The sequence below is a fragment of the Streptomyces sp. NPDC059695 genome, from assembly GCF_042733785.1.
Classification (GTDB): Bacteria; Actinomycetota; Actinomycetes; order Streptomycetales; family Streptomycetaceae; genus Streptomyces.
The window spans coordinates 109591-165993 of sequence record NZ_JBHWFF010000007.1; the positions used below are offsets into that span (position 1 = coordinate 109591).

The window sequence follows — 56403 nt, forward strand, 5'->3', positions numbered from 1 at the left end:
CGCGCGGGGGCGGCGGGGGGGGGGGCGGGCGGCCGCCCCCCCCCGCCCCCCGCGCCCGCCCGCGGGCGGGGCCCCCCGCCCCCCCGCCCCCCCCCCCCCCCCGCACGGGCGTAGGCGAAGGAGAGGAGAGTGGCCTGGACGGGAGGGAGGGGGGCCGCCTCCCCTCCGTGCCGGGAGGACCCGCCTACCGCTGGAAGGGATCGGGGCGGCCGTCGCGGGTCTGTCGCCCGTACGGCCGCGGCAGCTGCTGCGGCTGCGGGGCGCCGGGCGCCCGGCCGGGACCGAAGCCCTGCCCGTACGCCGTGTTCTGCCCCTCACCCGGGCTCCGCCCGTACTCCGGGCTCTGCCCCTCGTCCTGCGCCTGCCCGTACTCCGGGCTCTGCCACTCGCCCGCGCCCCGCCCGTGCGCAGGGCTCTGCCCGTACCGCGTGCCCGCCGTCGGGACCGCCGGTGCCGGGTGCGGCCGGCGCGGCGCAGGGCTCTGCCCGTACCGCGTGCCCGCTGTCGGGACCGCCGGTGCCGGGTGCGGCCGGCGCGGCTGCCGCGTGTCGCCGGAGCCGGCGGCGTGCTGCCCCTGCCGGGCGGCGGCGATGCTGCCGGGCCACCAGTTCCACCGGCCGAGGGCCGTCATCAGGGCGGGCAGGACGAAGACGCGGATCACGACGGCGTCGAGCAGGATCGCCGCCGCCAGGCCGACACCGAGCTGCTTGAACTCCACCATGCTGAGGGTCCCGAAGACGGCGAACACGGCCACCATGACGATCGCCGCGCTGGTCACGACACCGGCGGAGCGGGTGATGCCGTCGCGGACGGCGTCGCGGACCTCGGCCCCGCCGAGGGCGGCCTCCCGGATCCGGCTCACGACGAACACGTGGTAGTCCATCGAGAGGCCGAACAGCACCACGAAGAGGAACAGCGGGAGCCAGGAGACGACCGCCCCGGAGCTGTGGAAGTCCAGCACCCCCTCCGCCCAGGTGTTCTGGAAGACCGCGACGAGGACGCCGAAGGAGGCCGCCGCCGACAGCAGGTTGAGGAGGATCGCGGAGAGGGCCACGGCCGGTGAGCGGAAGATGACGACCATGGTGGCGAAGGTCAGCAGCAGGACGAAGCCCACCACCCACGGCATCCGGTCCTTCAGGTGGGCGGTGAAGTCGGCTCCCCGGGCCACCTTGCCGCCGACCGCGCCCTCGGCGCCCTGAACAGGTGCGAGCGCCTGGGGCAGCCAGGCACGCAGCAGTTGGAGGGACTCGTGTGCCTCGGCGCTCTTCGGCGAGTGCGGTGTGCCGACGGCCACGGTGTGTACGCGCTCGTCGGCCGACGAGCGGATCAGGGGTGTCCGGTCGCGGGCGAACGGCTCCTCTCCCTCGGTGCGGCTCAGCAGGGTCCTGAGCGCGGCCTCGACCTCGTCGGCCCGGCCGGCGGGCGCCGTGACCGCCACCTGGTGCACCGTGCCCTTGCTGGGGAACGCCGAGGTCAGCCGGTCCATGGCCCGGACGACCGGGATGTCGCGGGACAGGTCGTCCGAGCCGGGCTGCTTCAGCTCCATGTCGAGCGCGAGCAGGGCGAGGGCGAGCAGGGCGCCACCGGAGACCGCGAGGGTGAGCAGGGGCCGTACGAGGGCGGGGCGCAGGAGCACGGGCCAGACGCGGGACGCGCCGGAGCGCATCGTGAGCCGCCACAGGAGCGGCACCCTGGGCCGGTCGACCCGGGGCCCGAGCTTGGCGAGGAGTGCGGGGAGGACCGTCAGCGAGGCCAGGACGGCGACCGCCACGACGAGGATCGAGCCGGTGGCCAGGGAGGCGAAGGTCGCCTCCTGGGCGAGGTAGAGGCCGGCCATCGACACGATGACGGTGGTGCCGGAGACGACGACGGTGTGCCCGGAGGTCTCGGCGGCGATCTCGATGGCGTCGAGGTGAGAGGCGCCCTTCCGGCGTTCCTCCCGCTCCCGCTTCAGGTAGAAGAGCGAGTAGTCGACGCCGACGGCCATGCCCATGAGCAGGATGACGTTGCTGACCGCGCTGGTCTCGGGAAGGACGTGCGAGGCGAGGGCCGAGAGGCCGATCGCGGCGCCGACGCAGGACAGGGCGAGCAGGACCGGAACGCCGGCGGCGACGACCGCGCCGAACACGACGAGCAGGATCAGCAGGGTCAGCGGGAGGCTGATCAGCTCGGCCCTCCGGAAGTCCTCGCCGAGGGTCTCGCCGAGCCCCTTCGCCGTGGATCCGGTGCCGATCTGCTCGATCCTGAGGCCCGCGTGGGCCTTCTCGGTCGTGGCGCTCGCGTCGAGCAGCGGCTGGACCCGGGCGTCGGCGTGCTCCGTGTCGCCCGACATGGTCACGGGGAGCAGCAGGGCTTTGCCGTCGGGGGACGGGAAGGCGGCGCCGACGCTCTCCACCTCGGGCAGCGCCTGCATCCTCGCGGTGAGTTCCCCGGCCGCCCGCCGTGCGGCGGCGGGGTCGAGCCTCCCGCCGTCCGAAGCGGTGATGAGGACGTTCTCCTCGGGTTTCTCGGTGAAGTGGCCCGAGGCGGTGATACGGCCGGCGCGGCCGGACTCTCCGACGCCCGATTCCTCGTCCCCGAGCTTGTTCGTGCCGGCGGCCCCGCCCAGGAAGAGGCACAGCGCGACGAACACCACCCAGAGACCGAGGGCGGACCACGGATGCGTGGCGCTCCATCGCGCGATCCGTACCGTTGCCGGTTTCTTGCGCACCTTCTGCTTCCCTTCCGTTGCTGCGTAGATCGCCGGGGGCGGCTGCCGCTCTGTGTCGAAAGGAACGCTAGGCATCGGGGAAGAGCGGTGGCACGGGGTAAACCACCCGGGCGGCACCCGGTTCCCGCAGGCCTCGCCCTGAGGTTTCACGCAGCAAGGACCTGCCGAAAGAGCGGACGGCTGTGTGCTGCTACGGTCGGGCGCCATGAGCTGGCTCCCCGATGACTTCGTCCATCCCGTCCTGGTACCGCTGCCGGGCGGTGGCCATCACCTGCGGCCGATCCGGGAGGCGGACACCCCGCTCGACTACCCGGCTGTGATGGGTTCGCGCGAGCGCCTGTGGACCATCTTCGGCCCGGCCTGGGGCTGGCCCGCGGCCACCATGACCTACGAGGGCGACCAGGCCGACCTGTTGCGGCACGAGAAGGAGATCGCCGCACATCAGTCCTTCAACTACGGGCTGTTCGACGCGGCGGAGACGGCTCTGCTCGGCTGTGTCTACATCGATCCGCCGGAGAGGGCCGGCGCGGACGGCGAGATCGCCTGGTGGGTGGTGGACGAGCTGGTGGACGGCAAGGTCGAGCAGGCCCTCGATCAGCTGGTGCCGCAGTGGATCGCCGCCGACTGGCCGTTCGAGCAGCCGCGCTTCCTCGGCCGCGAGATCTCCTGGTCGGACTGGCTCGCGCTTCCGGAACACCCCGACGCGTAAGGAGCTTCTGCCGTACCGAGAGGTTCGGTTGCGGGTCGAACGTGGGCCCTCGGTTGGCCGCTCGGTTCGTGGCCGGTGAAGGAGAGCAGGGCCTCCCGCACGCTTCAGGAACGGTGAGACCACCCGCCACGCAGGACCCGCCACGCCACGTCCGCGAGCACGGCGTCGGGTCGCGGCTCTCGGATCTCGCGCGGCCCGTGGCCTATCCGGCCCCGCCCCGGCTCGGGCACCATGAACCGGTCGAGGCCCCCGGGGGCGTACGAGCGGGCCGGGGGCCGGGGAACGCGAACCGGGGGAGTGGCCGTGGGCAGGTTCAGGCGGGGTGGTCCGGCGATCGAGGCGGACGTCCAACGGCGGGTGCGACGCAGCCCGTTGCTCTTCACGGCGCCGATCGTGCTGCTCGTCCTGCTGACGGCGGTGCTCGGCTGGGAGGTCGTCCGGGCGAACATGACGGCGGAGGCCCGCGCCGACTGGCCGTGGCGGCTGGAGCTGCTCGACATGGAGCCGCTCGGCAGCCTGCTCGCGGTCGCGGCCGGTGCGGTCCTCGCCAGGGCCCAGTACGCGCGCACCGTACGGCCGTTGCTCGGCTGGCGCGCCGACTGGACGACCGGGCACCTCGGGAGCGGCGTACCCGAGTGGCGGGTCGGACTGCTCAACGGAGGTTCGCACACTGTGGTGATCGAGGCCTACGCGTGCCGGGCCGTCCTGCGTGGCGGGGACCCGCTGCCCGCCGCCCCGTGGACCGACGTCCAGGGCGTGGCGGAGGTGCTGACCGGGGCCGGGCTCACCGTCGGTGAGGACTTCCAGCTGGTCACCATGGGGCACTTCCCCCTGGTGGGCACCGGATCCTACGAGACGACGATGCTCGGGGCCTTCTCGCGGCGCTTCGTCGACGAGGTCGAGGCGCTCCACATCAGGGTCCGGGTCGGCGATGTCGTCGGAGACAGTCACGAGCGGATCCTGGACGCCCTGAAGGGCGCCCGCTCGGCCTCGTATCAGCGACCCGCGCCCTGACCGTCCAGCCAGCGCAACACGTCGGGCAGCGCCAGCTGGGCGGCGAAGTGACCGGCGTCCGGTACGAGGAGGGGCTCGGCGCCGGGAATCCGGCCGGCGAGCCAACGGGTGTGCGCCACGGGCGAGAACGCGTCGTCGAGCCCGTGCCACAGCAGCACGGGCGCGGCCACGGAGGCGACGTCGAAGCCCCACGGGCCGGCGAGGGCCAGGCAGTCGTCGAGCCAGCCGTGGTGCGAGACCCGCAGGGCCTCCCGGTAGGTGCGGAGCAGCACCGTGCGGACCCGGGAGTCCTCGACGACCGGCAGGTCGTGGGGCGAGAGACCCGCACGCAGGTCGTCGAGGAGGCGCTCCGGGTTCCGCCGGAGGACGGCGGCCCGCGCGGCCAGGTCCCGTTCGAGGCCGCCGGGATCGCTCCCGTCCAGATGGGCCCGGGCCAGGCCGTACTCGCGGACGTTGAACGGGGTCATGCCCGCGTACCAGTCCAGCCCGGCAGCGTCCGGCGGGGCGAGTCCGACCAGTACGGCCGCCGCCCGCACCCGGTCCGGCAGCAGCGCCGCGCACGCGAGAGCGTGCGGCCCGCCGCCGGACCGGCCGACCACCGCGAACCGCTCGATCCCGAAGGCGTCGGCGACCGCCGCCGCGTCCCGGGCCGCGTCGGCGACCCTGCGGCCCGGGACGCGCCGGGACTCTCCGTAGCCGGGACGGTCGTAGGAGAGGAACCGGAAGCCGGGGTGCCGCGCGGCGAGCCCGGGCAGCAGGGTGCCCAGACGGGTACCGGGCGTCCCGTGGAGGAGTACGACCGGAGCTCCCGAAGGATCGCCCCATTCCTCGGCCACCAGGAGCCGGCCGTCCTCGGTGCGCACAGGGTCTCCCATGCGGGGGAGCCTAGGGCGCCGCGGGGTGCCGGGGGGAGAGGGCGTGGGCACCGCGGCACGTCGTGTGCTCGGTGGTGCCGGCGCGAGAGGGCGTGGGCACAACGTGTGATCGGCGGTGGCTGGGGGAGACGTCGTCGGCACAGTCGGACGTCGTGTGCCCGGTCCGGCCGCGCGGACAGGGCCTCCGCGCCGGGCGTGCCGTCGACGGCGACCGAGGCGATCGCGGTGAGTCCCCCTCCGCGCCCGGAAGCGGCCGTGGAGTGCGCGGCGCACTCCGGCATAGGAGCCTGGTGGTGTGGTGAAGGCAAGGAAGGCGGCGACCGACGCGTACCGGCGGAGCTGGCTGCGCGGGGCCCCGCCGCCCCGCTGGGTACGGGTCCTGCCCGTCCTGCTGCTCGTCGGGGTCGGAGTGGCCTCCCTCACCGACTCCGTCCCGGTGGACATCGGCTTCCTGCTCGGAGCGGTGCCCCCGCTGGCCGTCCTGGCCTACGGGCCGCTGGCCACGGCCCTGCTCGGCGCCGCGACGATCGGGCTGCTGACCATCCCCTTGTTCCATCTGGACCGGCCGGGCAACACCGACCTCTTCACCCTCGGCTTCGTCGCGACCCTGAGCGTCTTCGTCTCCTTCGTCCGCGGACGAAGGGACGCGCAGCTCGACCTGGAACGCACCGTCGCCGAGACGGCGCAGCGGGCCATCGTCCCGGACGTACGGCCGCGGGTCGGGCCCGTGCGCTGTGCGAGTCTCTACCATGCCGCCGAGCTCGGCACGCTGGTGGGAGGCGACTTCTTCGACGTCCGGGCCGGCCCCCACGGGGTGCGGGCGGTCCTCGGCGACGTGCAGGGGCACGGCCTGTCGGCCGTCGCGACGGTGGCCTCCGTCATGGGGGCGTTCCGGGAGGCGGTACTGGACGATGTGGACGCGGAGTCGATCGCGGCCCGGCTGGACCGCAGGCTCGTGGTCGACTCGGCGCGGACGGAGCACGCGGAACTCTTCGCCACGGCGGTCTTCCTGGACTTCGCTCCGCACGGGCCGGAGGTCCGTGTCCTGGCCTGCGGCCATCCGCCGCCGGTCCTGGTGCGCGGCGGAACCGTGAGCACCGTGGAGGTCGACCCCGGACCGCCCCTGGGACTGGGCCTCGCCGGTGTCATGCCCGGAACGGCCGCCACGGTGTCGCTGCTGCCCGGGGACCGGCTGCTCCTGGCGTCGGACGGTGTCCTGGAGACACGGGACGCCTCCGGTGCGTTCTACCCCTTCGTCGAGCGTCTGGCCCGCATGACCGGTGTCGGCCTGGACCAGCTGCCCGACGAGATCTGGGCCGACCTGAGCCGTTTCGCACCCAAGATCCAGGACGACGTCACCCTCCTGATCCTCACCCTGGACGGCTCCGGGCCGGACTGACCGGACCGCTGGTGGCGGGGGCGGACGGATGGTGCGGAACGGGCGTCGTCCCCTCGCCGGAAAGAGACAGGCTCACGCTTTCGTCAGAAGCTCCAACGTCCGTGTGGGGGTGTCGGCACTGCCCCACGTGAGGGCTCCGCCCCCTTCCCCGAGGCCGTCACCGCGCGGAACGCGAACGGCGGGCGGCGGCCCGTGGCCATGTCCGGACTCTGGGATAAGGTGCTGCACCCGGTCCTCCCGAGCCTCGCGGAGGACAGACACGGCGGCCGTCCGAAGGGGGACCTGGGTGCTGCAGGCGTTGGGACTCGGACGGGCGGAAGAGACCGTCTACACCGCTCTGCTGGGGCGTCCGACAGCCTCCACGTACGAGCTCGTCCGCCTGACCGGACTCGAGGAGCCCGAGGTCGCCGGCATCCTGCTCGACCTGTCGGCGCGCGGCCTGGTGGCGGTCGCCGCCGAGGCCGGGAGCGGGGCACCCGGCCCGTCCGTCCCCGGGGCGGGCACGCCGCCCGCCCGCTACCGGCTCACCCCGCCCTCCGTGGCCCTCGCCCCCCTGCTCGTCGAACAGCGCAACGCGCTGCACCGGGCCGAGACGGCCTTCTCGATGGTGACCGAGCAGTACCGCAGCACCGCCGCGCACCCCGCCGGCAGCGTCGTCGAAGTGGTCGTCGGCGTCGAGCAGGTGGCGCACCGGTTCCACCAACTGCAGCGCGGAGCCCAGCGCGAGTTGCTGGTGTTCCTCGTCGGGGAGCCCATCGCCGTGCCCCGCGAGGACGCCGACATGTCGGAGAGCTCCGCGCTGGACCGGGGGGTCGACTTCCGTGTCGTCGCGTCCAAGGACTACCTCGACGCCCCCGGCGTGGGGAACGACGTGCGGTCCGCCATGGCGGCGGGCCTGGAGATCCGGCTCGTCGAGTCGCTGCCGCTGAAGATGGTGGTGTCGGACCGGGAGCGCGCCATGGTCCCGCTGGACATGGCGGACTCCGGGGACGAGCCGAGCGCCATCGTGGTGCATCGCAGCGGACTGCTGACGGCCCTGGTCCACCTCTTCGAGCGGGAATGGGCCCTGGCCCGGCCGCTGTTCGCCACCGCCGCCGGCGTGTGCGCCCCGTCCCCGGCCGACGACCGGCCGACCGAGGGGGAGCTGGAGGTCCTCGCCCTGCTGCTGGCGGGGATCTCCGACCGGCGGGCGGCCTCGCAGCTCGGTCTGTCGATCCGCACCGTGGAGCGGCGGACACGCCGTCTGATGGACCTCGCCGGAGCGGACTCCCGCCTGCAACTCGGCTGGCACGCCGCCCGTGCCGGCTGGCTCTGACCTCGGCGACCGCCCTCCGCGCCCCGAGTCCGGGGCAGGGCGAAGCGCTGCCGGACGCGCTCTCGTGTCGGGTAACCGCCATGCGGGGAATCCGTCACTCCGGGCCCTCCTCGGTGATCCGTCGGTCTGCCAGGCTGCAGCTGCAGCCCCACATGTCCACGGTTTCCATGGGAGATTCATGCGCTTCATCACGCGTACAGCCCTGGGCGCGGCGACCGCCGCCGTCCTCACCGTCACCGCGGTCGCGCCCTCCGGGGCGGCGGACACACCACCGGACGGCACCTCGGGCAACAGGCCCCTCGTCGGCAGCCGGACCGCCCCGGCGGGCGGCGAGCAGGCGACGGTGACGCTCGTCACCGGTGACAAGGTCGTGGTGACGACCGACCCGGCGGGTCGCAGCTCCGCGGCCGTCCTGCCCCGCGAGGACGGCACGCAGCCGATCGTCCAGACGTACCAGACGGGCAAGGACCTCTTCGTCTACCCGGAGAACGCCACCCGGGCGATCGCCGAAGGCACCGTCGACGAACAGCTGTTCAACGTCACGGGGCTCATCCGCCAGGGATACGACGACGCGCACACCGACGCGCTGCCGCTCATCGCCACGTACCGGCCCGGGGTGAACGTCCTCGACGGCGCTCCGGCTCCGCGCGGATCCGAGCGGGGCCCGAGCCTCCCCGCCGTGGACGGCGTCGCGCTCAAGGCCGACAAGGACACCGCCGCCGCCTTCTGGCGGGACGTCACCGACCCCCGTTCGCGCTCCGCCTCCACGCTGAAGAAGCTGTGGCTGGACGGCAAGGTCGAGGCGACGCTCGACCGGTCCACCGCCCAGGTGCACGCCCCCGAGGCGTGGGCGGCCGGGTACGACGGCACGGGCACCCAGGTCGCCGTCCTCGACACGGGCGTGGACGCCGGACACCCGGACCTGGCGACCCGGGTCGCCGCGTCGAAGAACTTCACGGACTCCAAGAGCACCGACGACCACGTGGGCCACGGCACACACACCGCCTCCACGGTCGGCGGGTCGGGCGCGGCGAGCGACGGCCGCATGAAGGGCGTCGCTCCCGGTACCTCGCTGCTCATAGGCAAGGTCCTCGACGACGCGGGCTACGGCCAGGACTCCTGGGTCATCGCGGGCATGCAGTGGGCCGTCGACCAGCAGGCCGACGTCGTCTCCATGAGCCTGGGCAACGCCTCGGTCCGTGACTGCACGGACCCGGTGGCCGAGGCCGCGAAGGAGCTCTCGAAGAGCAGCCGCACCCTCTTCGTCGTCGCCGCCGGCAACGCCGGCTCGGGCACCGAGACCGTCTCCTCGCCCGGCTGCGTGCCCGGCGTGCTGACCGTCGGCGCCGTCGACCGCGACGACACGACGGCGTGGTTCTCCAGCCGCGGACCCGTGGCCGTCACCCGCACCCTCAAGCCCGAGATGGCCGCGCCCGGCGTCGACATCTCGGCGGCGAGCGCGGGCGGCCGGGGCGTCTACGCCTACCGGTCGATGTCCGGCACCTCGATGGCCGCCCCGCACGTCGCGGGCGCCGCGGCGATCCTGCGCCAGGCCCACCCGGACTGGACCGCGCAACAGCTCAAGGCCGCCCTGGTCGCCTCCGCCCGCACCGGCGGAAAGGTCGCCGGCGCCGACGAGACCGGCGCCGGAGTGCTCGACGTGTTCGGCGCGGTCAACCAGAAGGTGCTCTCCGCGCCCGCGGTCCAGGCCGGCAGCTACAACTGGCCGCAGGACGCCTCGGACCGCGCCACCGTGCAGGTGCCGTTCACCAACACGGGCGGCAGCGACCTCACCCTCAACCTGAGGGTGAGCGGAGTGCACGGCAACGACGGCAGCGAGATCCACACCGGCATCGCCGACCTGAAGGACACCAGGGTGAGGGTCCCCGCCGGGGCCACCGTGCAGGTGCCCCTGCGCATCGACCCCACCGCCCGGCTGAAGGCCTCCCAGTACGGTGCGGTCACCGGCCGGATCCTCGCCACCGGGGGCGGTGCGCACGTCTCCGTGCCCTTCACCCTCTACGTGCAGCCCGAGACGGTCACGCTCCGGATCAAGGTGGTCGACCGCAACGGGAAGCCCGCGAGCGGGGCTTCCTCCCTGGAGCTCGTCAGCCTCGACACCGACAAGGGCGAGCGGCGCTACAACTCGGGCGCGACCGAGCAGACGTTCAGCGTGCGCCCCGGCGACTACGCCCTGAGCAGCTTCGTCGCGTCGTACGACGCCGGCGACGCACCCGAGTCGATCGGCTACCTCGCCAAGCCCCAGCTCCGGATCACCGGCGACACCACCGTCGTCCTCGACGCCCGCGAAGCCCACCGGCTGAGCCTGCGGACCGACCGTCCCTCGACGGCGGACAGCACCACCCTCAGCTACGCCCGCACGTGGGACGACACCTGGCAGACCGGCGCGGCCCTCGTCGTCCCGAACACCATCCACCAGCTGTACGCGGACATCGACGGACGCGCCCTCGACGGCACCTTCGAGTTCCGCTCCACCTGGCGCGCGATCGGCTCCGAGGGCGGCTCCCCGTACGTCTACAACCTGTCGTACCCGACCCGGGGCCCGCTGCGCTCCGACCAGACCTACCGGCCCAAGGACGCCAGGCTGGCCCAGGTGACGGAGACGTGGAAGGCCCTCGGCAAGGAGGCCGACTACCTCGACGCGCTGCACGTCCGCCCCGCCGGCGGCGACAGCGGCTTCATCACCGTCGCCGCGTTCAGGAACGTCAAGGCCCCCGGCATCCGCACCGCCTACTACACGACCGGTGACGACTCCTGGTACCACGGTGCGATGACCAGCTTCCCGTTCGCCGCGTTCATGGGCGACCAGGAGCGCACCTACCGCGCCGGGCAGCGCGGCCGGGAGGAGTGGTACGGCGGACCCCTGCGCCCGGGTGCCGTGCGCGACGCGGACGGCGGGCTGATGCTGGCCGCCGAGCGGCAGGGCGACCTGATCGGCTTCCAGAACGCCCTCTGGGTCGACGGCTCCGGCGACCACTGGACGTACGGCGGATCGTTCGGTGACCTCGGCAACCTGGTACTGAAGCGCGACGGCGAGCAGATCGGCCGCACCGCCTACCCGTACGGCGTCTTCCAGGTGCCGGACGAGGACGCCGCGTACGAGCTCACCCAGAAGCTGGACAAGGTCCTCTCCGGCGACCGCAACTGGCTGCGCTCGACCTCGGCCACGACCACGTGGAGCTTCCGCTCCCACCGTGAGCCCGAGGTCTACTCGCGCGGTCTGCCCATCCTCTCCCCGGTGTACGACCTGCCGGTCGACGGCATGAACACCCTGCCGGCGCAGAGCGGCATCACGGTCGGCCTGTCGGTCGAGGGCCACGCCGGATACACGCCCGGCGCGGTCACCGCGGCCTCGCTGTCCTACTCGTACGACGGCGGCGCCACCTGGATCGAGGCGCCGACCCAGCGGCACGGCGACGCCTGGACGGCCGTCCTCGACCACACGGGCGCCACGGGCAGGCAGGTCATGACGAAGGCCTCCTTCACCGACGCCCACGGCAACGCGGTGACCCAGACCATCACCCGCGCCTACGACGTCCGGTAGCCACACCCCACCCGTACGGGGCGCCCGCCGACCACGGCGGGCGCCCCGTACGCGCACGGACCGTCCCGCCCGGTGCCTGGCGCGCATGCCCGCACGGCCACTGTGATCTGATGGAGCGGCACCTCACGACCCATCCACCGCGATGCGGCGCGGGTGCGGACGGGGGAGTTTTCGATGGTGAGAGACCGGCTGCGGGCACGGTTCCGGTACTGGTTCGACGGCACGATGGACCGGGGGACGCCGGCTCTGATCAGCTGGCTGGCACTGGCCTCGATGCTGCTCATCGTGGCGGCCTCGACCCTGGTCGTCGTGTTCACGGACACCGACGCCGAGGACAACGGCGGCTGGGCCGGCGTGGCCTGGATGAGCCTGCTCCGCACCCTCGACCCGGGCACCATGGGCGGGGACACCGGAAGCCCGGTGTTCCTCGCCCTCATGCTGACGGTGACGATCGGCGGCATCTTCATCGTCAGCGCGCTCATCGGTGTCCTGACCACCGGTCTGAACCAGAAGATCCAGGAACTCCGCAAGGGCCGCTCCCAGCTGATGGAGCGCGGGCACACCATCGTGCTCGGCTGGTCGGACCAGGTCTTCACGGTGATCGCGGAGCTCGTGGAGGCGAACCAGAGCGAACGCCGCTCCTGCGTGGTCGTTCTCGCCGACCGGGACAAGGTCACCATGGAGGACGCGATCCGGACACGGATCCCCGACATGGGCCGCACCCGCGTCATCTGCCGCTCCGGCAACCCCCTGGTGCGCGCGGACCTGGAACTCGTCAGCCCCGACACGGCGAAATCGATCATGGTGCTGCCGCCGGTCGGGGACGACAGGGACGTCGACGTCATCAAGGTCCTCCTGCTGCTGCACAGCCGAACCTGGAGCGGACCCCGGCCCCACGTGGTGGCCGCGGTGCACGACTCGGACAACCTCGCCGCCGCCCGCCGGGCGGCGGGGGAGGGGGCGCTGGTGATCGACGCCGAGGACATCGCCGTACGTCTCATGGCACAGGCCCACCGCCAGACCGGCCTGTCCGGCGTCTTCAACGAACTCCTCAGCTTCGTCGGCAACGAGTTCTACCTCCGCGAGGAGCCCGCGCTCGTCGGCACGACGTACGGAACGGCGCTCCACGCCTTCGAGACCGGGACGCCCGCGGGGCTCCGCAGGAGCGACGGGCGGGTGCTGGTCAATCCCGCCATGGACACGGTCATCGCCCCGGGCGACCAGCTGCTCGTGATCGCCGAGGACGACCTGCTCATCCGCCTGGCCCGCACCCCGCCGCCCGTCATCGAATCGGCCATCACCTCCGCCCCCGCCGAGCGGCCCGGGATCGACCGGACCCTGCTCATCGGCGAGAACTCCCGTACGGCCAAGCTCGTCGCGCTCCTCGACAGCTTCGTCCAGCCCGGATCGACCCTCGACATCGCCGCGCCACGGCGGCCGGACACCGCCCTGAACCAGCCCGTGGTCCATCTCAGCCTGGGGTTCAAACACTGCGAGCCGACCCGCAGGTCCTCCCTGGAGTCCCTCGACCTGGGCGGCTACCAGCACATCGTGGTCCTCTCGGACGACACGTTCGCCGCCGGGGCGGCCGACGACCGGACCCTCGTCACCCTGCTGCACCTGCGGGACATCGAGGAACGCCTCGGAGACCCGTACTCGATCGTGACCGAGATGAACGACGACGCCAACCGTGAGGTCGCCCAGGTCACCAAGGCCGACGACTTCATCGTCAGCACCAAGGTGATCAGCCTCCTGCTCACCCAGCTGACGGAGAACCGCGCCCTGTACGACGTGTTCACCGACCTCTTCGATCCGGAGGGCTCGGAGATCTACCTCAAGCCCGCCTCCGACTACGTCGTCCTCGGCGCGGCGGCCAACTTCGCCACCGTCGTCGAGGCCGCCCGGCGCGAGGGGGAGACGGCCATCGGCTACCGGCTGGCCCGGTACAGCGACGCACCGCCCGGCTACGGCATCTTCCTCAACCCGCCGAAGTCCACCCCGCTGGTCCTCGGACCCCAGGACGCCGTCGTCGTGCTCGCCGAGGAGGAGGACGCTCTCTGGTCGGCGGGCGACCGCTCCGAGGCCAGGGTGGGGCGCCCCCGGCCCGCAGGACGACCCCGGCGGTCCGGTCCGGCCTGAGGAGCGGCTTCGGGGCAGGGGGGCGGCTCTAGACTGGGACCCTCAGGCGTACAGAACGGGAGTGCAACGGTGGCGGCAGACACGGGTGACTTCACGGACCCTCCTGCCGAGGTACTGGCCGAGGCCGCCGCCGCCTTCGGTCTGCTCTCCTCACCCTCGCGACTGCACATCGTGTGGGCGCTCGCCCAGGGGGAGAGCGACGTGACCGGGCTCGCGGAGCGGGTCGGCGGCGCGCTGCCGGCGGTCAGCCAGCACCTGACCAAGCTCAAGCTGGCCGGTCTCGTCCGTTCGCGCCGGGAGGGCCGACGGCAGGTCTACTTCGTCGACGACCCCGAGGTCGTGACCGTGGTCCGCGTGATGGTCGGCCAGCTCACCGCCCGCACGGACAGGTCGCTGACGCTCGTACGACGCAGCGCCTCCGGTGCCTGACACGGCCGCACCCGGCCCCCTCGTACCGGAGACCGAGGACGACCGGGCCCCGGCTCCGCAGGATGCCCCCGGACCGCTCACCGCGCTCCAGGTGCTGCGGCGGCTGGACAGCGGACCACGCGGCCTGACGGACGCCGAGGCCGAGCGGAGGCTGGCCCGGTACGGAGAGAACGTCCTGCCCGCCGGGCGCCCGGTCCCCTGGACCCGGCGGTTCCTGCGCAGCCTGCGCGACCCGTTCACCGCGGTGCTCCTCTGCCTCGGACTGATCTCGGTGACCGTCGCGGCCTGGGGCACCGGGTGCGTCATCCTCCTCCTCGTCACGGTCAGCTGCGCCCTGCGCGCCTCGGGCGAGCACCGGGCCGACCAGGCCATGGCGGCCCTGAGGGAATCGGTCGCCACGACCGCGACCGTGCTGCGCCGCGCCGACCCCGACGGGCCGGCGGCCGGGCCCCGGGAGATACCCGCCGACGAGCTCGTCCCCGGCGACGTGATCCGGCTGGGACCCGGGGACCTGGTCCCCGCCGACGTACGGCTGCTGCGGGCGTCCGGTCTGCGTCTCCACGAGGCGGCGCTCACCGGCGAGTCCGCCCCCGTCGCCAAGTACCCCCTCGAAGCACCCGACGGCCCCCGCACCGGACCCCTCGCCCAGCCCCACCTGTGCTTCCTCGGCAGCAGCGTGTCCTACGGCAGCGCGACCGCGGTGGTCGTCGCCACCGGGGCCCGCACCCGCTTCGCCTCCGCCCACGGGACGACCGGCCGGGGCCGGGACAGCGCCTTCGACCAGGCCGTCCACGGCATCTCCTGGACCCTGATCCGGTTCATGCTCCTGACCCCGCCCCTCGTCCTCATGGCCGGCGCCGCGCTCCACGGACGGGGGCTGGAGACGCTCCCCTTCGCCGTCGCCGTCGCGGTCGGCCTCACCCCCGAAATGCTGCCCGTCGTCGTGACGACCGTCCTCGCCCGCGGAGCCGCACGGCTCGCCCGCGACCACAGGGTGATCGTCAAACGCCTGCCCGCCCTCCACGACCTCGGCGCCGTCGACGTCCTGTGCCTGGACAAGACCGGCACCCTCACCCAGGACCGGCCCGTCGTCGCCCGCGCCGTGGACGCCCACGGACAGGACGCCCCGGAGGTGCTGCACTGGGCCGCCGTCAACGCCTGGTGGACACTCCAGCTCGCGGAGCTGCCCACCCCCGACGCCCTCGACGAGGCGCTCCTCGACAGCGCCGGCGAGGCGGACCTCCTGGACTGCGACGGGGTCGCCGCGCTGCCCTTCGACCCGGTACGCCGCCTGGCGACGGCCGTCGTACGCCGTCCCGGCCGCCTCGGAACGCACACCCTGGTCGTCAAGGGAGCCGTGGAGAACGTCCTCGAACGGTGCGCCCTGGACGCCGCCGAACGCGACCGTCTCCTCGCCCTGGCCGCCCGTGAGGCGGACACGGGCGCCCGGCTCCTCGCGCTCGCCCTCGCCGAGCGTCCGGCCCGCCACCGCGACTACACGCCCGCCGACGAACGCGGACTCGCCTTCCTGGGCTTCGTCGTCCTGCGCGACGCCCTCGCCCCCACGGCCGCGGAGGCACTCGGCAGCCTCGCCCACCGGGGGGTGTCCGTCCGGATCCTGACGGGAGACCACCCGGGCACGGCCACCCACACCTGCCGCGAACTCGGACTCGCCCCCGGCCGGGTGCTCACGGCCGAGGACATCGACCGCCTCGACGACACCGCACTGGCCGAGGCCGCCCGGCACAGCACCGTCTTCGCACGCTGCGCCCCCGAGCACAAGGCCCGCGTCGTCACCGCCCTGCGTGCCCAGGGCCACGTCACCGGATTCCTCGGCGACGGCGTCAACGACGTGCCCGCGCTGCGCGCCGCCGACGTCGGCATCTGCCCGAAGGGCGCCGTCGCCGTCGTCAGGGACACCGCGGACGTCGTCCTGGCCGAGAAGGACCTCGCGGCGGTCGACCACGCGATCACCACAGGCCGTCACAGCGGCGGCAACATCGCCACCTACCTCCACCTCACCCTGTCGTCGAACCTCGGCAACGTCATCGCCATGCTCGCCGCGGCGCTCCTGCTGCCCTTCCTGCCGATGCTCCCCGCCCAGGTGCTCGTGCAGAACCTGTGCTTCGACGCCGCCCAGCTCGCCTTCGCCTACGACCACCCGGGACCGGCCGCCCTGCGGGCACCCACCCGGCTGCGGTCCCGCGGGTTCCTGCGCTTCATCACCGGCTTCGGACTGCTCAACGCGGTCGCCGACGTCGCCACCTTCGCCGTCCTCCTCGTCAGCACGCGGGCCTCGGACGACGCCGAGGGCGTCTTCCACGCCGGCTGGTTCACCGAGAACCTGCTCACCCAGGCCCTCGTGATGCTCCTGCTGCGCAGCACCCGCCGCGCCGGCGCCGCTCCCGGTCCGGTCCGGTACGCGGCCGTCGCACTCGCCGCCATCGGCGTCCTGCTGCCCCTGACCCCGCTCGGACCCCTGCTCGCCATGGCCCCGCTGCCCCCGCTGTACTACCTGCTCCTCGCAGCGGTCCTCGCGCTCTACGCGGTGGCGCTGCGTGCCGCGCGGTCCCGGCACGAGAAGCAGCGCACAGCGGTCCCACAGCCTGGTGAGCGGGTACGCGACCGGGTCTCTCGTACGCGCCTCACCCGTACGAGAGATCGGAGCAGGGGTCGTCGTCCGCGGACCGGGTGTCCTCGGTCGGTACGGTCGCGGACGGAGCGGCGGGGGTGGCGGGGGTGGCGGACGGGTTGTCGGCGTACGTCTGCCCGAGGATCACGCTGATGCCCGGAGCGGAGACGGGCCGCAGCTCGGCGGAGGCGAAGAACCGGGCGACCGTCTCGGCCTGGTCCTTCCCTGCGGCGCCGTACTCGATCACGGTGCCGACGTGGTCCTGGGTGCTCGCCGTGGCCGTACTCGTGACGGTGAAGCCCGCGGTCCTCAGCCTCTCGGCGGCCCGGGCGGCCAGACCACGGGTCCGGGTGCCGTTGTAGACGGCGACGGAGATGCCTTCTCCGGAGACCGGCGAGGGGGACGTACCGGCGGTCGGCGTCGTGCCCGCGCCGCCGTTCCCCGAGCTCGCCGCCGGATGGCCGCTCGCGTTCTGGCCGTCCAGGGTGCGGTCGGCCTTCAGGGCCGTCCAGAGGGCGTCCGCCTCGGGCTCGACGATCGCGACGCGGGCTCCCTGGTAGCGCCAGGGCACGGTGACGAACTTCGTGTCGTGCAGATCGACGTCCTTCAGCGACATCGCGAACGAGATCAGCTTGTCGGCGGAGCCGAGGCCGGGGTCCACGGTCAGGGAGTCGGTCGCCGCGTTCGCCAGGGGCAGCAGCCTGGTCGGGGTGAGGCCGTCGCTCTTGACCTTCTTGAGCAGGCCGGCCACGAACGCCTGCTGACGCTTGATCCGGCCGATGTCGGAGCCGTCACCGATCCCGTGGCGCAGCCGCACGTAGTCCAGCGCCTTCTGCCCGGAGACGGTCTGCTCGCCCTTGGCGAAGATGCGCTCGCCCCGGGACGCGCGCTTCGGGTTCAGGTCCTTCTGGTACACGTCGTGGGGCAGGCACACCCGCACGCCGTCCACGACGTCGGTCAGGGCGGCGAAGCCCTTGAAGTCGACGACGACGGTGTGGTCCACGCGCAGCCCCGTCAGCTTCTCGACGGTGTTCTGCGTGCACGCCGGATTTCCCTCGGCGGTCTGGCCCACGGAGAAGGCCGAGTTGAACATGGCGTTGCTGCGCGGCCGAGTCCACGTGCCGTCGGGGAGCCGGCACCGCGGGATGTCCACGAGGGAGTCGCGGGGGAACGACACGGCGACCGCGTGCTTCTGGTCCGCGTACACGTGCAGGAGGAAGGCGGTGTCGGAGCGGCCGATGTCGTTCTTGTCGCCGCCCCCGAGGTCGCTGTTCCCACCGGTCCGCGTGTCCGAGCCTATGACCAGGACGTTCTGTCCCTTGTCGGAGCCGGCCGGCCGGTCGTCGGAGAGGCCGTCGGCGCCGAAGGTGCTGATGTCACCGTTCAGCTTGAGATAGACCCAGCCCACCCCGGCGGTCGCCAGCACGAGGAGCGCCAGCGCCGTGACGAGGAGACGTCCGGCCCGGCCGCGCCTGCGGACCGTGCCCGATGTCGCGGACCGGCGTGCCTGCGTGCTGCGGTTTCCGCCTGTCATGTGTGTGCCCTCATTCGTCCCGACCCCATGTGAGGAGGACGGCGGATCCCCCCGGAAAAGTTGCGGGGCTGCGCGATCCGGCAGGGCAGGCCGCAGCCGACGGACGCTCCCCGAGCCCGTGCCTACGGACTGGCGGGGTCGTACCCGTACCGCAGGGGCCCGTCCCCGGACGTCCCGTCGAGCCGGTACACGTGGATCGCCTCGACCCGTACTCCGGCGGCGGTTTCCTCGACCGTGCACGGGTAGGTCACCTGCAGCATGAGCGGCCGCCCGGCCACCGTCACCCGCACCCCGTCTGCGGGCCCGCCCAGGAGCACGGCGCTCCGGCGGGCCGTCATGTCACTCGTCCCCATGAGGCAACTTTAAAGGTTGCGCAACTCCTAAAATATCGTGAGGTCCGTCACGTACCGCTCCGGCGCGGGGAGAGCGTGACGGGCTCCGCTCAGTTGTACAGTTGCGCAATATGGCAAGCATGGAGTCCGGATCCGAACGGAACCGGACGGTCATGCGCTCGGAGTGGACAAGTGGGGAGAGTGGCCAAGTGCTCCGCAACGCACTGGAACCGTGGCATCTGCTGCTCGTGGCGATCGCGTTCATCGTCCTGTTCGGATCGAAGAGACTGCCGGACACGGCAAGATCCCTGGGCAAGTCCCTGCGCATCCTCAAGAGCGAGACGCGGGCCATGCGCGAGGACGGCGCGGAAGCCGCCCCCGCCTCGGCCCCTTCCCCCGGTACGGGCGAAGGCGGCCGGTCCGAGGCGCGGTAGGGCCGATGGGCCGCGCGTGAGGGGCTGGTCGCAACCTTCCTCGCCCCGGGCGCGTCATTCCAGCCAAGAAAGTTGCGCAACTGCGCCATACAGCGTCGCCGGGGGCGGGCCAGGTCCGTCGTCGGCGCAGGAAGAGAGGACACCGCCGTGGGCTTCATCAGCTGGATCATCCTCGGGCTCGTCGCCGGAGCCATAGCCAAGCTCCTGCTTCCCGGACGGGACCCGGGAGGTCTGATCGTCACGACCCTCATCGGCATCGCCGGAGCGTTCGTCGGCGGCTGGCTCTCCGCACGCCTGCTCGACCGGCCCGTGGCGAACGAGTTCTTCGATCTCGCCACGTGGGGAGCGGCCATCGCCGGCTCCTTCGTCCTGCTCATCGGGTATCGGATCCTGTTCGGCAACTCGCGCGACTGAGCCGAGCCGCGGAGCGGACGACGGACACAAGACAGAAGACAGAGGACGGACTGCGGCCGGCGTACGGGAGGGAGAACACCACATGCCTCGTGTGCTGTTCGCATTCCGCGATGCCGTAGCGAAGAGGATGATCCACGCATGATGACGCTCACGAAGGAAGACGGCCCGGCGGACCTGGACGGGGTGACCCACATGTCCATAGGCGTGTCCTGGGACCCCACGGCCGGAAGCAGTGGCGGGGTGATGGGCAAGCTCCGCCGCAAGAAGGGCACGGACCTCGACCTGATCGCCATCGCGATGCACGGCGCGGACCCGGTGCGCCTGGCCGGTCTCGACTCCCTGGACCCCATGGGCAACGGCTCCCTGATCCACAGCGGCGACAACCAGACCGGTCACGGGGACGGCGACGACGAGACGGTGACCGTCGAGTTCGCACGGATCCCGGCCCACGTGACCTCGATCGTGTTCGTGGCCGCCGCGTACAAGAAGGGCAGCTCGTTCCAGCAGGCGCGCAACATCAGCTTCAAGGTGTACGACGCGACCGGCGGCAGCTCGCAGCAGGTGGCCGACATCTGGCCGAGCCTGCTCACCAACGACAACGGCTGTGCCGTGGCCAAGGCCGTACGTGCCGGAAGCAGCTGGAAGCTCGAAGTGATCAACCAGACGGGCAAGATCAAGCAGGGCGACGAGCACGCCCTGATGCGCTTCGCGGCGAGCAAGTAGCGCGAGCGGAGGGGGAACGGCGGTGCGGGGTGGCCCGGACGGCGGCGAGGCCGCCGGCGGAGTCCGGACCGGTGTCGCACGCGCGGCGCTGACCGGTCCTGACACGCGTCCCGCCGCCCTCCCCACCGAGACCGACCCGACGGCGGAGACCGGCAGGGCGAGGCTCCGCTTCCCCCTCGTCCGGTGGGCGCTCGCCCCGCGAACGACACGGCAGGCCCGGCGCCTGGCCGCCGACCTCGGTGAGGGGACGGAGGCCGGGGCGGCGTGGGCGATGGCCCGTCTGGCCCGCCACCCCGACGAGCACGGCTACGGCAGCGCGCACAGGGACGACGGGCCGCGCACCGCCGTCCGTGGGGCTGCGCGGGCACGTCCCGCGCCAGGAAATCGGTGACGTCGCCGCTCCCTTTCGTGATACTCGTCGCCCATGGATGAGGTCGAGGTCGTCGTCGCCCATTCCGAGCGGGCGACCCTGCGCGTCGGCGACGTGTTCCTGAAAGTCGACGCCGATCAGGCGCGCATCGACGTCGAGGTCGAGGCGATGGCCCGCGCGCCGGTCCCGACCCCGAAGGTCCTGTGGCGCAAACCGCCCGTGCTCGCCATCTCCGCGCTCCCCGGGACGACGCTCGGGAGTCTCGGCGGGCCGTCGACCGGGTCGTCGGAGGCCTGGGCCGCGGCGGGCGCCGCCCTCCGCACGCTGCATGACGCGCCGCCGCCGCCCTGGCCCGGCCGGGCCGGGCGGAGCATCGCCGCGCTGGCGGCGGAACTCGACGAGGAGTGCGCGTCGCTCGTGACGAGCGGCCTCCTGCCCGCCGACCTGGTCGGCCGTAACCGCCGGGTCGCCGAGGCCGCGCTGCGGCCGTGGACTCCGGCCTTCACACACGGCGACCTGCAGATCGCGCACGTCTTCGTCGACGGCGACGAGGTCACGGGCATCATCGACTGGTCCGAGGCGGGACACGGTGACGCCCTGTACGACCTCGCCACCTTCCTCCTCGGACACGAGGATCACCTCGACGACGTCCTCGCCGGATACGGCGCCGACGTCGACCTCGACGTGATCCACGCCTGGTGGTCGGTGCGGAGCCTGCTGGCGGTGCGCTGGCTGGTCGACCACGGCTTCGACCCGTTCGCTCCGGGCTGCGAGGTCGATGTACTGAGGTCCCGGATGTGAGCCCTGACGGTCAGTCGGTGCGACGGTCCAGCTCCGGGAAGCAGCGGCGCTGGTACGGCGACAGATCGGACGTGCTCAGCTGACCGGCACCCTGGCAGATCGGACAGACCTTCCGGGTGGCGCATGTGCCGCACCGCTTCCGCCGGTGGGTCCGGTCGAGCAGCCACCCACGCCCACCGCATCCGGGACACCAGCCGAGGCCGTCGCACTCGTAGCAGAGGACGTGACCAGGGGTGAGGGTCGCGGGCGTTCGCACCGGCTCCGGCTCTGGCTCCGGCTCCGGCTCCGGCTCCGGTCCTGGCTCCGGCGACGGCACCGGCTCCGGCGACGGCTTCGGATGCTGGACGGGCGGCGGCGGAGCCAGGTTCCGCACCGGCGTCCGTCCGCGGAACCCCACGGCGGGTGTGTCGTCGCTCGCCACGATGCGGATCCGGTTGCCGTCCCGGACAGCGACGATTACGGTCCAGAGGATCTCGTCGTCGTACTCCTGCGATGGCGTGACCTCCCAACCGGCCGCACGGAGAGACGAGGTCGCGCGGGCGACCGTCTCGGCAGCCGTGACGGAGGCGGGACGTCTTCCCTGGTACTCCGCCGCGTAGTGGTAGCACAGAGGCTCGCGCCGGTCGGCGACCTTCGGCTCGTCCAGCGACAGTCGGCGGAGGTGGACACGGACGGTCAGATCGGTGATCAGTGACACCATGTCCCGGCGCAGCGACCGGCCCAGCCGGTCCAACTCGTCACGTGCTTCCGAAGCTTGTTCCATGTCGGCCCCTTGATTCCGGAACGTACCACGGGGGCGTGGCCCGGACATCGGGGCGTTCGTCACTGCACCTTGTTGGTCACCGCCCGACGAACAGGGGCAGGCGGGTGACTCCGCCGATCAGGGAACCGCCGGGAAACGGCAGTGCGATGGCGGGTTCCGCGAGACGGAGTGCGGGCGCGTGGTCGACGAGCGCGCCGATCGCCGTACGCAGCTCCAGGAAGGCGAGTCCGGCTCCGATGCAGCGGTGGGGGCCGTGCCCGAAGGCGAGGTGAGGGCCCGGTGCGCGCGTGATGTCGAAGGAGTCCGGTCGGTCGAAGACGGCGGGGTCGCGGCCGGCGTGCGCGTGGGACGGGACGACGGCTTCCCCGGCCCTGATCGTGGTCGGCCCGATGGCGACATCCGCCACGGCCAGGCGCGGCAGTCCGACATCGGCGATGGTGTCGAACCGGAGGATCTCCTCGACGGCCGGACCGAGAAGCGACCGGTCCGCGCGGAGGGCCTGCCACTGGTCGGGGTGGTTGAGCAGGGCGAGGACGCCGTTGGTCAGGGTGGCGGCCGTGGTCGCGTGCCCGGCCACGAACAGGTTGACCGTCGTCGCGAGGAGCTCCGGTCGGCTCAGGAGCCCGGAGACATGGGCGTCCCGAAGGCGGTGGAGCAGCCCACCCGGTACCAGGGCGTCGGCATCCGAAGGAGAGAAGAGCAGGCCGGCGCAGTGCGTGCGCAGTGCCTCGTGGCCTGCCCGCGCCTGCCCCGGCGGCAGCGAGGTCAGAGACAGCTTCCGGCGTGCCCACTCGGCCAGGGGGGCCCGGTGGCCGGAGCTCACCCCGAGGACGTCGCACAGGACCGCTTCGGCCAGCGGGAGTGCGAACATGCTGTGCAGGTCCACCGGTCGGCGACCGTCGCCCGCACTCAGAAGCGCCTTCAGGAGCCGGTGTACGTGGCGGCCGACGGAAGGCGCGAGGCCGTCGACGCTGTCGCGGCGGAACGCGGGGGCGCAGAGTCGACGGACACGGGTGTGGTCCGGCGGGTCCAGGCCGAGCAGGCTGGGCTCGTCACGGTCGGCGAGGGTCCACCGGGGGCCGCCTGGGGTCGTGAGCATGGCCCTCCGGCTGAGCCGCCGGTCGGTGAGGACCCGTACGACATCGGCGTGGCGGACCGCCAGGTGGGCCGGATCGCCACTGGGCAGGGTGACGCGGGCCAGGCGGGGCGGGCACGAACGCGAGGAAGTCCGGATGATCGGGATGGGCGTTGCCCTCGCGCAACAGCTGCCCCAGCTTGTCCACCAGCGCGAGCGGGTCGTCCGCGGGGACGTCGGGCAGGGGCTCCGCTCGCAGCCGGGCCGCAGCCGCGGCGGAACTCGGCGAAGCCACCGGGGACACCTGCCCACCGGGCACGAGATGTCCCGAGACGATGTCCCAGACCCGGTGCCCCAGAGCGGCCACGGCTTCCACCGGCAGCGTCAGGGAGGGGTCCACCGTCCCGGCTCCCGCCACGGTCCTCGTCCTGCTTCCTCCCGTTGGCCCCGTTGGCCCCGTTGGCCCCGTTGGCCCCCTTGGCCCCGGACCCTGAGGCCCGTCTACCGAGCCAGACCTTCCGAAGTGACCGATGGTGTCCACGACGTCACACTGTGGTGTCTCGACCGGCCCGTGACAAGTACGCCTCTCCCGGTCAGTGGTCTCCCAAGGGCGTTCCGGGGGCGGCCCGACCGACGGAGTGCCGGTGTTCCGGCGGGCAGGAGGCCGGCCGCTGCGCGAACGGTCAGGATTCGAGAAGCCCGGGTGGCCAGGTGGCCCCTAGCGTGGCCTGCATGGCAACCACCACTTCCACCACAGTCCTCGCGTCCCTCACTTCGGTCACTCTCGAGGTGGCCGACGTCGAGGAGGCCCGCCGCTTCTACAGCGCCTTCGGCGTCGACGCGTACGTGGGCCTGCGAGCGTCCGAGGAGCACTCCGCGGGATTCCGTGGCTTCACCCTGGCGCTCACGGTGTCCGGTCCGGCGACCGTCGACGGCTTCATGGGCGCCGCGGTGGAGGCCGGCGCGACGGTGCTGAAGCCGGCCGCGAGGTCCCTGTGGGGCTACGGCGGCGTCGTGCAGGCCCCGGACGGGACGATCTGGAAGATCGCGACCTCGGCGAAGAAGGACACCGGTTCGGCGACCCGGGAGATCGACGAGGCCGTGCTGCTCATCGGCGTCGAGGACGTGAAGGCCACCAAGGAGTTCTACGTCGGCCGAGGCCTGACGGTGGCGAAGAGCTTCGGCGGCAAGTACGCCGAGTTCTCCCCGGGGCGGTCCGGCGCGGTGAAGCTGGCGCTCTACAAGCGTCGCGCCCTGGCCAAGGACCTCGGCGTCCCGGCCGACGGCACCGGCTCGCACCGCGTCGTCCTGGGCGGCGCCGCCGACGCCTTCACCGACCTGGACGGGTTCGTCTGGGAGGCCGCGGCGTCGTCCGCCCCCACGCCGTCGTGACCGCCGGCCCCGCCGTACCGAGCGGCCGGCGCAAGCCCACCGATGTGAGAACGACAGGAGGACGATCATGAAGTTCCGGGCCCAGGTCGAGCCGCCGGAGCCCATGCGGGGTCTGGAGGTTCCGCCCGAGGTGATGGCAGCGCTCGGCGGGGGCGCGCGGCCGCCGGTGACGATCACGATCCACGGGCATTCCTGGAAGAGCCGGGTCGCCATCCTGCGGGGCCGTCACCTGCTCGGCCTCAGCAACGCCCACCGGCAGGCCGCGGGTGTCACGATCGGCGAGGAGGTCGAGGTCGAGCTGGAGCTCGACACCGAGCCGCGTGTCGTCGTCGAGCCCGAAGACTTCGCCCGGGCCCTGGACGACGACCCCGCCGCCCGCGCCGCGTACGACAGCCTCTCCCACAGCCGCAAGCGTGAGCACGTGCGCGCCGTCGAAAGCGCGAAGAAGCCCGAGACGCGCCGGCGGCGCATCGAGAAGGCCATCGCCGCCCTGAAGGGCTGACCCCCGAGACCACGGACTCCGCACGGCATCGCGATCGCCGTGCGGAGGTCCTTCCCTGCCTGACTCCTCCCGAAGGAGCAAACATGTCGAAGCGGCTGATGAACGGTCTGTGCTGGTTCCTGGCTCTTGAGTTCGCGTGGGGCGCCGTGACCAAGTACTGGCCGGGCGACACGGTGTTCAGCTCGGCGTACTCCGTGAAGTTCGCCGAGTGGGGGTACCCCGCGTGGATGCGGTTCGTGGTCGGAGCCCTGGAAGGCGCCGCCGCCGTCCTGCTCGTGATCCCCGACCGCCGTACCCGCTTCCTGGGGGCGACGACGCTGATGTTCGTGCTGACCGGCGCGGTCACCACCCACCTCGTCCACCACGACCCGGCCGTGGAGAGCTGGGCCGCGCCGACCCACCTCGTCGTCATGGGCCTGCTCGCGCTGGCCCATTGGCCCGCCGACTGGCGAGATCTCCTGCGGACTCGCGCCGCATCGACGGCGTGATCGCCGGCTCCGTCCGGCGAGGCGGCCGGAGCGCGGCACCTCCTGGTCGCCCAGCCTCTGTCGCCAACCCCTGCGCAGATCAGGATGCGACGCTCCGTTCGGCGAGCTGCCCGGTGACGGCGTGGTCGTCCTCGTGGGGCCGTGGCGCTGGTGAACTATCTTGGGCGGCAGTGGGACGAGGAGGAGGCATCCGGTGGCATCTGAGCAGCGGGAGCGTGCGCAGGCGGCCGCGATCACGCCGGGCGGGCGTCCGCCCGGGGCCGCGGGCGAGGCGAGGGCGGCTTCTCCCGCGGAGCGGGTGCGGGCGCTGTTCGGCGGTCACCGACTGTCTCCCGCGCAGCGGCGCATCGCCCAGTTCCTGACCGATCACCTCACCGAGGCCGCGTTCCTGTCCATCACCGAGCTCGCCGAGCGCGTGGGGGTCAGCCAGCCGTCCGTGACCCGGTTCGCCTCCTCGCTCGGGTTCAGCGGCTACCCCGCGCTGCGGGAGGCGCTGCAGCCCATCGCGCTCAGCGCGGTGGCCGGTGCCCCCGACGAGGGGGAGGAGCTCCACCGCAACGAGCTCCAGTCGGCGATCGACGCCGAGATCGAGAACCTGATGGCGCTGCGGCGGACCCTCTCCGACCCCGACCGGATCGTCGGCATCGGCCGTGAGCTGGCCCGGTCCGTTCCGCTGACGGTCGTGGGCCTGCGGATCTCCGTCTCCCTCGCCGAGTACTTCGCGTACGCGGCGCGGCGCATCCATCCCGACGTGCGGGTGGTGACGCGGGGTGGCAGCGTCGCCTACGACGGACTGCTCCAGGCGCGCGAGGCGGGCGGCATGTGGGTGCTGGCCTTCGCGATGCCGCGGCACGCCAAGGAGACCCTCGCCGTCGTGCGTGCGGCCCGAGGCGTCGGGCTGCGCGTCGCCCTGATCACCGACCTCGCGCTCGGGCCGCTGGTCGACGAGGCCGACGAGGTGTTCACGGCGGGCACGGGCTCGCGGCTCGTCTTCGACTCGTACGCGGCACCGGGGGTGCTGTCCGCGGGCATCCTCCAGGCCATGGCCGACGCCGACCCGGAGCGTACGCAGGCGCGGCTCGAGAAGTACGAGCACGCGGCGGACCAGCACGACATCTTCCTGGACGACTGACAGGCGGCCCGATGGGCTGCTGGCATGAAAATTTTCATGCCCTTGCGTACTCGACGGTATATATATTTACTACAGAGGCCCCACGGGCCCGAACAGAACATCGAAGCCGCGCCCCCTCCTCCTCAAGCGGCCCCGATGTTCCGACGGTCAGCACCGCGTTGTCGCGGGTGCTCTGTGGCGGCTCCGGTCAACCCCTGGATCGGAGCCGCCACACCCCTCACCTCCCCGGCGGCTCCTGGGTCCGGTGCCACCGGAGTCCGGCGAGGGCGACGGCGAGCCACAGGGCCAGGACCGCGACGACCACCCCCTCCACTCCACTCCGGGAGTGCAGCAGCCCGCCGCACAGCGCGCCCGCGGCGAGCGCCGTCACCGACACCCCTCGTCGTACGGTCGCCCGTCCTCCACGGTCCGCCGCCAGCCCGGTGAGGGTGCGGGTCATGACCGTGGTGGTCAGATCAGGCACCCCCAGGCGGTGCACGACGGCGTTCTGCAGCCCCATGCCGCAGGCCAGCGGGATCAGAACGGCGTAGCGTCCCCAGCCGGCCGTCTCGGCGGCGAGCGCGAACGCGGCCAGGAGGGCCTGCGCGGCGACCAGCGGCCCGAAGAGCCGTCCCGCCTCCACGCCCCGGCGCCACGAACCACCCGCGACCGCCCCGGCGAGGAAGCCCGTCAGCGCCACGACGGAGGCCAGGGCCGACAGCTGGGCGACGCCGGACAGGGCGAACCCGAGGAAGGCCACGTTGCCGGTCATGTTGGCCACGAAGACCCGGCCGAGCCCCAGGAAGCTCGCCGCGTCGACCAGGCCGCTGACGAAGGTCAGCACGAGAAGCGGCGGAGCGAGCCCCGCGTAGGGGTGGCCTTCGGGAAACATCCAGCGCCCCGCCGCCCGCGCCGCCCCGCCGCCCACATCCCGCGCCCACTTCACCGCCCCAGTGGAACAGAGCCCACGACGGCCGGCGCCCGCCCGCGTCGGATCGAGACCACACGCCGCCCGAACGGCTGAGGTCGGCGCGGGGCAGGGACGTCGCGGGCGGTCAGAGCTTCACGAGACGCGGCCGCCATGTCCACCCGGCACCGACGACCGCCTCGCGCAGGGCGTTCCTCATGTCCCGGGTGTCGAACGACTTGACCTTGCGGCGACGGCCGTCGGGGCCCCGCTCGTACGTCCACTCCACCGAGAACCCGGGCCCGCGACCGTACTCGCGCGACGCCGACAGCCCGCCCCTGGTGTGCGACCGCTGCTCCTGGAGGGCCCGCACCTCGCGCCGGTGGTGGTCCAGCCGCATGCGGATGCTCAGACGCAGGTCCACGTCCTCGCCGGACGAGCGATGCTGGATGCGCCAGTCCGCTATCAGGTCGGCGCCCTCCGAAGGACTGGCGAGCCGCACGCGATACGGCGCTTCCGGACCGCTCACCGCGAGGATGGCGTCGCGGACAGCGGCCGCGTTGAGCGGTGCCACGCCACTCGCCGGGCGCCTGGTGCCGTTCAGTCGTTCGAAGAACCCCATCGCGTCAGTCTACGGAGGCGGCGCGCCGCGCCCCGTGGGCGTGCGGTGGCGGTGCCGTAGAGGTGCGTGTCGGTGACGGCACGGCTGTCCGGGGTGCCTCAGCCGCCGGGCCACCAGCCTGCCACCGGCCTGCGGTGATCGGCCGCTCGACCGGGCCGCGCAACTGCGGGGTGGTGACGGTCGCTCTCCACCGGCCCGCACGACGACAAGTCTGGGACCCTCGAAGCCGATTCGGTCACGGGCAGCAAGGAAGAGCGGGCTCGCCGGCTCGAAGGCCAAACGCGCCACGACGGCGCCGCGTGCGATCCCACGACGCGCACGCGTCCACCGCACGGAACCAACTCCGCTCCATCGCACTCTCTCTGAGCGACAACACTGCATCGTGAACGGAGGCCGTCATGAACCGGCGCACACTGCTCGCAGCGGGTACCGGCTACGCGGCGGCCGCCGCCTGGACGGTGGGCTGGGGCAACGGTCAGGTGAGCGCCGCGCCCAGCGGTGGCTCCCACAGCCGACAGGGCACCCCCGGCTTCGCGTCCGCCGCCGCCGGAGGCCGCGCGGCCGCGCCGCGCGCCGCTGACTGGACCGCGCTCGGCAGGGGTCTCCAGGGCGGCCTGGTACGCCCGGGCGATGCCGACTACGCCACCGCCCGTCAGCTGTACAACACCCGCTTCGACCATCTGCGTCCCGCCGCAGTCGCGTACGTGGCCAACACCGCGGACGTCACCGAGTGCCTGGCGTTCGCCCGCCGCCACGGAACGCCCGTCGCCATCCGCAACGGCGGCCACTCGTACGCCGGCTGGTCCAGCGGCAACGGACGCCTGGTCGTCGACGTCTCCGCGCTGAAGTCCGTTCGTACGGGCTCGGGCAGCGCCGTCGTCGGGGCGGGCGCCAAGCTCATAGACGTCTACAGCCAGCTCGGCGCGCGAGGCGTCACCATCCCCGGCGGCTCGTGCCCGACCGTCGGCATCTCCGGACTGACGCTCGGGGGCGGCCACGGTGTGGTCTCCCGTGCCTACGGCCTCACCTCCGACAACCTCACCGGTGCCCGCATCGTCACCGCCGACGGCAGGACCCTCGACGTGTCGAAGGACCGGGAGACGGACCTGTTCTGGGCACTGCGCGGCGCCGGGAACGGAAACTTCGGCGTCGTCACCGAGCTCCGGTTCCGCACGCACAAGGCCGCCGACGGCGTCACCGCCCATATGACCTGGCCCTGGTCGAAGGCCGCCGCCGCGCTCCGCTCCTGGCAGGAGTGGGGACCGTCCCAGCCCGACGAGATCTGGTCGGCACTGCATCTGACCGCCGTGCCCGGCCGGACGCCCACCGTCTCCATCAGCTGCTTCTCCCTGGGCACGTACGGTGCTCTGCAGAACGCCGTCGACCGGCTGGCGGACCGCGCCGGCGGCCCCGGCTCCGCCTCCCGCATCACCATGCGGCGCCGCGGCTACCTCGACACCATGCGGATGTACGCGGGCTGCTCGACGAGGTCCACGACCCAGTGCCATCTGCCCGGCAGGACCCCGGGCCGCCAGCCCACCGGCGTGCTGCAGCGGGAGACGTACGCGGCGCGCTCGGACTTCTTCGACCGCTCGCTGAACGCGGCCGGCATCCGCGCGCTGCTCGACCAGGTCGAACGCTACGGACGGAGCAGCAGCGGCGGCGGTGCCGTCTCGGTCGCGCTCACCGCACTGGGCGGGGCCGTCAACCGCGTCTCCCCGCAGGCGACAGCCTTCGTCCACAGGAAGTCGCGCTTCCTGGCGCAGTACACCGGCTCCTGGCCCTCAGGTCGCACCGGCGCCACGCAGACGGCCTGGCTGGACGGCACGCACACCGCGATGCGCCGGTACGCCTCGGGCGCGGCGTACCAGAACTACGCGGACGCGGGTCTGAGCAACTGGCGCTCCGCGTACTACGGCGCGGCCGCGCACCGGCTGACCGAGCTGAAGAGGCGTTACGACCCGAACAGGCTCTTCGACTTCCCTCAGGCGCTGTGAGCCGACGAGAGGTGCTGTCGCGCGACTGCGACAGAGAGCCTGCGGCGGCGCCGGCCGGGAGCAAGGGCGTGGCGGGCTCCGCACCAAGGGTTCAAGGCGGCCTCACGACAGGCGAACCCGTGAGACGGTGAGCGCCGGCGTCCACGACATTGGAGTGGCCGGAGGCCGGGCGGGCGGCGTGGTTCCCGCATCGCCCGCCGCCGCTTCCTAGGGTCGGCGCAGGTACGGCAGTGGGCCGGCCGCTCAGACCCGATGGGGAGTCATGGCACGTACGCCGGCCAGGTTCGGATCGTTGACGTCTGCGCCTTCGACGGGGGGTGCCACCCGCCGCTGGGCCCGTCGGCTCGTCGCCGCGGTGGGCCTCGTGACACTGTGCACGCTGCCCACGGCGGCAGCGGGCGCGAGTCCGTCGGGGGCAAGCCGGCCCTCCACGCACGCGTCCTTGTACGTCTCCGACTACGGCAACAACCGGGTCGTCGGCCTGCCCACGGGAGGCGGCGACCCGACACCCGTCCCCTTCGAGGGGCTCGTACGGCCGACGGGCATGGCCGCGGACGCGGAGGGCCGCCTCTACGTGTCGGACACCGGCAACAACCGCGTGGTCGTGATGGCCCCGCACGGAGGCGGCCAGTCCACTGTCCCGACCGACGGGCTGTCGCGTCCACTGGGACTCGCCGTCGACCGGGCCGGGAACCTCTACGTGGCCGACAGCTTCAACGACAGGGTCGTCAAGGTGTCCGTGACGAGCGGGATTCAGACGACGGTTCCGACCACGGGGCTGCTGCACCCCTGGGGGCTGGCGCTGGACACCGCCGGGAATCTGTACGTCTCCGACTTCGTCAACGACCGCGTCGTCAAGGTGGCCGGTGACGGGAGCGGCCAGTCGACGCTTCCCACCACCGGCCTCTCCCAGCCGACCGGCCTGGCACTCACCGCCACGGGCGACCTCTACATCGCCGACAGCGGGAACAACCGGGTCGTGAGGATCGTGAAGGACGGGCGCCAGACCACCATTCCCACCACCGGCCTCAGCGACCCTCTCGGCCTCGCGCTCGACGGCTGCGGCGGCCTGTACATCGCCGACGGTTTCAACAACCGCGTGGTCCGTGTCCAGGAGTCGGGCGGTGGCCAGACGACCCTCCTGGCCACAGGCCTGAACACGCCGACAGGCCTCGCCATCCGGCCGACGGGCACCCGCCGCTGAACCCTCACGATCCGACTCGTCCCGGGCCCGGTACACGCGTGACCGCGGCCCCGGCACGTCGACCGACTTCCCCCGGCGATCCCGGCACCCACCGTCTGCATACGGTGGACGGGCCCGGCTGAAGGAGAGGACGCGAAGACGTGGATGTGTACGAGGCCGTGGACAGTCGCCGGGCCGTGCGGGCGTTCAGCGACGAGCCCGTTCCCAAGGAGGTGCTCGAACGGGTTCTGACCGCAGCCACGCGCGCTCCGTCCAGCGGGAATCTCCAGCCGTGGCACGTCTTCGTCGTGACCGGCGAACCCCTGGCCGAACTGAAGCGGCGCGCGACCGCAAGGGCGCTGGCGGGAGACCCGGGCGATGAGCGGGAGTACCCGATGTACCCGGAGGAGCTGGCCTCGCCGTATCTGGACCGGTTCTCCGCCGCGGCCGCCCAGCGGTACGAAGCGCTGGGTATCGAGCGTGACGACCCCGAGCGGCCCAAGAAGATCGCCGCACTGAACTCGGCGGCGTTCGGGGCGGGCGGACATGACGGAAACGGTCAGTTTCATCGGAATGTGACCGCTGACGACGGGGTTCCACCGGCCCTCTAAGCTCAGGGGCACTCCGCGCGCTCGCGCGGAGCGACCATGTCGGTTGTCGACCTGACGCCACATCCACCCCGTCCGGCCACCAGACCACGCCGACTTCCACCATGCCACGTACGAGAAGGGCGGGAGAGACCTGGACGCCCAACGACCAGGCGCTCTGCAAGTCGGGCCGGAGGAAGCGCCACGGCACCGGCGCCGTCGAGGACGAAGTTCCCGGCAAGAAGTCCTGGTACGCGCTGAAGATCCCAAAGCCGCGTCGCTCGTTAAATGTCCTATGCGCCTGTTTTTCTGGACCCTCGCCGGAGCCCTCGTGCTCGGGGGACTCGTCCTCGCACTCTTCGACAGCTTTGTGGCCGCGGCGGCCTGCGCCGCGTACGTCGTGGTCGTGGTTCCCCTCGCCGTACTCGTGGGCCGCGCGCTCCGCGACCGTCCCAACCCTCCGTCCTCCGACTGAAGGACTCCTGGGGAAGGTCGGGAGGACGGGTCAGGTGGCGAGTTCGGCGCACAGGCAGCTCACGCCCTTCTCGATCCACTCCCGTCCGGCCCACCGCGGATGCCGTTCGATCAGCAGCGCTCTGACCTCGGCCGTGATCTCGGATTCGTCCATCGCCGAGTCCTTGCGCCGCCAGGTCTCGTCACGCAGCTCGCGCAGGTAGTCGCGGATGTCGGCGAGGACCTGCGGGCTCCCGACATCGCCGTGTCCGGGAATGACCGTCGAGTGCCCGGCCGAGGCGAGCTGCTCCAGGACGGCCAGCCAGCGGACCCCGGAGACGTCGGTGTCGTGGGGCGGGAACCAGGGGAAGATCGCGAAATGCGCGGTCTCGGCCAGGTCGCCGGTGAACAGCGCGCCGGCATCCGGTACCTCGATGACCTGGTCGCCCTTGGTGTGTCCCCGGCCCGTGGGCCGCAACAGGACGGTACGGCCGCCGAGGTCCAGGGCGTGGACGTCGTCGTAGACTACGTCCGGGGTGGGCACGCGGACGTCGCCGTCGAGTCGGTCGGCGACGGGGGAGCCGAGGCCGCGGAACATCTCCAGATAGTCCTGCCCCTTCACCTCCAGGTCCCGGGCCTGCGCGCGATTGACCAGGTAGGTGGCTTGCCCGGCGAACACGTGTGCGCCGAAGGCGTGCTCGGGGTGGAAGTGCGTGCTGGTCAGGTAGAGACGGCGGCCCTGGGCCACCTCGTCGGCTAGGGCGAGGACCTGCTCGGCGTTGGCGGTGCCCATACCGGTGTCGACGACGAGGACGGCCTGCGTGCCGCCGATGATGCCGATGTTGGGTACGAGCGGGATTCCGCGGTCCGGGACGACGAGCAGGCCGGGGGCGAGCTCCTGGGCTCCGGCGGTGTGGACGGCGGGGCCGCGAAGCGGTGCGTCGGTCATGCTTCGATTGGACCGTCCCGGCACGGCGTCCGTCCAAGACCATGTGGGATCCCGCCGATGCCCCGAAGGTATCGTCGCAGGATGGAGCTACGAACGCTGCGCTACTTCGTCGCGGTCGCCGAGGAACTCCACTTCGGCCGCGCGGCCGCCCGGCTGCACATCAGCCAGCCCCCGCTGAGCCGGGCGATCAAGCAGCTGGAGACCAGGCTCGGCACCACACTGCTCAACCGCTCCGCCACCGGTGCAACCCTCACCCCCGCCGGAGCGGTCCTGCTGGAGGAAGCCCGCGACCTCCTCGACCACGCCGACCGGGCGCGTGCGCGCGTGGTCGCCGCGGCCGGCCGCCCCGCGGCCCTCACCCTCGGGCTCCTCGGGGACGGCACCGACCTCGGCGCGCTGCGTCTGGCCGACGCCTACCGCGAGCAGCACCCGGGCATCGAAGTCCGCGTCCGCGAGGCCGACCTGACCGACCCCACCTGCGGCCTGCGCGCCGGCCTGGTCGACATCGCCGTCACCCGCGCACCCTTCGACGAAACGGGCCTGTACGTGCACGAGCTGCGCACCGACCCGGTCGGCGCGGTGCTCCGTGCGGACGACCCGCTCGCGTGTCGGAAGAACCTGAGGCTGGCGGACCTGGCCGGGAGGCCCTGGTTCCAGTTCCCCGACGGCACCGACCGGCTCTGGTGGTCGTACTGGAACGGCGGCGAGCCCCGCGAGGGACCGGTGGTACGGGCGGTCCAGGAATGCCGGCAGGCCGTGCTGTGGAACGGCACGGTCGGCATGACCCCCCTCGGCCACGACATGCCCGAGGGCCTGACCGCCGTCCCGCTGACCGACATGGCCCCCAGCCGCGTGGTGGCAGCATGGAACGCGGACGACACCAACCCGCTGATCCCTCCCTTCGTCGAGGCGGCGGCAGCCGCCTACCTCGGCTGAACACGCCCCACGTGGCGGCGCCTCACGTGGGGGCGCCTCACGTGGGGGCGCCTCACGTGGGGGTGGTTCGACGGCGAGCCGGAGTCGCTTCGTCGCTGTCTCAGTCGGTGGGGACGCCGGTGACGGGTCCGCACATCAGGTTGCCGGGTTCGGCCGGGTCGTCGCTGATCCAGAACTGCGTCCACAGCAGGGCGAACTCGGGCCGGCTGAGGAGGCCGTCGCCATCCTGGTCGAGCCGCTCGAAGACGTCGCCGGTCGGGATGCTCCGGCCGTGCCACGTGTCGATCAGCCGCCGGTGTTCGCTCCGGGAGATGCTGCCGTCCGCGTTCTCGTCGACCGCGTCGAAGATGACGTCGGCCGTCGCGGTGACCGCCTGCCGCATGGCGGGAAGGCGGTCGACCATGGTCATCAGCTCGTCCATGCCGATCCGGTCGATGAGGCCGGTGTCGTGGACGGCAGACAGGTGCTGCCACCACCCCATGATCACCGTGCGGACGCGGGCCGCCAGTTCGGGTCCGGACGCCACCCTCGGCAGCAGCTCCCACCGCGCCGCCAGCGCCTCGAAGTCGCCCTCCTCCAGATAGCCGTTGCCGTCGACGTCGAACGCTTCGAACATCGCCTGGACCTTCGCCCGCTGGAACTCGCTGGCCATCACGTGCCTCCTCGTCGACGGTGCTGCGGGTGCAGGCTGCCCCACCGCGCCCACGGGCCAACAGCGCACGAGAACGTGACGCCCGGCGAACGCACGCCAACGCGCCGGTTTGACACCCGACTCGAGCCGGGTGGCCTGCGTGAGCAGGTGATGCCGACACCTACAGGCACGGCGTACGACGACACTTCGAACGGACGCCCGCCCATGGGACCGACACCAGCACCACCCCTCCTACCGCCGCCCCTGACGGCACCTCATCAAAAGTGGCCACGGGGAGGGAAGGTCTTCGCCAGGTCCAGTGCGGCTTCCGCGCGCCGTCGGCAGCCGGCACGTGTGCCTTCCTCATCCCGTGGTGGGGCGCGAAAGTTCCCCCGTGCGGGTGGAGTGGGCTGCGAACAGCGCGGAAACCGCCCGCACGGTCTGTTTCGGTGGCGATCATGCGCTGGTGATCTCTTTCCACGCCAACCAGGATCCCGCGGCGCGCGACGCGCGCGACCCGGGCACGAAGCGGACCGCACGCCTGCGCCCCGCCGCGACCGGGGTCGCCGCGCTGGCCGCCCTCTGCCTGCTCCCGACCGCGGCTGTGGCGGCCCCCGCGGCCGTCCCGGCCGCACCGGTCAACCCGCTCGCCGCGGACCGGCCGCCCGCGACACCGGGCGAGGCCCGCGCCGCGGCCCGCCTCGCCGCGATCCGCAACGACCCGGTGGCGCTCCGCGCGTTCTTCCGAGCCCTGCCCAAGGGTGGCGAGCTGCACAACCACCTCTCCGGCGCGGTGAGCACCGAGTACCTGATCGAGCTGGCCGCCGAGGACGGGCTGTGCATCGACACCGCCACGACGACGGCCGTCGTGCCGCCCTGCGGGCCGGGCACCCGCCCTGCCGCCGACGCACGCACCGACCGAGCCTTCCGGGACACGATCATCCGCGCGTGGTCCATGGAGGACTTTCCGCCCGGCGGAAACGGCCACGACCACTTCTTCGACACCTTCGGCAAGTTCGGCGAGGTGACCTGGCGTCACCGGGGCAAGCTGCTGGCCGAGTTCGCCGACACCGTGGCCGCGCAGAACCAGTTCTACCTGGAGACCATGGTCTCCCCGGCCTCCGAGGAGGCCAAGAAGCTCGCCACCGACGTCGGCTGGGACGCCGACCTCGCCCGGCTGCACGGCAAACTCGTCGCAGACGGCAAGCTCGACAAGGTCGTCGACGCAGCCGTCAAGGAGGCCGACGCCGGCGACGCCGAGTTCCGCACCGAGTCCCGCTGCGGCACCGCCCAGGCCCGCCCCGGATGCGGCATCGCCGTGCGCTGGATCTCCCAGGTGTCCCGCGGCAGTTCCAACGAGCGGGTCTTCACCCAGATGGCGCTCGGCATGCGCCTGGCCGAGCGCGATGCCCGCTTCGTCGCGGTCAACCTCGTCCAGCCCGAGGACTGGGACACGTCCCTCGCCAACTACCGTCTCCAGATGCGGATGCTGCAGTACCTGCGCGGGGTCTACCCCAAGGCCCACATCACCCTGCACGCCGGGGAGCTCTGGCCCGGTCTCGTCAAGCCCGAGGACCTCGGCTTCCACATCGCCGAGGCCGTGAACGTGGCGGGCACCGAGCGCGTCGGCCACGGTGTCGACCTGCGCCACGAGGACGCCTGGCAGCGCACCGCCGCCACCATGGCCGCCCGCGAGACGGCCGTGGAGGTGCCGTTCACCAGCAACGCGCAGATCCTCGGCGTCAAGGGCGCCGACCACCCCTTCGAGACCTACCGGGCCTTCGGCGTTCCCGTCGTCCTCGCCACGGACGACCCCGGCGTCTCGCGCATCGACATCACCCACGAGTACGAGTACGCCAGCAAGACCTACGGCCTCGGCTACCGCGACCTCAAGGACCTGGCCCGCGCGTCGCTGGAGTACGCCTTCCTGCCGGGTACGAGCCTGTGGCAGGGCAACCCGACCCGTGGCGGCTACCGCCTCACCGGTGCCTGCCGCGGCGAGCGCCCCGGCACGGCGACTCCCCGCCCCTCGTGTCGGCGCCTCCTCGACACCAGCCCCAAGGCGACGGCGGAGTGGCGTCAGGAGGCGGCCTTCACCGCCTTCGAGCGTCGGCTCCACGCCCCCCGGGTCACCGGCTGACCCCTCCACGACACTCCGACGGCGTCCGGCGCACTTCCGCCGGACGCCGTCGGCGCGCGAGCCTGGTGCTGGCCGACCCGGCGGGCACGCCGCCGTGGCTCTGTTTGAGCCCCATGCAGCGTGTCCCGTTGCGGCTCCGCGTCGTTGAGCCCGGCATGACGATCTTCAACCGCCGTGTCATCGCCGCTGCCACTGTCGCCGCCACTGCGGTCCTCGCCTCGGCCGGGGTGGCGACGGCCGACAGCGTCGGCAACAACCTTCCCGGGGTCGGACTCCTGTCCCAGACCTTCGGAAACGGCGATCAGCACGAGAACGCCGCCGACACCCTGCCCACCCACAACGCCCTCAACAACGTCACTCTCCCCTGACCGAAGCTACTCCGACGCCCTGACAACCGAGTCCGATCCGTAGGCGCCGCTCCCCTGGCCACCGCCTATCGACGCTGAATCCGCGGAGGCCTGGGGCTCGCGCCCTCCGTCACGATGCCGTCCACGTGGCCGCGCGAGCCCCCCTTCGCGCCGGGTTCCTGTAAGCGATCAGGCTTCCCGCACACCTTCGTCAACGGCCTCGAACGTGACCTCACAGCTGTCACAGCAGGCCGGACCCTGCCCTGGAGCTCAGGCGTCATGGAAGGCCACTACCACTCAACCGCATCAAAATGATCAAGCGACAGAGGTACGGACGCACTGGCTTCAAGCTCCTACGCAAGCGAGTACTGCTCGCTTCGTGACCTTGGGCCATGGGATCCCCGCATACTGACGACCATGAGGTCAACGATCCCGCCCGAGCCGAAGCGCGCTTCCTTGACGGTGGCCGGGCGTCGCCTGTCCTTCCTCGACTTCGGCGGTCCGGGTCGTCCCCTGCTCGCCCTGCACGGGCACTTCGGGGAAGGCCGCACTTTCGCGCACCTGGCCCGGGAGCTGAGGAACTCCTGGCGGATCATCGCGCCCGACCAGCGTGGACACGGCCTCTCCGACAGGTCTCCCGATTTCTCCCGCGCCGGCTACGTCGAGGACGCCGCGGCGGTGCTGCAACATCTGGGGTTCCACCGGGCGGTCGTACTCGGCCACTCCCTGGGCGGCGTCAACGCCTACCAGCTCGCGGCCCGGTTCCCGCGACTTGTGGACGCACTCATCGTCGAGGACATCGGTGCCGAGGTCGATGGCGACTTGTCGTTCAGCCTGGCCTGGCCACACCGGGCACCGAGCCGGTCCGAACTGCTGGAAGGACTCGGCACCTCGGCGCGATACCTCATGGATGCCGTCCGTGAGTTTCCCGATGGATGGGGCCTTGCCTTCGACCCGAAGGATATGAATGCCTCGCAGCAGGAGCTGAACGGGGACCACTGGAACGACTGGCTCGCCAGCGCCTGCCCAGCCTTGCTTGTCCGCGGCAGTCGGAGCACAGTGCTCAGCACGGAGCACGCGAAGGACATGGCAACGCGGCGCCCTCATTGCCGACTCATGGAACTTCCCGCCGGACACACCGTCCACGAGACCGTCCCAGACAAGTTCGCCGCAGCCGTCAACGAGTTCCTCGGCTCGCTGTGAACCAACCCGAGTGCCACCTTCAGTCGTAACCCACCGCAACGGACCACATAACCTGAGCCAGAGGCAGGCGTTCGTTCGGAGGGGTGCCGATATCGATCGTCTACGACCGCACCAAGACCGTCGTACGACGCCACGTGGCACCGGGCGAGGCGGTTCCGCTGCACCCGGAAGCGGTCGGGTTCGCCGGGCACTACGACTTCGACATCGACGTGCTGGCCGCCTACCGGCCCACCGGAAAAGGCCGGGTCGAGCGGCAGGTCCTGATCGTCCGCGACCACGTCCTGGCCGGCCGGTCCTTCTCCTCCATCGAGGAGCTGGACTCCGCTTTCAACGCCTGGGTGCCGTTGCGCCGGGCGAAGTCCCACGGCACCCACGGCGAGGTGATCGGGCACCGCGCGATCCGCGACCACATGGCCCTGCGGCCCCTTCCGGGGACGCCCTATGTGGTCACACAGCGGCACCTACGTTACGTCGGCAAGGACTGTCTGGTCGCTTTTGACGCGAACCTCTACTCGGTGCCGGCCCGCAAGGTCCGCCCGCGTCAGCTGGTGGAAGTCAGGGCCACGAAGTCCCAGATCACGCTGCATCCCACCGTCCCCGGCGCCAACGGCGAGACCCTGCTGGCTATCCACCCAAGGGCCGTCGGCCGCGGAGCCTGCGTCGTCGACGAGAAGCACTGGGACGGTCCTACAGACGGCCGGAACCGGCGGACCACCACCGGTGACTTCCCTCCGCAGCCCCGCCACCGGGATGCACTCGGCGAGGAGACGGCCAGCTCGCTGATGGCCCTCCTGAACCGGGTGGCGGCCGTGCGCGGCGCGGTCGGTTGCAGACGGCTGTCGGTTGATGACGAACTGACCGGAACCCGTTCCTTCACCACCCACCCCACGCATGAGGAGCCCAGTTGAGCGAGCTGGTCGGGACAGCCGTAGGCCCTGGCGGAAGCGCCGGTCGTCACGACAGGCTCGCCGCCGTCGAACGCGACACCAACGTCGCCTGATCACACCAACTGCGCGTCACCCGTCGTCATCCCGCCGGCTTCCTAAGCGGGCCGACGGGGAGGCAGAGCCGCTCGGGCACGCCAGAAATCCGCGTCGCGAGGGTCGGTGAGCCATCCGATCAGACGCTCAGCACCTGCTTGGAAGGAGCGAGGCAGCGAGGTCTCCTCACCGACAACAAGCCTGAGGGCGTCGACGTCATGGCTGGCGTGATCGGTGTCGCACCAGCAGGCCACGTTCACCGCCGCGTCGACCGCGAGCTGGCCGAAGTCGGTCCACACGACTTGGAGCAGGAACTCCAGCTGATCGCCCCCGTCCGCATGCTCGATGCCGTCCAGGCCAAGCACGATGGGTGTCCACGGCTGCGTGCCCGGGAAGACCACGTGGCGCAGCGCCCACTCCCATTCAGCCTTGTCTCCGTGCGCGCGAGTCGCATCAACTGCGCGGGCGGTTTGTTCCAGGGATTCCACGTCGGCAGGCGACAGGCGGGGGAAGAGCGTGGTCAATGGGACATCGTCGAAGGCGCCTCGCATGAGGCGATCATGCGTTCTCTCCGCCTCCAGCGACAAGGGCCCAGCGGCTCGACCAGCTCGTTGAGCAGTCTCGTTCGACAGGATGTACGTACCCGGAAGACCCGGGCGTTTCCAGAACTCGGTGGAATCACTCTCCTGCGGAACCGGGCGTTCCTAACGCTGAGCATCAGACGTTCCTGAAACTCACCTACAAAGCCACGTCGGCCGTGTTCGACTCGCTGGCGTTCGCACGCGCCCTGCTGCGACCGGGGCGAGGCACGATTCGCGGGGAGAGGTCGGGCAGAGCCGGAGGTCCGACGGGACGCGGGCGTTGTCGCGGTGGGGCGCCCCGCTGCCGCTTCCACGTCAGGGCGTCGAGCCCCGGTAGCCGGGATCGGTCACCGTCGCTGTGTCTCGGCCGATCGGCACTGCGATCACCAGGCTGCGGGACCAGCGGTGCGAGGGCATGGTCCGCTCCGCCGCACACGTCCGCGTCGACTGCCTCTGATCCCCGGACGCGTGTCATCCGGCCGGTCCCCGCACGCCGGGCGAACGGCCGGCCGCCGCTCAGGGACAGGCGGGGCGGCGATTGCCGGAGTGGTGTGTTCCTTCTGTTGGGAGGGGAACAACCGGGTTCCGGAAGCGACGCGCGATGGGGGAGAGAGCGTGGAGACGGACCTTGCCGTTGTGGCGGTCGGATTACTCACCGGCGCGGTGACGGGCTTCGGCCAGGAGACCGCCTCCATGGTCGTCCAGCTCGTGCGCGAGCGCCTGGCCGTGACACCCCAGGGACAGGCCGCACTGGCCGGCGTGGAGGCCGCGCCCGGTGACGAACACGCCCGGCGGGACGCGGAGCTGGTGCTCCGCGCGGAGTTGGGGGCGGACCCCGGGTTCCGGGAGACCCTGGCGGCGCGTCTGAACGTGTCGATGCCCCAGACGCAGATGTCGCACGTGGTGAACGTTCACGGCACGCGGATGCGCTCGAGCCAGATCTCGCTCGGGCCCGTCACGGTCAACAAGCCGAACACGACGGCCGGCCTTCTGGGCCTGGCGGTCGCGCTCGTCGTAGTGGCTGCCCTTCTCGTCTACGGGGTGGTGCAGCTGCTCGGTGAGGCCTCCGGGAACGGTGAGGGGAAGGGCGGCGGCCGGGCGCGGGCGCTGAGCGCAGCCGAGGCGGAACAGATGCTGCCGGGGCTGACGGATCTGTCGGGCGCGTGGGAGACGGAGCAGCCGGTCCACCTCAGGGAGAGCGATGCCAAGTGCCACAACGTCGTGGCCGGGTACGAATCCCAGGACCGGGACGGCTCGGGGTTCAGCGACTTGAAGGTCCGGTACGACACGTACGCCTGCCCGGACACGGCGATCGCGGCCCAGGGCTTCTCCGAGATAACCCAGAACGCGACCAACCCCGGGAGCAGGAAGGAGAGGCCTTTTCCCGGCCGCACGCTGGGGGACCAGAGCGCGGCCAGTACCTATCAAGTCAAGGACGACGATTTGGCGGACCCCAGCCAGGTCGGTTCCCATCTCATGTGGCGGGCCCGAGTCGGGACGGTCCTCATCGAGATGCACTACGGACCGCTCCGCGACGGGGTCGGCTCCGAGAAGCAGGCGGAAGAACTGATACGGCTGATGTGCGACCGGGCCCGGGCGGCGCAGGAACGAGGCTCATCCGCCTCGCGGGCATCGAGGCTCTGCGCCCTGCCTCGCCCGCGACCCGCACCGCGTGAAGGCCGGCCGCGGGGACCGGGGCGAGGTCACAGCATGCGGTCGACCAGCCCGTCGACGTACTCCGGGGTGAGTTCCATGCCGAACAGGACGCGGATGTACATCGGAGCCAGGATGTGGTCCAGCACGTCGAACGCGTCGGGTGCGTCCTCGCCACGGTCGCGGGCACGGTCGAGCAAGGCCTGCAGTTGCCGGGTGCGTTCGGCACGGAGCTCGGCACCAGCCTGGAGGCCCTGCTGGCCACTGCTCGACAGGGCGACGGCCAGGTGCAGCACCGCCGGACCGTCCGGTCCGGTGATCTCGCGGGCCACTTGGGCCGCGTACGTGCGCAGGTCGCCGGCCAGGGTCCCGGTGTCGGGCATCGGCGACTGCGCGTTGAGACGGGTGAGCGCGACGTCGCTGAGCAGGGATTCCAGGTTGCCCCACCGGCGGTAGATGCTGCTGTCGGCCACTCCCGCGCGGGCCGCGACCTCACCGACGGTGAAGTTGCCGTAGCCCCGCTCGCTGATCAGGCCGGTGACGGCCTGGTGCACCTGGGCGCCGACGCGGGCGCTGCGCCCGCCGGGCCGCCGGGCCCGCTGTCCCTCGTTCATGTCCCCACCTTAACGCAGTCGCGACTTGCGTTTGTAAGTCGGCCCTCCCTATAGTCCCCTAACGCAGTCGGTGGCTGCGTTTAGCATGCTCAGGTGTACCGTCGCCCGCGTGAACCGCGGCCCGGGGCGCAGCTGACGACGGAGGGGATCCCATGGCCGTATCGCAAGCGACCGCAGGCAGTCGATCAAGCCGGGCCGTGCTGCTCGCGGTGACCTGCCTCGGTCAGTTCATGGTCCTGCTCGACAACACGATCGTCGGAGCGGCGCTGCCCGACATGCAGCACCGGCTGCACACACAGCTGACCGGGCTGCAATGGATCGTCGACGCGTACGTCCTGCTGGTCGCCATGCTGCTGCTGTCCGGCGGCGTCTTCGCCGACCGGTTCGGCCGCAAACGGGTGTACCTGACGGGCGTGGTGGTGTTCACCGTCGCGTCGGTACTGTGCAGCCTCGCGCCCTCGCTCGGCTGGCTGGTCGCCGGACGGGTTCTGCAGGGCATCGGGGCCGCGGCACTGAGCCCCGCCTCGCTCGCCCTGCTCATCGCCGCCCATCCCGCGCCGCAGGAACGCGTCAAGGCGATCGGGCTGTGGGCCGGATTCAGCGGAATTGGTCTGGCCGCGGGCCCCGTGGCCGGCGGCGTACTGACGGACGCCTTCGGCTGGCCCGCCATCTTCCTGGTCAACCTGCCCCTCGGCGCCGTCCTTCTGCTGGTCGGTTTGCGGAGCCTCGAAGAGACCCGCAACCCGAACGCCCCCGCGATCGACATCCCGGGGACAGTGCTGTCCGTCCTGTGGGTGGGTGCGCTGACCTACGGGCTGATCGAGGGGGGTGCCCGCGGCTGGACGTCGCCGGTGATCCTGGGAAGCTTCGCCGCCGCCGCGGCCCTCCTCGGCGCCTTCCTCGCCGTCGAAGCGCGTCGCTCCGCGCCGATGCTGCCGCTGAGGCTGTTTCGGCAGCGTCTGTTCACCGTGTCCAACACCGCCATGATCGTGGTGGGGTTCGCGCTCATGGGCTCGTCGTTCTTCTTCTCCCAGTTCTTCGTGTACGTGCAGGGCAGCTCGATCCTGCGTGCAGGCCTGCAGACCCTGCCCGTGTCCCTCGCCATGGTCGTCGTCAGCCCTTACGCGGGACGGCTCGCCGCCCGGTACGGCTTCCGCATCGTGGTCACCATCGGCCTGGCGCTGGCCGGCCTGGGACTCCTGGCGCTCGGCACGGTGCACGCCGATACCGGCTACGGCCAGGTGTGGTGGCGGCTGGCAGCCGTCGGCATCGGATTCGCCCTGACGATGTCCCCCCTGACGGGGGCGGCCATCCAGTCGGTCAGCCCGCAGGAAGGCGGCCTCGCGTCGGGGATCAGCAGCACCACCCGGCAGATCGGCGCGGTCCTCGGGGTGGCGCTGCTCGGAGCCGTCGTCCGCACCCGCCAGTCCGGCGGCGCCTCGTTCGAGAACGGCCTCAACACCGCCTTCCTCGCGGCCGGGGCCGTCACACTGGCCACCGCCGCGTTCACCGGCCTGTGGCTCGCGAGGTCCGAACCCGCCGAAGCCCCCGCGACGCCGCAACCTTCCACCGATCCGGACGGGGCCACAGCCCGGGGGCAGGCAGTCACGAGTACCCCGAGCTAGGGACGGCGCGGTGGGCCCGATTGATCGTGGACCGTCTCCATCGTCAAAAGTGGATCTTGAATTGCGAATGACCGCGGTTGATGGGTCGGAGAGAGCTCACGGACGAGCAGTGGGCGGTGCTGGAACCGCTGTTACCGGAGGACGCGAGGGGGGTCCGCCCCACCCCTCTGTCCTCGCCGACGGTTCCGGGTCCGCACCGGCCGCCGTGGCGGGACATCCCCGCCGAGTACGGGCCGTGGGGCCGGATCTACGACCTGTTCCGGCGCCGGCAACGAAACGGCACCTGGCAGCGGATCCTCACCCGGTTCCATCAGCACGCGGCCGGAGATGATCTCCGAGTCATCTCGGCATGGTCGGTTGTCGCGTGGCCCACGCACCGATCCTGCGAGGGCGAGGTTGTGCATCCGGGCGACGCCGAGCATGGGGTGGTGGACGCCATCGCCCTTGAGGTGGCAGTCGCGGAGGATCTTCCAGGTCGTCATGCGGGCGAAGACGTGCTCGACGCGGGCCCGGACCTGCTTGTGGGACTTGTTGTGTTCCTCTTTCCAGGCCGGGAGTTCACTCTGGCCGCGCTGCCGGCGGTGGGGGATGACGAGTTCGGTGCCCGGGTAGCCGCCGTCGGCAATCGTGACGGTGTTGCCGACGGCGGCCTTGGCGCCGGACTCCTCCCACGCCTTGCAGTCGTTGCGGTTCCCGGCGAGCGGCCGGCCGACCACGACGACACGGCGGGTGTCGGCGTCGATGACGACCTGGTGGTTGGTGGAGTACCGGCAGTTCTTCGACCGCTCGGCGATGGTGTGGTCGCGGGTGGGCACCAGGGTGCCGTCCACGATGAGCACGGCGTTCTTCGCGAACCGTCTGCGGGGCTGGAGCGCGAACATCGGCCCGAGGTGGTCGATGATCCGGTCTGCTGCCGACTTCGATACCCCGAATAGCGGCGCGAGCTGTCGCATGGTCAGGTTCGTGCGCCAGTACGCTGCGACCAGCAGTGCCCGGTCATCGAGGGGAAGGCTCCACGGCCGGCCCTTGCGGACCATGTCCGCACCTCCACGCCGCGGCACCGTCGCCAGCCTCCCGAAGGCGCGCGGGCTGAGCCCGGTGAACGGGCCTAGGCAGGACGGCTCCGGCGCCGTGATCACACCAGCCACGCCAAGAACATCCCACCGGTGACCGGTCTTCCCAGGCGGCTGAAGTCATCCCTCACCGGGCCGTCGCACGATCAAGCCGTACGCTCCCCACCATGACGATTGATGTCCTTGCCGAAGACCTCCAGCCGGACGATCTCCTCGAGTTCTCGACCGAGCGCGGCACCCAGATCCTCCGGTTGACCCTCGTGGAGCGGCGCACCAACGGCATCAAGTTCATGGGGCGTAACCGCGAGGGGCAGCTCTACTCCAGCGGTATGAAGTACGGCCAGCTGGCGCGGTGCATCCGGTCGTAGGCCGTCCCGCCGGGCCGCCGGTAGCAGCTACGGGACAGCCCTTAGCTGATCGCTCTCGCATCCCGTTCGGGATTCGCCTCCCAATTCGCTCGCAGAGCAAGGCCGTTGCTTCTAGCGTGCATCAGGTGATGACGGGTGACGACGTGTTGTCTGTGATGGCTCTGCTGAGGCGGGCCGAGGTGGATGTCTGGATCGGCGGAGGATGGGGGATCGACGCGCTGATCGGTGAACAGACACGGAAGCACCGGGACGTGGACTTGATGCATCGGCAGGACCAGGAGGCGACCGTGGTGGCGACCCTGTGCGAGGCGGGCTTCGAGGAGAGTCTGAGCTGGAGGCCGATCCGGTTCGTCGTCACGGCTGCGGACGGTCGGGAGATCGATCTTCATCCTCTCGTCTTCGCCGGCGACGGCTCGGCCGTGCAGGCGTCCCCCGAACCGGAACGTCCTTTCGTGTACCCCTCCACTTGCTTCGTGACCGGCACGATCCAGGGGCGGACCGTCCCGTGTCTCTCCGCTGAGCAGCAGGTCTACTTCCACCAGGGATACGAGCCCTCGGACCGTGACCGGCATGACATGGCGCAGTTGCGCCGGGTCTTCGGGATCGCCACCCGCTTCTGAGGAAGGGCGCCGGGTCTCCGCCGACGCGGCGGACGCCTGGGCTGTCGTCTCGCCGGTGCGGGGGCGCGAGCAGGCGCTGCGCACAACGGCTTCGGGATGCGTGGCAATCATGGTCGCAGGCCGCCACGGGGTCGGCGCCTCGGCCCGGCCCCGGCCGTCTGCGTCATGGAGCAGCACAGGGTTGCCCTCTGCGGGCGGTGACGGAGCGCGGCGGCGTACGACTTCCTCCGTCACTCTGCGACGTCGCGGTGTGGCGGGCGCGTGTCGGAGCGCTACCGGTGCCGAACTGCCGTCGGTGACGCGGACTGCAGGGCCCGGCGGATCGACATCCGCACACTCCAGACCATCAGACGGAGCTCCCACTTCGTCACGCGGATCAGGCTGCGGCGCACGACGGCTCGAGGCGTCCATCGGGAGAGCGCTCTGCGTCTGCTGTGGTGGTGGCCCCGTCCGTTTCTCATGTGACCCTCCTGAAGATCCGCCGGTCGGGCAGTCGCCCGTCGACGAGGCCCGTGGCCCCGGGAATCACACGGGCCTGTGGCTTCGCCTTCTCGATCTGCGAGTGCGCCACCAGTTCGATTCTAAACATTCCGGTGGAATGTCCTGTATCGGCGAATTTTTATGGATGGCCGCCGAGGTGGGGTGACGCATAGGTTCATGTCGTCGCGGCCAGGGCGGACGCGGGCATGGAGGACGAGTGGACGAGGACGAGTGGCTGGCCCGTCATGGTGTTCGACCGGATGAGCGTGGTCTTGACGAGGTGCGCACGCTTCTGGCCGAGCAGATCCGGCTCGAACGCGAGAGCCAAGGGTACGGCGACACGATCCTCATGAGGCTGTGCTGCGTCCAGTTGTTCCTCGCCGCCGCTCTCGAAGACGTCCTCCTGATCTGGAGCGCCAAGACGGCCAGCTGGGACGCCGACTGTTCCATCGACATCGAGCTTCTGTGTGCCGCCGGACTGGAACAGACCAAGGCGTACCTTTCGGGGCTCTCTGCGCCAGAGGGGCAGGCGGCTTTGAAGCGCCTGCTGCACTGTGAGGATGCCGGGTACTTCGACGAATTCTCGCCATCCGGGCAATCTGCTTCGTACCTCGCGTACTACGCGTGACCTCTCACCCGAGAACGCCGGCGGCACGGCGCGCGGTCATGGGGCGGGAGCGGCGCTCAGCCACGCGGTTCCGGCGGGCGGGCCGGCATGCGGCGTCCGGCTGGAGGCGGTCGGGCGTCGCGAAGCGGGATGATGGAGCCATGCGTCCTCGGCCTGTGCTCGTCTACGACGGAGACTGCGGCTTCTGCACGACGTCGGCGAACTTCGCCGAACGGCGGGTGCGGCCCGGGTGTGACATCGTCCCGTGGCAGTTCGCCGACCTCGACGCCCTGGGTGTCACCCGGGAACGTGCCGAGTACGAGGTGCTGTGGGTGCCACCGGCCGGAGCGGTCGAAGGAGGGGCGCGAGCTGTCGCGCGGGCCCTCCTGAGCGCGGGCGGGGTCTGGGCGCCGCTGGGAGCGCTGCTCCTGCTGCCCGGCGTGCGCTGGGTGGCCCGGCACGCGTACCGGCTGATCGCGGTCAACCGTCACCGGCTGCCGGGAGGAACACCGGCCTGCCGGATGCCCCGGCGTCCATGAGGCTCCGAGCGGCCCGTCGCGCCCGTCGGACAGGCCCGAGGAGAACCTCCGGCAGCAGTGCGTTTGGGTGATCCGTTCGGGGTGAGGTGGGCTTCGACCTCGGTGCACAGGAAGCGCGCGTCGGCATGGCATCGCGCGCATCGGGGGAGAGGCACGGAGTCCGAGGAGGGGGACCGTATGGCATCGGTCGATCACAGGGGTGGGAGTGCGGTGCACCGGGAGGGCCCGGCGAGGTCCGCGCGCGACGTGGTGCTCCTGGTGGGGCTCGCGGGCGCGGTGGTCGGTGGTGTGGTCGTGATGCTCAGGGCGGCGCACGCGACCGGTTCGCAGCTGCCGACGGTCCTGGTCGTCCTCGTCCTCCTGCTGGGTGTCGGGGTGGCGCTGAACCGATGGGGCAGGGCCGCCTCAGGCCGTCGGACCTGGGTCCGCGGGGCGGATGCGGAGACGTACGCGGAGGCATACGCGGGGACGGCGTCGGCGGACACGGACTGCCCGACGCTGGAAGTCGGGCAGCTGGAGAGGGCGGTCCTCGACGACGTCACCGTGCCGCTGGAGACCGCCCCGACGGTCGCCGGGCCTGGCGCCCCGCCTGCCCTCGACTCCGAGGCGCTCGACCACCTCGCTGTCGACCCGGACGGTTTCGAGCACACCATCGCCGCGCTGTGCGCCCGGGACGGCTGCTCTCCCGTGGAGGTGGTCGGCGGCGCCGGCGACCTCGGCGCGGACGTGATCGCGACGACGGCCGACGGGAGGCGGGTGGTGCTGCAGTGCAAGCAGTACGGGGAGGACCATCGGGTCAGTTCCCCCGACCTCCAGCGGTTCGGCGGCACCTGTTACGCCGTGCACGAGGCCGACGTGGCCATTCTCGTCACCACCAGCACGTTCACGGAGCCGGCGTTGGAGTACGCGGCGCACTGCGGGATCGTCTGCGTCGACGGCGCCGAGCTGGCGGCCTGGACCGCGTCCACGGCACCGACCCCCTGGGACGGTCACCCGCAGGACGAGCTTCCTGTGGACGGCTGATTCCCTGGGGGCGTACCCCCCAGCGCGCGAGCTGCCTGGGGGAGGCCGGGACAGGGGCGCATGGCGACCCCCGCTGCCGGACGGCTCGGCGCCGCTGGACCCGGTCGCGGGTGTGCCTCAGACCTCCGCCAGCCGCCAGAGAGGCGCCGCCCGTCGGGTCGGCGAGCCCGCGGCCAGGGATCGGTGCAGGGCGTCCGCCTCGGGCGGCGTGAGGTCGAGTTCCTCGGTGATCCTGCGGGTCGTGACGTAGGCGAGGCCCTCGGCGCGAAGGGCACGCTCGAAGGCCAGGTACCGCTCCAGGACGGCAGCGGCTTCCCCGGCCGGGCGCGGCCCGGGCGGTGCGGGGAGTACGGCCGCGCGCTGTCGTTCCCGGGCTATCTCGGAGAAGCCGCACACGGTGTGCGACACCGTCTCGGCGGCCTCCAGGCCGGGGCAGTCGGCGAGGGCCCGCGCGAGCGGGCTGAGCCGGAGTGCCTCGTCGCCGGTGAGCCGGTGCACCTGGTGCGAGGAGTCGTCCAGGAGGACGGGCGCGGGCGCGTCGCGGGTTCCGCAGACGCCGCGTACGCCCCGGGCGGCGGCGACTAGCATCGCTCCGGCTTCGGAGGGGTGCCAGTCGAAGACGGGCAGGACGTCGTCCGTGTCCTCGGGTGCGAGGGCGAACGCCGGCGCGCCGAGCCGGGGCGCCAGAACGGCCCGCGGCACCTCGTTGTCCAAGCCCGGTCCGGCGACGTACACGGTGGTCGGGAGGCCTGCCGCGGCGCATGCGGCCAGGGCCAGCGCGTCTCCGAGGGGGCTGCGCAGCGTCGGTTCGTCGCCGCGCGCGACGATGTCGCCGCCCACGTCCACGAGGTCGACGCGGTCGGCGCCGCACCAGCGGGCCGCCTCCTCGATCTGACGGGCGAGGCCGACCACTCCCTCGTACGGGTCGAGCAGTCCCAGTGCGGGCCGGAGAGCACCGGCCAGCCGGGGGAGCAGCGATCCGGCCGGGGCCCTCGGTGCGGTCCGGGGCGTGACGAGGGTCAGACGGGGTGCGGGGCGGTCCAGCCCGGTGAAGTCGGCCGTACCGCGTGGGCCGGGCACGGGGTCCACGACGAGTCGTTCCCACGCGTAGGTGAGCACCAGGGCCGGTGTGCGCGCGCCGTGCAGCGCGGCGTGCACCAGAGCCGCCGTGATGGCGTCGCCGCCACCCCCCGCGGCGATGAGAAGTCGCTTCATGCCGGACACACAACCCCAGTGACGCGCGGTCCGTCAGGCGTTTCGCACGGCCCGGACCGTCCATCACCCGCGCCCGGGGCGGCATTTCGGGAGGAAGCGCATTCGCCGCGAAAAGTGCGGACGAAGCTCTAGGCCGTGAATCAGATCTTTTGTGGATCACACTACAGAAATCACCTCGCCGGTCACTCTAAGGTGCCGAGCTGACCGCACTTGTGACGAATCCTCAGAAAGCGAGGCGCATCGCCCATGAGCAACCCCGTCATGCTTCCGACCCCGTCCCTTCCCGTCACGACGACCACGGAGGCCGAGACGCCCTACCAGCAGTACGTCTACGCCTACCCGCACCAGAAGGCCTACCGGCTCCTCGACGACGGGCCGCTCCTGAGCGACCTGTGGTCCGGCGAACGCCTCGACGCCCTCTCGCTCTACGTCCACGTCCCCTTCTGTGAGATGAGGTGCGGGTTCTGCAACCTCTTCACCCGTACCGGCGCCCCCGAGGAGGTCACCTCCGCCTTCCTGTCCACCCTCGAACGTCAGGCCCGGGTCACCCGGGAGGCCCTCGACGCCCAGGGCAAGTCCTTACGCTTCACCCTCGCCGCTTTCGGTGGCGGAACCCCCACCTACCTCACGGCCGATGAGCTGACCCGACTCTGCGACATCTCCGAGAACATCATGGGCGCCGACCTGCAGGCGGCGTCCTGGTCGGTCGAGACCTCGCCGGACACGGCCACCGCCGACCGGCTCGCCGTCCTCGCCGAACGCGGTGCGACCCGACTGAGCATCGGTGTGCAGAGCTTCCTCGACGACGAAGTCCGCGCGGCCGTACGGCCGCAGAAGCGCCACGACGTCGAGGCCGCTCTCGGCCGCCTGCGTGACGCCCGCTTCCCCATCCTGAACATCGACCTCATCTACGGCATCGACGGCCAGACCGAACGCACCTTCCAGGTCTCGCTCGACGCCGCCCTGGCCTGGGAACCCGAGGAGATCTACCTCTACCCCCTCTACGTGCGCCCCCTGACCGGGCTCAGCTCCCGGCACGCGGCCGGCCCCGACGAGTGGGACGACCAGCGCCTGCGCCTCTACCGGTTCGGCCGGGACCACCTCCTGTCCGCCGGGTACGAGCAGACGTCCATGCGGGTCTTCCGGCGCCTCGGCACCGCCGCCACCGAGGACGAGGAGGGCAGCAGCATCAACGAGTACAACCAGCAGGCCGGCATGGTCGGCCTCGGTGTCGGTGCCCGCTCCTTCACCACCGGCCTCCACTACACCACCGACTACGCCGTCGCCGTCCCCGAGGTGCGCCGCATCATCGACGACTACATCGCGACCCCGAGCGAGCGCTTCCGCCGTGCCCAGTGGGCCTTCGCCATGAACGACGACGAACGACGCCGGATGTACGTCCTCCAGCACCTCCTCGAATCCTCCGGACTCGACGTCGTCCGCTACGAACGCCACTTCGGCACCCGCTTCGAGAGCGACTTCGCTCCCCAGCTCGACACCCTCCTGGCCCGCAACTGGGTCCGGACGACGGGCACGGTGATGCTGCTGACCCCGGAGGGCATGGCCCGCGCCGACGCCATCGGACCGAGGTTCTTCTCCGACCACGTACGGTCGAACATGAGCAGCTACCAGGACCGGTAGGCCGCCCGGCTCCCCACGGCCCCCGGCTTCCTCACGGCACGGCCTGCTCGGGCCGGGGCTCCCGGGGTTCCCGGGCCTCCGAGTTCTGCCGGGCCGCCCGTGGGCGCGTCGGCAGCGAGACGGCCACCAGGCCACCCAGCAGCAGAACGCCCCCCACGACGGAGAGCGGTCCCGGCCGCTCGCCGAGGAGGGCCACCCCCAGCACGGTCGCCACCAGCGGTTCGGTCAGGCTCAGCGTCCCCACCGTGGCGGCGCTGAGCCGGCCGACGCCCCGCGTGAACAGCAGATAGCCCAGGGCCGTCGTCCCCAGCGCCAGCCACAGCACCAGGGCCGTACCCCGTACCGTGAACAGCCCTTCCGGAGCCAGCAGGAGAGAGGGGGAGACCAGCAGGCCGGCGCCCAGCACGCTCACCGGAGCCGCCGCGTCCAGATCACCGCCCCGTGCCCCCAACTCCTTCGTCGCCACGATGTAGACGCCGAAGGCGGCACCCGCGGCCACCCCGAATACCGCACCCAGGACGTCCGCGCGGCCCTCGCTCCCGGGCAGCAGCAACAGCCCGATCCCGACGACCGCGCACGGCGTCGCCGCCAGCCACCGCTTCGACAGCCGCTCTCCGGACAGCACCAGGCCGCACAGCCCGCTGACGACCGGTACCGTCCCGAACGTCGTCGCCGTCGACAGGGCGGCTCCCGACCGCTCGACGGCCTGCAGGAAGCACACCTGGAACGCGGCCGTCACCAGCACGTTGACCACGACCCACCGCCGCAGCCCGCGCCGGAGCAGCGAGCCCAGCCCGGCCGGCCGCACCATGACCACCGTCAGGACAAGGCCGCCCAGGAGCATGCGGGCCGCGCCCAACGACACCGGGTGGGCCCCGCTCCCGGCCCAGATCTGAGCCGGCCCCACGGTGCCCCACAACACCGCTGCCACCAGCACCGACACCACACCGCTCACGCCGACCCTCCCTAGCCGCAGACGGCGTGAACGTACCGGCCCCGGTGATCTCCCGGCCCTTGGCGGAAGCCATGAGATCGGCGCCACGCCACCGGCGGATACGGCGACTTCGCACCGTACGGCGTGGTTCTCCGCCCGTCGGGCCGTCCCGAGTCCCGTCCCCGAAGCGCACCCGGCTCAGGCGGATGAGCCGTCACTTGCGGGGTACGCGGGCCGTGACAGCGACACACGCACGTGGCGAACGGCCGCCACCCGTACCGCAGCGGGACCGCGAGCGAAGCGGCGCCGCACGGGAGGCGTGAGCGAACGCCGTCGTGGCACGTGACGTACACGTACGAGGAAAGGTGAGGAGCCGATGAGCGCGGTCGGACGGGACCCGGACCACACCGAGGCATCAGTGGGTGACCTCGTCTCACGGGCGTCGCAGCAGATCGCTGAACTCGTCCGTGAGGAGATGCGGCTGGCCCGGGCCGAGATGAGCCGGAAGGGCAGACGGTACGGCGTCGGCGGCGGTCTGTTCGGCGGAGCGGGTCTGCTCGGCCTCCTGGCCGCGCAGGCTCTGGTCGTCGCCCTGATCGCGGCTCTCGCACTCGTTCTCCCGCTGTGGGCCGCGGGCCTGACGGCCGCCGCCCTGCTGGCGGCCGTCGCGGCGCTGACGGCCGCCGTGGGAAGGAGCCAGATCGCCAAGGCCGGTGCTCCCGTGCCGGAGCAGGCCATCGACAGCGTCAGGGCTGACGTGGCCGAGATCAAGGAGGCAGCACACCGATGAACACTCCCTCCCATGACGGAATGGAAACCGCGCCCACGCCGGAGGCGCTGCGCGAGCAGGTCGAGCGCGCCCGGGACGAACTCGGCGTGACGGTGGAGGCGCTGGCGGCCAAGGCCGACGTCAAGGCGCAGGCCAAGGAGAAGGCGGCGGAGATCAAGGAGCAGGCTGTGGTGGTCACGGACCGGATCCGGGAGAAGACGACCCAGGCAGCCCAGTTGGTCAAGGACAGGACGCCGGCTCCGATCCTGGACAAGGCGTCCCATGCGGCGGCGCAGGTCCACGACACCGCGACGCGCGTCGGACGTCTCGCCGTGGAGAGGGCCCCGGACCCGGTCCGAGAGAAGGCCGGTGCCGCCGCGACCCTGGCCCGGGGCAGGCGCGCCCCTCTGCTCGCGGCCGGTGCCGCGCTCGTCGCCGTCCTGCTCGTGCGCCGCGGCCGGAGGCGCCGATGAACGCATCCAAGATCGCCTACAGGCCGGTGGGCCTGGCGCTCGGCGCCGCGAGCGGCCTGGTGGCCGGCATCGCCTTCAGGCAGGCGTGGAAGGCGATGGGCCACGAGGGCGCGGCGCCCGCTCCCACCGAGGAGAGCGGGACCTGGCGGGAGATCCTCGTCTCCGCCGCACTGCAAGGGGCGATCTTCGCGGTCGTCAAGGCGGCTGTGGACCGGGCGGGTGCCACCGGCATCCGGCGTCTGACCGGGACCTGGCCCGGCTGACGGCCCGCGGCGGCGGGGGGCCGCCCCCCCAGTGGCGCCGAGGCCCCACGGCCGGGGCCGGCGGGGGGGGGTTGGACGTCGGGGTGTCTCCGGGGGGTGGGGCCGGGGGGGGGGCCCCCCCCACGGCGGGGTCCCCCGGGCCCGCCCCCGGGCGCCGGCCCGGGGCGGCCCCCCCACCCCCCCCCCCGCCCCCCCTCGCCGCATGTCCGCGGACGGCAGGGGGAGTTGCTCCGGCGGTGTGCAGGACGGAGGGGGAGCCCTCAGGTACGCACGTAGTGGACGGTCTGCATCATGCCGAGGTCCTCATGCTGGAGCTGGTGGCAGTGGGCGATGGCGAGGCCGGTGAAGTCCTCGTACTTGACCAGGAACGTGACGGAGTCTCCGGGACTGCCGCCCGACAGACCGATGGTGTCGTGCCAGACCGGGGGATCGAGCCGCCGGCCGTTGCGGTGGGTGACGAGGACCTGGTTCGTGTGCAGGTGGAACGGATGGCTGTGCGCCGACAGGGTCTCGTCGGTGCGGACGGTCCACCGCTCGACGGCGCCGAGAGGCAGGGTGTGGTTGACGTGGCCGGGATCGAACAGGCCGTAGGCGGGGTCCCGGGTGAGGTCGCCCTGGGGGTCCGCCGCGGGGGTCGGATGGGTCCCCAGGATGCGGAAGGCGTTCGGAAACGCCCCGGAGAAGGCGCCCGGGTCGGTGTGGAAGACCACCTCCCGGTCGGCGTCGGGGTCGCTGATGTCCCGCTCGTCGAGGAACGGCCTGCCCGGGGGCAGCGAGACCGGCAGGCCCATCGGCGGACGCACGGGTTCTCCCGCCACATCGACCGTCATCAGAGGGCCTGCGACGCCGTCGGACCGCAGCTCGTACCGGCCGGGAGCGCCACCTCGGATCAGGACGTCGACGCGGTTGCCCATGGCGAGGTCCACGCGCTCCACGGTGACGGGTGCCGGGAGCGTGACGCCGTCCTGCGCGATCTGGTGCAGCGGGAGGGCGCCGCTGTCCCCGCTGACCCGGAGCCGCAGCGCGGTGAACGCCGTGGCGGCGACCAGCCGCCACCGCTGCACCTCACCGGGCCGCAGCCGGAGGACGGGGTTCACCGCACCGTTGACGGTGAAGGTGGACGGAACCCCCGTCACCCAGGCACCCGAGGTGAAGGCGGGGATCCTGCCGTCCCTGATCTTGAGCTCGTTGATGCACACGACGAGGTCGGCGGCGGCCCTGATCTCGGGGACCAGGTCGACGTCGCCCTCGACGACGATCACCCCGGCCATGCCTCCGACGATCTGCTCGGCGATGGACCCGTGCAGGTGCGGGTGGTACCAGTAGGTGCCGGCGGGATGATCGGCCGGCACGTGGACGGTCGACGTGTACCGGGGCTCCGCGGCACCGGCGGCGGTCTCGTCCTCGGTGCGCGGTGAGAACTCGCGCAGGACGTTGTCGGCGTGCCCGGACGGACAGACGTGCATCCCGTGCGTGTGCAGATTGAAGCTGTTGGGGTGGTGGGGTGTGTTGTGGCCGCCGGTGTGCGGCGGATTGGGCGGCAGACCGTTGACATGCGTCAGACGCAGCACCTGACCGCCGCGCACCCGCAGGGTCGGTCCCGGGATCGTCCCGTTGTAGGTGCGCGTGACGATCCGGCCGTACCCCGGGACGAAGACGTCCGTGTACCGGACGTCCAGCGTCTCGACCACCGCCGACGCGGAACCGGGCACCGGCCGCGAGGCCGACACGGCCGGTTGCGCAAAGGCCACCGGCACCGCCACGGCGGACGGCCGGATCGGCAGCCCGGCCGACGCGACCGCGAGACCTGCGGCGGGGACGGCCTTCAGCACCGCTCGACGGCCGATTCCCTCACCTGACCCCATGGGCGAGGACGGTATGCCAGTGCGCACACATCGCCATGGAAGGCGCTCCGCGCGTGGCAAGGACGCCACTCGACCGGACGTGCGCGACGGAGCGGTGGCTCCCCGGTCCGTTCGGCGAAGCAGACGCTCACTGTCGCTCGTCCATCCGGATGGCACGCCGCAGCTCCTCGGCCGCCTCATGACCCGTGCCTTCGTGCTGCTCCAGCAGCGCCGCGGCGATCGCGTCCAGCTTGCGCTGCACGGCGTGCGAGTCGCGCAGTTCGGCGTTCTTCAGCAGGGCGAGCAGCAGAAGGTTGACCGACGTCATGAGATCGCCGGCGAAGATGAGCCAGGACAGCGGCGGATGTACGAGGTGCAGGACGATCGTGCCGACGACCAGCAGCACGCACAGGACGTAGA

49 protein-coding genes and 4 pseudogenes (1 of these 53 only partly in view) are annotated in these 56403 nt (G+C 71.9%); 36 read left to right on the forward strand and 17 right to left on the reverse strand.

The window, feature by feature from the left end:
- Nucleotides 1-184: 184 nt before the first annotated feature.
- The gene (locus ACFV2S_RS11260; RefSeq protein WP_385556423.1) at nucleotides 185-2710 is read right to left on the reverse strand and encodes an MMPL family transporter; all 2526 of its coding nucleotides are present in this window, start codon (nucleotides 2708-2710) and stop codon (nucleotides 185-187) included.
- A 205-nt stretch (nucleotides 2711-2915) separates the two neighbouring features.
- Here ACFV2S_RS11260 and ACFV2S_RS11265 point away from each other — a divergent pair, with 205 nt between their 5' ends.
- Nucleotides 2916-3419: an N-acetyltransferase gene (locus ACFV2S_RS11265; protein WP_385556425.1), complete on the forward strand. Its 504-nt coding sequence runs from the start codon at nucleotides 2916-2918 to the stop codon at nucleotides 3417-3419.
- Nucleotides 3420-3722: 303 nt separating this feature from the next.
- Nucleotides 3723-4433 (forward strand): hypothetical protein, encoded by a 711-nt coding sequence (locus ACFV2S_RS11270; protein WP_385556427.1) that lies wholly within the window; start codon nucleotides 3723-3725, stop codon nucleotides 4431-4433.
- Here ACFV2S_RS11270 and ACFV2S_RS11275 read toward each other — a convergent pair.
- Entirely contained in the window at nucleotides 4415-5308 is an 894-nt protein-coding gene (locus tag ACFV2S_RS11275; RefSeq protein ID WP_385556429.1) for an alpha/beta fold hydrolase, read from the reverse strand. The two genes, ACFV2S_RS11270 and ACFV2S_RS11275, sit on opposite strands and share 19 nt — an antisense overlap.
- A 295-nt stretch (nucleotides 5309-5603) precedes the next feature.
- Between ACFV2S_RS11275 and ACFV2S_RS11280 the strand changes: the two genes are divergently transcribed.
- The 6 genes from ACFV2S_RS11280 to mgtA all read left to right on the forward strand — a co-directional run bounded on the left by ACFV2S_RS11280 (nucleotide 5604) and on the right by mgtA (nucleotide 16940).
- Nucleotides 5604-6707: a PP2C family protein-serine/threonine phosphatase gene (locus ACFV2S_RS11280; protein WP_385556431.1), complete on the forward strand. Its 1104-nt coding sequence runs from the start codon at nucleotides 5604-5606 to the stop codon at nucleotides 6705-6707.
- A 286-nt stretch (nucleotides 6708-6993) separates the two neighbouring features.
- Complete coding sequence (locus ACFV2S_RS11285) at nucleotides 6994-8022, forward strand: helix-turn-helix domain-containing protein (RefSeq protein ID WP_385556433.1); 1029 nt, start codon at nucleotides 6994-6996, stop codon at nucleotides 8020-8022.
- 178 nt (nucleotides 8023-8200) lie between these two features.
- A complete protein-coding gene (locus ACFV2S_RS11290) occupies nucleotides 8201-11587 on the forward strand; it encodes a S8 family serine peptidase (protein WP_385556435.1) in 3387 nt (1128 codons plus the stop codon).
- 174 nt (nucleotides 11588-11761) lie between these two features.
- The gene (locus tag ACFV2S_RS11295; RefSeq protein WP_385556437.1) at nucleotides 11762-13726 is read left to right on the forward strand and encodes a potassium transporter TrkA; all 1965 of its coding nucleotides are present in this window, start codon (nucleotides 11762-11764) and stop codon (nucleotides 13724-13726) included.
- 69 nt (nucleotides 13727-13795) lie between these two features.
- Nucleotides 13796-14155, forward strand: coding sequence for an ArsR/SmtB family transcription factor (locus ACFV2S_RS11300; protein ID WP_383784822.1), 360 nt, complete (start codon nucleotides 13796-13798; stop codon nucleotides 14153-14155).
- A complete protein-coding gene (mgtA, locus tag ACFV2S_RS11305; protein ID WP_385556439.1) occupies nucleotides 14148-16940 on the forward strand; it encodes a magnesium-translocating P-type ATPase in 2793 nt (930 codons plus the stop codon). Before ACFV2S_RS11300 ends, mgtA begins: the two co-directional genes overlap by 8 nt.
- 34 nt (nucleotides 16941-16974) lie before the next feature.
- Here mgtA and ACFV2S_RS11310 read toward each other — a convergent pair.
- Both ACFV2S_RS11310 and ACFV2S_RS11315 read right to left on the reverse strand, forming a co-directional pair.
- Nucleotides 16975-18321, reverse strand: a pseudogene (locus ACFV2S_RS11310) (LCP family protein); the annotation flags it as partial.
- Nucleotides 18322-18443: 122 nt separating this feature from the next.
- Entirely contained in the window at nucleotides 18444-18674 is a 231-nt protein-coding gene (locus tag ACFV2S_RS11315; protein ID WP_383784813.1) for a hypothetical protein, read from the reverse strand.
- A 188-nt stretch (nucleotides 18675-18862) separates the two neighbouring features.
- On the opposite strand from ACFV2S_RS11315, the gene tatA reads away from it, so the two are divergent.
- From tatA to ACFV2S_RS11340, 5 genes are all read left to right on the forward strand, one after another.
- Complete coding sequence (tatA, locus tag ACFV2S_RS11320) at nucleotides 18863-19087, forward strand: Sec-independent protein translocase subunit TatA (RefSeq protein ID WP_385556442.1); 225 nt, start codon at nucleotides 18863-18865, stop codon at nucleotides 19085-19087.
- Nucleotides 19088-19234: 147 nt separating this feature from the next.
- Nucleotides 19235-19501 (forward strand): GlsB/YeaQ/YmgE family stress response membrane protein, encoded by a 267-nt coding sequence (locus ACFV2S_RS11325; RefSeq protein WP_383784807.1) that lies wholly within the window; start codon nucleotides 19235-19237, stop codon nucleotides 19499-19501.
- A gap of 138 nt (nucleotides 19502-19639) precedes the next feature.
- A complete protein-coding gene (locus tag ACFV2S_RS11330; RefSeq protein ID WP_385556444.1) occupies nucleotides 19640-20224 on the forward strand; it encodes a TerD family protein in 585 nt (194 codons plus the stop codon).
- 22 nt (nucleotides 20225-20246) lie between these two features.
- Entirely contained in the window at nucleotides 20247-20615 is a 369-nt protein-coding gene (locus tag ACFV2S_RS11335) for a hypothetical protein (RefSeq protein ID WP_385556446.1), read from the forward strand.
- 33 nt (nucleotides 20616-20648) lie between these two features.
- Nucleotides 20649-21395, forward strand: a complete 747-nt coding sequence (locus ACFV2S_RS11340; RefSeq protein ID WP_385556448.1) for a phosphotransferase family protein — start codon at nucleotides 20649-20651, stop codon at nucleotides 21393-21395.
- 10 nt (nucleotides 21396-21405) lie between these two features.
- Here ACFV2S_RS11340 and ACFV2S_RS11345 read toward each other — a convergent pair whose 3' ends face one another.
- Nucleotides 21406-22158 carry a hypothetical protein gene (locus ACFV2S_RS11345; protein ID WP_385556450.1) on the reverse strand — a complete coding sequence of 251 codons (753 nt, stop codon included), beginning with the start codon at nucleotides 22156-22158 and terminating at the stop codon, nucleotides 21406-21408.
- Between the two features lie 76 nt (nucleotides 22159-22234).
- Nucleotides 22235-23257 (reverse strand): cytochrome P450, encoded by a 1023-nt coding sequence (locus ACFV2S_RS11350; protein ID WP_385556452.1) that lies wholly within the window; start codon nucleotides 23255-23257, stop codon nucleotides 22235-22237.
- 708 nt (nucleotides 23258-23965) lie between these two features.
- Between ACFV2S_RS11350 and ACFV2S_RS11355 the strand changes: the two genes are divergently transcribed.
- The 4 genes from ACFV2S_RS11355 (at nucleotide 23966) to ACFV2S_RS11370 (ending at nucleotide 26747) form a co-directional block, all read left to right on the forward strand.
- Entirely contained in the window at nucleotides 23966-24625 is a 660-nt protein-coding gene (locus tag ACFV2S_RS11355) for a glyoxalase (RefSeq protein ID WP_385556454.1), read from the forward strand.
- Between the two features lie 67 nt (nucleotides 24626-24692).
- Nucleotides 24693-25127 carry a YdeI/OmpD-associated family protein gene (locus ACFV2S_RS11360; protein WP_385556456.1) on the forward strand — a complete coding sequence of 145 codons (435 nt, stop codon included), beginning with the start codon at nucleotides 24693-24695 and terminating at the stop codon, nucleotides 25125-25127.
- Between the two features lie 83 nt (nucleotides 25128-25210).
- A complete protein-coding gene (locus tag ACFV2S_RS11365) occupies nucleotides 25211-25615 on the forward strand; it encodes a DoxX family protein (protein ID WP_385556458.1) in 405 nt (134 codons plus the stop codon).
- Between the two features lie 193 nt (nucleotides 25616-25808).
- Entirely contained in the window at nucleotides 25809-26747 is a 939-nt protein-coding gene (locus ACFV2S_RS11370) for a MurR/RpiR family transcriptional regulator (protein WP_385556460.1), read from the forward strand.
- 217 nt (nucleotides 26748-26964) lie between these two features.
- On the opposite strand, the gene ACFV2S_RS11375 is transcribed toward ACFV2S_RS11370, so the two are convergent.
- A complete protein-coding gene (locus ACFV2S_RS11375) occupies nucleotides 26965-27618 on the reverse strand; it encodes a YoaK family protein (RefSeq protein ID WP_385556462.1) in 654 nt (217 codons plus the stop codon).
- Nucleotides 27619-27781: 163 nt separating this feature from the next.
- Nucleotides 27782-28255, reverse strand: a complete 474-nt coding sequence (locus tag ACFV2S_RS11380) for a hypothetical protein (protein ID WP_385556464.1) — start codon at nucleotides 28253-28255, stop codon at nucleotides 27782-27784.
- A 398-nt stretch (nucleotides 28256-28653) separates the two neighbouring features.
- Between ACFV2S_RS11380 and ACFV2S_RS11385 the strand changes: the two genes are divergently transcribed.
- The 4 genes and pseudogenes from ACFV2S_RS11385 to ACFV2S_RS11400 all read left to right on the forward strand — a co-directional run bounded on the left by ACFV2S_RS11385 (nucleotide 28654) and on the right by ACFV2S_RS11400 (nucleotide 32497).
- Nucleotides 28654-30252, forward strand: a complete 1599-nt coding sequence (locus ACFV2S_RS11385; protein ID WP_385556466.1) for an FAD-binding oxidoreductase — start codon at nucleotides 28654-28656, stop codon at nucleotides 30250-30252.
- A 442-nt stretch (nucleotides 30253-30694) separates the two neighbouring features.
- Nucleotides 30695-31456 (forward strand): hypothetical protein, encoded by a 762-nt coding sequence (locus ACFV2S_RS11390; protein WP_385556468.1) that lies wholly within the window; start codon nucleotides 30695-30697, stop codon nucleotides 31454-31456.
- Nucleotides 31457-31596: 140 nt separating this feature from the next.
- Nucleotides 31597-31974, forward strand: a pseudogene (locus tag ACFV2S_RS11395) (nitroreductase family protein); the annotation flags it as partial.
- A gap of 343 nt (nucleotides 31975-32317) precedes the next feature.
- Nucleotides 32318-32497: a hypothetical protein gene (locus ACFV2S_RS11400; RefSeq protein ID WP_385556470.1), complete on the forward strand. Its 180-nt coding sequence runs from the start codon at nucleotides 32318-32320 to the stop codon at nucleotides 32495-32497.
- Nucleotides 32498-32527: 30 nt separating this feature from the next.
- Here ACFV2S_RS11400 and ACFV2S_RS11405 read toward each other — a convergent pair whose 3' ends face one another.
- Complete coding sequence (locus tag ACFV2S_RS11405) at nucleotides 32528-33424, reverse strand: MBL fold metallo-hydrolase (RefSeq protein ID WP_385556472.1); 897 nt, start codon at nucleotides 33422-33424, stop codon at nucleotides 32528-32530.
- An 81-nt stretch (nucleotides 33425-33505) separates the two neighbouring features.
- Here ACFV2S_RS11405 and ACFV2S_RS11410 point away from each other — a divergent pair, with 81 nt between their 5' ends.
- The gene (locus ACFV2S_RS11410; RefSeq protein WP_385556474.1) at nucleotides 33506-34360 is read left to right on the forward strand and encodes a LysR substrate-binding domain-containing protein; all 855 of its coding nucleotides are present in this window, start codon (nucleotides 33506-33508) and stop codon (nucleotides 34358-34360) included.
- A 100-nt stretch (nucleotides 34361-34460) separates the two neighbouring features.
- Here the strand turns inward: ACFV2S_RS11410 and ACFV2S_RS11415 are convergent, their stop codons facing one another.
- Nucleotides 34461-35012 carry an EF-hand domain-containing protein gene (locus ACFV2S_RS11415; protein ID WP_385556476.1) on the reverse strand — a complete coding sequence of 184 codons (552 nt, stop codon included), beginning with the start codon at nucleotides 35010-35012 and terminating at the stop codon, nucleotides 34461-34463.
- Between the two features lie 520 nt (nucleotides 35013-35532).
- Here ACFV2S_RS11415 and ACFV2S_RS11420 point away from each other — a divergent pair.
- From ACFV2S_RS11420 to ACFV2S_RS11435, 4 genes and pseudogenes are all read left to right on the forward strand, one after another.
- Entirely contained in the window at nucleotides 35533-37131 is a 1599-nt protein-coding gene (locus ACFV2S_RS11420; protein ID WP_385556715.1) for an adenosine deaminase, read from the forward strand.
- 155 nt (nucleotides 37132-37286) lie between these two features.
- Nucleotides 37287-37499, forward strand: a complete 213-nt coding sequence (locus tag ACFV2S_RS11425) for a hypothetical protein (RefSeq protein ID WP_383784741.1) — start codon at nucleotides 37287-37289, stop codon at nucleotides 37497-37499.
- A 396-nt stretch (nucleotides 37500-37895) separates the two neighbouring features.
- Nucleotides 37896-38681 (forward strand): alpha/beta fold hydrolase, encoded by a 786-nt coding sequence (locus ACFV2S_RS11430; RefSeq protein WP_385556478.1) that lies wholly within the window; start codon nucleotides 37896-37898, stop codon nucleotides 38679-38681.
- A 74-nt stretch (nucleotides 38682-38755) separates the two neighbouring features.
- Nucleotides 38756-39589, forward strand: a pseudogene (locus ACFV2S_RS11435) (IS21 family transposase); the annotation flags it as partial.
- 134 nt (nucleotides 39590-39723) lie between these two features.
- Here the strand turns inward: ACFV2S_RS11435 and ACFV2S_RS11440 are convergent.
- Nucleotides 39724-40185, reverse strand: a complete 462-nt coding sequence (locus ACFV2S_RS11440) for a hypothetical protein (RefSeq protein ID WP_385556480.1) — start codon at nucleotides 40183-40185, stop codon at nucleotides 39724-39726.
- Nucleotides 40186-41945: 1760 nt separating this feature from the next.
- The gene (locus ACFV2S_RS11445) at nucleotides 41946-42509 is read right to left on the reverse strand and encodes a TetR/AcrR family transcriptional regulator (protein WP_385556482.1); all 564 of its coding nucleotides are present in this window, start codon (nucleotides 42507-42509) and stop codon (nucleotides 41946-41948) included.
- Nucleotides 42510-42661: 152 nt separating this feature from the next.
- On the opposite strand from ACFV2S_RS11445, the gene ACFV2S_RS11450 reads away from it, so the two are divergent.
- Nucleotides 42662-44134: an MFS transporter gene (locus tag ACFV2S_RS11450; RefSeq protein WP_385556484.1), complete on the forward strand. Its 1473-nt coding sequence runs from the start codon at nucleotides 42662-42664 to the stop codon at nucleotides 44132-44134.
- A 380-nt stretch (nucleotides 44135-44514) separates the two neighbouring features.
- Here ACFV2S_RS11450 and ACFV2S_RS11455 read toward each other — a convergent pair.
- Nucleotides 44515-45282: pseudogene (locus tag ACFV2S_RS11455) on the reverse strand (transposase); the annotation flags it as partial.
- Nucleotides 45283-45374: 92 nt separating this feature from the next.
- Between ACFV2S_RS11455 and ACFV2S_RS11460 the strand changes: the two are divergent.
- The 5 genes from ACFV2S_RS11460 (at nucleotide 45375) to ACFV2S_RS11480 (ending at nucleotide 48844) form a co-directional block, all read left to right on the forward strand.
- Complete coding sequence (locus ACFV2S_RS11460) at nucleotides 45375-45575, forward strand: hypothetical protein (RefSeq protein ID WP_385556486.1); 201 nt, start codon at nucleotides 45375-45377, stop codon at nucleotides 45573-45575.
- Nucleotides 45576-45703: 128 nt separating this feature from the next.
- Entirely contained in the window at nucleotides 45704-46195 is a 492-nt protein-coding gene (locus ACFV2S_RS11465) for a nucleotidyltransferase domain-containing protein (RefSeq protein WP_385556718.1), read from the forward strand.
- A gap of 697 nt (nucleotides 46196-46892) precedes the next feature.
- A complete protein-coding gene (locus tag ACFV2S_RS11470) occupies nucleotides 46893-47303 on the forward strand; it encodes a hypothetical protein (RefSeq protein WP_385556488.1) in 411 nt (136 codons plus the stop codon).
- A gap of 140 nt (nucleotides 47304-47443) precedes the next feature.
- Nucleotides 47444-47821 carry a thiol-disulfide oxidoreductase DCC family protein gene (locus tag ACFV2S_RS11475; RefSeq protein ID WP_385556490.1) on the forward strand — a complete coding sequence of 126 codons (378 nt, stop codon included), beginning with the start codon at nucleotides 47444-47446 and terminating at the stop codon, nucleotides 47819-47821.
- Nucleotides 47822-47998: 177 nt separating this feature from the next.
- Nucleotides 47999-48844, forward strand: a complete 846-nt coding sequence (locus ACFV2S_RS11480) for a restriction endonuclease (RefSeq protein WP_385556492.1) — start codon at nucleotides 47999-48001, stop codon at nucleotides 48842-48844.
- A 117-nt stretch (nucleotides 48845-48961) separates the two neighbouring features.
- On the opposite strand, the gene ACFV2S_RS11485 is transcribed toward ACFV2S_RS11480, so the two are convergent.
- Nucleotides 48962-50059, reverse strand: coding sequence for a DUF1152 domain-containing protein (locus tag ACFV2S_RS11485; protein ID WP_385556494.1), 1098 nt, complete (start codon nucleotides 50057-50059; stop codon nucleotides 48962-48964).
- A gap of 246 nt (nucleotides 50060-50305) precedes the next feature.
- On the opposite strand from ACFV2S_RS11485, the gene ACFV2S_RS11490 reads away from it, so the two are divergent.
- Nucleotides 50306-51700, forward strand: a complete 1395-nt coding sequence (locus tag ACFV2S_RS11490) for an STM4012 family radical SAM protein (RefSeq protein ID WP_385556496.1) — start codon at nucleotides 50306-50308, stop codon at nucleotides 51698-51700.
- 31 nt (nucleotides 51701-51731) lie between these two features.
- Here the strand turns inward: ACFV2S_RS11490 and ACFV2S_RS11495 are convergent, their stop codons facing one another.
- Nucleotides 51732-52655 carry a DMT family transporter gene (locus ACFV2S_RS11495; protein ID WP_385556498.1) on the reverse strand — a complete coding sequence of 308 codons (924 nt, stop codon included), beginning with the start codon at nucleotides 52653-52655 and terminating at the stop codon, nucleotides 51732-51734.
- A 355-nt stretch (nucleotides 52656-53010) separates the two neighbouring features.
- Between ACFV2S_RS11495 and ACFV2S_RS11500 the strand changes: the two genes are divergently transcribed.
- From ACFV2S_RS11500 to ACFV2S_RS11510, 3 genes are read left to right on the forward strand one after another with little or no spacing between them, the layout of a single operon-like run.
- The gene (locus tag ACFV2S_RS11500; protein ID WP_385556500.1) at nucleotides 53011-53424 is read left to right on the forward strand and encodes a phage holin family protein; all 414 of its coding nucleotides are present in this window, start codon (nucleotides 53011-53013) and stop codon (nucleotides 53422-53424) included.
- Nucleotides 53421-53876 carry a DUF3618 domain-containing protein gene (locus ACFV2S_RS11505; RefSeq protein WP_385556502.1) on the forward strand — a complete coding sequence of 152 codons (456 nt, stop codon included), beginning with the start codon at nucleotides 53421-53423 and terminating at the stop codon, nucleotides 53874-53876. The genes ACFV2S_RS11500 and ACFV2S_RS11505 overlap by 4 nt, the downstream gene beginning before the upstream one ends.
- Nucleotides 53873-54139, forward strand: a complete 267-nt coding sequence (locus ACFV2S_RS11510; protein WP_385556504.1) for a DUF4235 domain-containing protein — start codon at nucleotides 53873-53875, stop codon at nucleotides 54137-54139. The genes ACFV2S_RS11505 and ACFV2S_RS11510 overlap by 4 nt, the downstream gene beginning before the upstream one ends.
- 260 nt (nucleotides 54140-54399) lie before the next feature.
- Here ACFV2S_RS11510 and ACFV2S_RS11515 read toward each other — a convergent pair whose 3' ends face one another.
- Complete coding sequence (locus ACFV2S_RS11515) at nucleotides 54400-56004, reverse strand: multicopper oxidase family protein (RefSeq protein ID WP_385556506.1); 1605 nt, start codon at nucleotides 56002-56004, stop codon at nucleotides 54400-54402.
- A 127-nt stretch (nucleotides 56005-56131) separates the two neighbouring features.
- A protein-coding gene (locus ACFV2S_RS11520) for a hypothetical protein (protein ID WP_385556508.1) crosses the window boundary here: on the reverse strand, nucleotides 56132-56403 show its 3' portion. Its footprint extends 97 nt past the window's final position; 272 of the gene's 369 nt are visible here — the last part of the coding sequence; its start codon lies beyond the right edge, outside the window; its stop codon occupies nucleotides 56132-56134.

Coding starts and splice junctions, on each gene's coding strand:
- ACFV2S_RS11500 (WP_385556500.1), top strand. CDS start 53,011: ATGAGCGCGGTCGGACGGGACCCGGACCACACCGAGGCATCAGTGGGT.
- ACFV2S_RS11450 (WP_385556484.1), top strand. CDS start 42,662: ATGGCCGTATCGCAAGCGACCGCAGGCAGTCGATCAAGCCGGGCCGTG.
- ACFV2S_RS11365 (WP_385556458.1), top strand. CDS start 25,211: ATGTCGAAGCGGCTGATGAACGGTCTGTGCTGGTTCCTGGCTCTTGAG.
- ACFV2S_RS11360 (WP_385556456.1), top strand. CDS start 24,693: ATGAAGTTCCGGGCCCAGGTCGAGCCGCCGGAGCCCATGCGGGGTCTG.
- ACFV2S_RS11380 (WP_385556464.1), bottom strand. CDS start 28,255: ATGGGGTTCTTCGAACGACTGAACGGCACCAGGCGCCCGGCGAGTGGC.
- ACFV2S_RS11425 (WP_383784741.1), top strand. CDS start 37,287: ATGACGATCTTCAACCGCCGTGTCATCGCCGCTGCCACTGTCGCCGCC.
- ACFV2S_RS11400 (WP_385556470.1), top strand. CDS start 32,318: ATGCGCCTGTTTTTCTGGACCCTCGCCGGAGCCCTCGTGCTCGGGGGA.
- ACFV2S_RS11350 (WP_385556452.1), bottom strand. CDS start 23,257: ATGCTCACGACCCCAGGCGGCCCCCGGTGGACCCTCGCCGACCGTGAC.
- ACFV2S_RS11385 (WP_385556466.1), top strand. CDS start 28,654: ATGAACCGGCGCACACTGCTCGCAGCGGGTACCGGCTACGCGGCGGCC.
- ACFV2S_RS11460 (WP_385556486.1), top strand. CDS start 45,375: ATGACGATTGATGTCCTTGCCGAAGACCTCCAGCCGGACGATCTCCTC.
- ACFV2S_RS11340 (WP_385556448.1), top strand. CDS start 20,649: ATGGATGAGGTCGAGGTCGTCGTCGCCCATTCCGAGCGGGCGACCCTG.
- ACFV2S_RS11410 (WP_385556474.1), top strand. CDS start 33,506: ATGGAGCTACGAACGCTGCGCTACTTCGTCGCGGTCGCCGAGGAACTC.
- ACFV2S_RS11505 (WP_385556502.1), top strand. CDS start 53,421: ATGAACACTCCCTCCCATGACGGAATGGAAACCGCGCCCACGCCGGAG.
- ACFV2S_RS11295 (WP_385556437.1), top strand. CDS start 11,762: ATGGTGAGAGACCGGCTGCGGGCACGGTTCCGGTACTGGTTCGACGGC.
- ACFV2S_RS11430 (WP_385556478.1), top strand. CDS start 37,896: ATGAGGTCAACGATCCCGCCCGAGCCGAAGCGCGCTTCCTTGACGGTG.
- ACFV2S_RS11315 (WP_383784813.1), bottom strand. CDS start 18,674: ATGGGGACGAGTGACATGACGGCCCGCCGGAGCGCCGTGCTCCTGGGC.
- ACFV2S_RS11355 (WP_385556454.1), top strand. CDS start 23,966: ATGGCAACCACCACTTCCACCACAGTCCTCGCGTCCCTCACTTCGGTC.
- ACFV2S_RS11485 (WP_385556494.1), bottom strand. CDS start 50,059: ATGAAGCGACTTCTCATCGCCGCGGGGGGTGGCGGCGACGCCATCACG.
- ACFV2S_RS11290 (WP_385556435.1), top strand. CDS start 8,201: ATGCGCTTCATCACGCGTACAGCCCTGGGCGCGGCGACCGCCGCCGTC.
- ACFV2S_RS11475 (WP_385556490.1), top strand. CDS start 47,444: ATGCGTCCTCGGCCTGTGCTCGTCTACGACGGAGACTGCGGCTTCTGC.
- ACFV2S_RS11375 (WP_385556462.1), bottom strand. CDS start 27,618: ATGTTTCCCGAAGGCCACCCCTACGCGGGGCTCGCTCCGCCGCTTCTC.
- ACFV2S_RS11415 (WP_385556476.1), bottom strand. CDS start 35,012: ATGGCCAGCGAGTTCCAGCGGGCGAAGGTCCAGGCGATGTTCGAAGCG.
- ACFV2S_RS11330 (WP_385556444.1), top strand. CDS start 19,640: ATGATGACGCTCACGAAGGAAGACGGCCCGGCGGACCTGGACGGGGTG.
- ACFV2S_RS11345 (WP_385556450.1), bottom strand. CDS start 22,158: ATGGAACAAGCTTCGGAAGCACGTGACGAGTTGGACCGGCTGGGCCGG.
- ACFV2S_RS11490 (WP_385556496.1), top strand. CDS start 50,306: ATGAGCAACCCCGTCATGCTTCCGACCCCGTCCCTTCCCGTCACGACG.
- ACFV2S_RS11510 (WP_385556504.1), top strand. CDS start 53,873: ATGAACGCATCCAAGATCGCCTACAGGCCGGTGGGCCTGGCGCTCGGC.
- ACFV2S_RS11275 (WP_385556429.1), bottom strand. CDS start 5,308: ATGGGAGACCCTGTGCGCACCGAGGACGGCCGGCTCCTGGTGGCCGAG.
- ACFV2S_RS11515 (WP_385556506.1), bottom strand. CDS start 56,004: ATGGGGTCAGGTGAGGGAATCGGCCGTCGAGCGGTGCTGAAGGCCGTC.
- ACFV2S_RS11265 (WP_385556425.1), top strand. CDS start 2,916: ATGAGCTGGCTCCCCGATGACTTCGTCCATCCCGTCCTGGTACCGCTG.
- ACFV2S_RS11405 (WP_385556472.1), bottom strand. CDS start 33,424: ATGACCGACGCACCGCTTCGCGGCCCCGCCGTCCACACCGCCGGAGCC.
- ACFV2S_RS11480 (WP_385556492.1), top strand. CDS start 47,999: ATGGCATCGGTCGATCACAGGGGTGGGAGTGCGGTGCACCGGGAGGGC.
- ACFV2S_RS11465 (WP_385556718.1), top strand. CDS start 45,704: ATGACGGGTGACGACGTGTTGTCTGTGATGGCTCTGCTGAGGCGGGCC.
- ACFV2S_RS11445 (WP_385556482.1), bottom strand. CDS start 42,509: ATGAACGAGGGACAGCGGGCCCGGCGGCCCGGCGGGCGCAGCGCCCGC.